The 57,671-nt window shown below is 60.6% G+C and carries 43 protein-coding genes (2 of these 43 running past the window's edge); 11 read left to right on the forward strand and 32 right to left on the reverse strand.

What is annotated here, in order from left to right:
* The 10 genes from QNJ86_RS08225 to QNJ86_RS08270 form a co-directional block, all read right to left on the reverse strand.
* Positions 1 to 299 carry the start of a DUF92 domain-containing protein gene (locus QNJ86_RS08225; RefSeq protein WP_283832179.1) on the reverse strand. The gene continues 1,222 nt to the left of window position 1, outside the view, so the window shows 299 of its 1,521 coding nt (coding positions 1-299); it begins with the start codon at positions 297 to 299; its stop codon lies off the left edge, out of view.
* Between the two features lie 5 nt (positions 300 to 304).
* The gene (locus tag QNJ86_RS08230; RefSeq protein ID WP_283832128.1) at positions 305 to 1,186 is read right to left on the reverse strand and encodes a phytoene/squalene synthase family protein; all 882 of its coding nucleotides are present in this window, start codon (positions 1,184 to 1,186) and stop codon (positions 305 to 307) included.
* Positions 1,183 to 2,847 carry a phytoene desaturase family protein gene (locus QNJ86_RS08235; protein ID WP_283832129.1) on the reverse strand — a complete coding sequence of 555 codons (1,665 nt, stop codon included), beginning with the start codon at positions 2,845 to 2,847 and terminating at the stop codon, positions 1,183 to 1,185. The genes QNJ86_RS08230 and QNJ86_RS08235 overlap by 4 nt, the downstream gene beginning before the upstream one ends.
* 190 nt (positions 2,848 to 3,037) lie before the next feature.
* Positions 3,038 to 4,201 carry an RNA-directed DNA polymerase gene (locus QNJ86_RS08240; protein ID WP_283832130.1) on the reverse strand — a complete coding sequence of 388 codons (1,164 nt, stop codon included), beginning with the start codon at positions 4,199 to 4,201 and terminating at the stop codon, positions 3,038 to 3,040.
* 462 nt (positions 4,202 to 4,663) lie between these two features.
* Positions 4,664 to 5,185 carry a hypothetical protein gene (locus QNJ86_RS08245; RefSeq protein ID WP_283832131.1) on the reverse strand — a complete coding sequence of 174 codons (522 nt, stop codon included), beginning with the start codon at positions 5,183 to 5,185 and terminating at the stop codon, positions 4,664 to 4,666.
* A gap of 210 nt (positions 5,186 to 5,395) precedes the next feature.
* Positions 5,396 to 7,144, reverse strand: a complete 1,749-nt coding sequence (locus QNJ86_RS08250; RefSeq protein ID WP_283832132.1) for an InlB B-repeat-containing protein — start codon at positions 7,142 to 7,144, stop codon at positions 5,396 to 5,398.
* A 141-nt stretch (positions 7,145 to 7,285) separates the two neighbouring features.
* Positions 7,286 to 10,213 carry a leucine-rich repeat protein gene (locus QNJ86_RS08255; protein ID WP_283832133.1) on the reverse strand — a complete coding sequence of 976 codons (2,928 nt, stop codon included), beginning with the start codon at positions 10,211 to 10,213 and terminating at the stop codon, positions 7,286 to 7,288.
* 438 nt (positions 10,214 to 10,651) lie between these two features.
* On the reverse strand, positions 10,652 to 11,812 hold the full coding sequence (locus QNJ86_RS08260) for a type II toxin-antitoxin system HipA family toxin (RefSeq protein ID WP_283832134.1): 1,161 nt from the start codon (positions 11,810 to 11,812) through the stop codon (positions 10,652 to 10,654).
* Positions 11,787 to 12,080, reverse strand: coding sequence for a helix-turn-helix domain-containing protein (locus tag QNJ86_RS08265; RefSeq protein ID WP_283832135.1), 294 nt, complete (start codon positions 12,078 to 12,080; stop codon positions 11,787 to 11,789). Before QNJ86_RS08265 ends, QNJ86_RS08260 begins: the two co-directional genes overlap by 26 nt.
* A 118-nt stretch (positions 12,081 to 12,198) precedes the next feature.
* Positions 12,199 to 13,599 carry a uracil-xanthine permease family protein gene (locus QNJ86_RS08270; protein ID WP_283832136.1) on the reverse strand — a complete coding sequence of 467 codons (1,401 nt, stop codon included), beginning with the start codon at positions 13,597 to 13,599 and terminating at the stop codon, positions 12,199 to 12,201.
* Between the two features lie 354 nt (positions 13,600 to 13,953).
* On the opposite strand from QNJ86_RS08270, the gene QNJ86_RS08275 reads away from it, so the two are divergent.
* The 4 genes from QNJ86_RS08275 (at position 13,954) to QNJ86_RS08290 (ending at position 17,479) form a co-directional block, all read left to right on the forward strand.
* On the forward strand, positions 13,954 to 14,478 hold the full coding sequence (locus QNJ86_RS08275; protein ID WP_283832137.1) for a helix-turn-helix transcriptional regulator: 525 nt from the start codon (positions 13,954 to 13,956) through the stop codon (positions 14,476 to 14,478).
* Positions 14,456 to 14,794 carry a hypothetical protein gene (locus QNJ86_RS08280; RefSeq protein WP_283832138.1) on the forward strand — a complete coding sequence of 113 codons (339 nt, stop codon included), beginning with the start codon at positions 14,456 to 14,458 and terminating at the stop codon, positions 14,792 to 14,794. The genes QNJ86_RS08275 and QNJ86_RS08280 overlap by 23 nt, the downstream gene beginning before the upstream one ends.
* 79 nt (positions 14,795 to 14,873) lie before the next feature.
* Positions 14,874 to 15,857 (forward strand): glutamine-hydrolyzing GMP synthase, encoded by a 984-nt coding sequence (gene guaA / locus QNJ86_RS08285; protein WP_283832139.1) that lies wholly within the window; start codon positions 14,874 to 14,876, stop codon positions 15,855 to 15,857.
* A gap of 203 nt (positions 15,858 to 16,060) precedes the next feature.
* Entirely contained in the window at positions 16,061 to 17,479 is a 1,419-nt protein-coding gene (locus QNJ86_RS08290; RefSeq protein ID WP_283832140.1) for an ATP-binding protein, read from the forward strand.
* Positions 17,480 to 17,655: 176 nt separating this feature from the next.
* Here the strand turns inward: QNJ86_RS08290 and QNJ86_RS08295 are convergent, their stop codons facing one another.
* Positions 17,656 to 18,237: a TetR/AcrR family transcriptional regulator gene (locus tag QNJ86_RS08295; protein ID WP_283832141.1), complete on the reverse strand. Its 582-nt coding sequence runs from the start codon at positions 18,235 to 18,237 to the stop codon at positions 17,656 to 17,658.
* Between the two features lie 120 nt (positions 18,238 to 18,357).
* Here QNJ86_RS08295 and QNJ86_RS08300 point away from each other — a divergent pair, with 120 nt between their 5' ends.
* Positions 18,358 to 19,599, forward strand: a complete 1,242-nt coding sequence (locus tag QNJ86_RS08300; RefSeq protein WP_283832142.1) for a DUF3533 domain-containing protein — start codon at positions 18,358 to 18,360, stop codon at positions 19,597 to 19,599.
* 60 nt (positions 19,600 to 19,659) lie between these two features.
* Here the strand turns inward: QNJ86_RS08300 and QNJ86_RS08305 are convergent, their stop codons facing one another.
* Entirely contained in the window at positions 19,660 to 20,019 is a 360-nt protein-coding gene (locus QNJ86_RS08305) for a 3-hydroxyisobutyrate dehydrogenase (RefSeq protein ID WP_283832143.1), read from the reverse strand.
* 159 nt (positions 20,020 to 20,178) lie between these two features.
* Here QNJ86_RS08305 and QNJ86_RS08310 point away from each other — a divergent pair, with 159 nt between their 5' ends.
* Positions 20,179 to 21,081: a Fic family protein gene (locus QNJ86_RS08310; RefSeq protein WP_283832144.1), complete on the forward strand. Its 903-nt coding sequence runs from the start codon at positions 20,179 to 20,181 to the stop codon at positions 21,079 to 21,081.
* Positions 21,082 to 21,633: 552 nt separating this feature from the next.
* Here QNJ86_RS08310 and QNJ86_RS08315 read toward each other — a convergent pair.
* The 3 genes from QNJ86_RS08315 to QNJ86_RS08325 all read right to left on the reverse strand — a co-directional run bounded on the left by QNJ86_RS08315 (position 21,634) and on the right by QNJ86_RS08325 (position 24,779).
* Positions 21,634 to 22,233, reverse strand: coding sequence for a DNA-3-methyladenine glycosylase I (locus QNJ86_RS08315; RefSeq protein WP_283832145.1), 600 nt, complete (start codon positions 22,231 to 22,233; stop codon positions 21,634 to 21,636).
* Between the two features lie 59 nt (positions 22,234 to 22,292).
* On the reverse strand, positions 22,293 to 24,248 hold the full coding sequence (locus QNJ86_RS08320) for a fructose-1,6-bisphosphatase (protein WP_283832146.1): 1,956 nt from the start codon (positions 24,246 to 24,248) through the stop codon (positions 22,293 to 22,295).
* Positions 24,249 to 24,437: 189 nt separating this feature from the next.
* Positions 24,438 to 24,779: an arsenate reductase family protein gene (locus tag QNJ86_RS08325; protein WP_283832147.1), complete on the reverse strand. Its 342-nt coding sequence runs from the start codon at positions 24,777 to 24,779 to the stop codon at positions 24,438 to 24,440.
* Between the two features lie 79 nt (positions 24,780 to 24,858).
* Between QNJ86_RS08325 and QNJ86_RS08330 the strand changes: the two genes are divergently transcribed.
* Positions 24,859 to 27,021, forward strand: coding sequence for a Tex family protein (locus tag QNJ86_RS08330; protein WP_283832148.1), 2,163 nt, complete (start codon positions 24,859 to 24,861; stop codon positions 27,019 to 27,021).
* A gap of 170 nt (positions 27,022 to 27,191) precedes the next feature.
* A complete protein-coding gene (locus QNJ86_RS08335) occupies positions 27,192 to 29,723 on the forward strand; it encodes an excinuclease ABC subunit UvrA (protein WP_283832149.1) in 2,532 nt (843 codons plus the stop codon).
* 19 nt (positions 29,724 to 29,742) lie between these two features.
* Here QNJ86_RS08335 and QNJ86_RS08340 read toward each other — a convergent pair whose 3' ends face one another.
* The 8 genes from QNJ86_RS08340 to QNJ86_RS08375 form a co-directional block, all read right to left on the reverse strand.
* Positions 29,743 to 31,929 (reverse strand): YhgE/Pip domain-containing protein, encoded by a 2,187-nt coding sequence (locus QNJ86_RS08340; RefSeq protein WP_283832150.1) that lies wholly within the window; start codon positions 31,927 to 31,929, stop codon positions 29,743 to 29,745.
* Positions 31,922 to 34,516, reverse strand: a complete 2,595-nt coding sequence (locus QNJ86_RS08345; RefSeq protein WP_283832151.1) for a YhgE/Pip domain-containing protein — start codon at positions 34,514 to 34,516, stop codon at positions 31,922 to 31,924. The genes QNJ86_RS08340 and QNJ86_RS08345 overlap by 8 nt, the downstream gene beginning before the upstream one ends.
* Positions 34,517 to 34,641: 125 nt before the next feature.
* A complete protein-coding gene (locus tag QNJ86_RS08350; RefSeq protein WP_283832152.1) occupies positions 34,642 to 35,955 on the reverse strand; it encodes an FAD-dependent oxidoreductase in 1,314 nt (437 codons plus the stop codon).
* Positions 35,956 to 36,309: 354 nt separating this feature from the next.
* A complete protein-coding gene (locus QNJ86_RS08355) occupies positions 36,310 to 36,648 on the reverse strand; it encodes a YolD-like family protein (protein ID WP_283832153.1) in 339 nt (112 codons plus the stop codon).
* A complete protein-coding gene (locus QNJ86_RS08360; RefSeq protein ID WP_283832154.1) occupies positions 36,641 to 38,023 on the reverse strand; it encodes a Y-family DNA polymerase in 1,383 nt (460 codons plus the stop codon). Before QNJ86_RS08360 ends, QNJ86_RS08355 begins: the two co-directional genes overlap by 8 nt.
* A gap of 82 nt (positions 38,024 to 38,105) precedes the next feature.
* Entirely contained in the window at positions 38,106 to 39,308 is a 1,203-nt protein-coding gene (locus QNJ86_RS08365; protein ID WP_283832155.1) for an NADP-dependent isocitrate dehydrogenase, read from the reverse strand.
* A gap of 117 nt (positions 39,309 to 39,425) precedes the next feature.
* Entirely contained in the window at positions 39,426 to 40,010 is a 585-nt protein-coding gene (locus QNJ86_RS08370; RefSeq protein WP_283832156.1) for an RloB family protein, read from the reverse strand.
* Between the two features lie 8 nt (positions 40,011 to 40,018).
* Entirely contained in the window at positions 40,019 to 41,215 is a 1,197-nt protein-coding gene (locus tag QNJ86_RS08375; protein ID WP_283832157.1) for an AAA family ATPase, read from the reverse strand.
* A 215-nt stretch (positions 41,216 to 41,430) separates the two neighbouring features.
* Here QNJ86_RS08375 and QNJ86_RS08380 point away from each other — a divergent pair, with 215 nt between their 5' ends.
* On the forward strand, positions 41,431 to 42,096 hold the full coding sequence (locus QNJ86_RS08380; RefSeq protein ID WP_283832158.1) for a hypothetical protein: 666 nt from the start codon (positions 41,431 to 41,433) through the stop codon (positions 42,094 to 42,096).
* A 32-nt stretch (positions 42,097 to 42,128) separates the two neighbouring features.
* On the opposite strand, the gene QNJ86_RS08385 is transcribed toward QNJ86_RS08380, so the two are convergent.
* From QNJ86_RS08385 to thrH, 6 genes are all read right to left on the reverse strand, one after another.
* Entirely contained in the window at positions 42,129 to 43,916 is a 1,788-nt protein-coding gene (locus QNJ86_RS08385; RefSeq protein WP_283832159.1) for an ABC transporter ATP-binding protein, read from the reverse strand.
* Between the two features lie 118 nt (positions 43,917 to 44,034).
* Entirely contained in the window at positions 44,035 to 47,190 is a 3,156-nt protein-coding gene (locus QNJ86_RS08390) for a mechanosensitive ion channel domain-containing protein (RefSeq protein WP_283832160.1), read from the reverse strand.
* Between the two features lie 10 nt (positions 47,191 to 47,200).
* Entirely contained in the window at positions 47,201 to 48,040 is an 840-nt protein-coding gene (locus QNJ86_RS08395) for a transporter substrate-binding domain-containing protein (RefSeq protein ID WP_283832161.1), read from the reverse strand.
* 229 nt (positions 48,041 to 48,269) lie between these two features.
* Positions 48,270 to 50,876, reverse strand: a complete 2,607-nt coding sequence (locus tag QNJ86_RS08400; protein ID WP_283832162.1) for a DEAD/DEAH box helicase — start codon at positions 50,874 to 50,876, stop codon at positions 48,270 to 48,272.
* Positions 50,877 to 51,147: 271 nt separating this feature from the next.
* Complete coding sequence (locus QNJ86_RS08405; protein WP_283832163.1) at positions 51,148 to 51,531, reverse strand: MGMT family protein; 384 nt, start codon at positions 51,529 to 51,531, stop codon at positions 51,148 to 51,150.
* 30 nt (positions 51,532 to 51,561) lie between these two features.
* The gene (gene thrH, locus QNJ86_RS08410) at positions 51,562 to 52,164 is read right to left on the reverse strand and encodes a bifunctional phosphoserine phosphatase/homoserine phosphotransferase ThrH (protein WP_283832164.1); all 603 of its coding nucleotides are present in this window, start codon (positions 52,162 to 52,164) and stop codon (positions 51,562 to 51,564) included.
* A 168-nt stretch (positions 52,165 to 52,332) separates the two neighbouring features.
* Here thrH and QNJ86_RS08415 point away from each other — a divergent pair, with 168 nt between their 5' ends.
* Positions 52,333 to 52,779, forward strand: a complete 447-nt coding sequence (locus tag QNJ86_RS08415) for a zinc ribbon domain-containing protein (RefSeq protein WP_283832165.1) — start codon at positions 52,333 to 52,335, stop codon at positions 52,777 to 52,779.
* A gap of 69 nt (positions 52,780 to 52,848) precedes the next feature.
* Here the strand turns inward: QNJ86_RS08415 and ettA are convergent, their stop codons facing one another.
* The 3 genes from ettA to QNJ86_RS08430 all read right to left on the reverse strand — a co-directional run bounded on the left by ettA (position 52,849) and on the right by QNJ86_RS08430 (position 56,697).
* Complete coding sequence (ettA, locus tag QNJ86_RS08420; RefSeq protein ID WP_283832166.1) at positions 52,849 to 54,528, reverse strand: energy-dependent translational throttle protein EttA; 1,680 nt, start codon at positions 54,526 to 54,528, stop codon at positions 52,849 to 52,851.
* A 114-nt stretch (positions 54,529 to 54,642) separates the two neighbouring features.
* Positions 54,643 to 55,701 (reverse strand): nucleoid-associated protein, encoded by a 1,059-nt coding sequence (locus QNJ86_RS08425; protein WP_283832167.1) that lies wholly within the window; start codon positions 55,699 to 55,701, stop codon positions 54,643 to 54,645.
* Positions 55,702 to 55,764: 63 nt separating this feature from the next.
* The gene (locus tag QNJ86_RS08430; protein ID WP_283832168.1) at positions 55,765 to 56,697 is read right to left on the reverse strand and encodes a DMT family transporter; all 933 of its coding nucleotides are present in this window, start codon (positions 56,695 to 56,697) and stop codon (positions 55,765 to 55,767) included.
* Positions 56,698 to 56,893: 196 nt separating this feature from the next.
* On the opposite strand from QNJ86_RS08430, the gene QNJ86_RS08435 reads away from it, so the two are divergent.
* Positions 56,894 to 57,671 carry the 5' portion of a LysR family transcriptional regulator gene (locus tag QNJ86_RS08435; protein ID WP_283832169.1) on the forward strand. 122 nt of this gene lie beyond the right edge of the window, so only the first 778 of its 900 coding nucleotides appear in the window; the start codon lies at positions 56,894 to 56,896; the stop codon falls past the right edge of the window.

A 57,671-nucleotide genomic window follows, 5' to 3' on the forward strand; every position in this document is an offset into this window, starting at 1 on the left:
AGCGATACGGCGTAATACACCGTCCCCGGCGTTTCTTCGGCACCTTCACGCCCCATAAACTTCAGGCGCGTGCGACGCCACGCCCACCCGTTCACCAGGATAAACACCGCCGGAAGCGCCGCCGCCCACACAGGCGACGTGAAGAAGGCGGCGGCAATCAGCCACCACCCGCCCAGTGCGATGTGCACCAACTTGCGCGTAGCCTCGGCCGCCCATCCGCGGCGCGCAAGCAAGCCCGACGCGCCCAGCACCGCCAGCACGTACACCAGCGACACGCCCATGCCCAGCACATTCAACATAGCGCTCACCCCCGCTCCGCAGCAAGGCGCGCACCGGCGGCTTCCACCAGCTGAGCGGCCTGCGCAGCCGGCACGGTACAGCGCCGATCGAAGCAGCGATACCCTTCCGCGCGCACTGCATCCAAAATGCCGCGATACAAGTACAGCGACGACAACGTGGGCAGCCGACTATCCTCATCAAGCCGCTCCACGTCGCGCTCCATCGGCGCGTACAACTCCTCCGAGCGCCGCGCCACCGCCTCCCACGCCGCACGAAACGCACCATCCACCACGTGCGCCTGCAGCGCCGCCGGAGCATACGACGCCTGCTCCATCACACGGGACGGCACATACACCCGCCCCGCTTCCAAATCTTCACCCACGTCACGCAGCACATTGGTCAGCTGCATAGCCACGCCCAACGACACCGCATCAGCCACCAGCGCCTCATCAGCCGGCCCACTCGTGTGCAAAAAAGGAAGTAGCATAAGCCCCACCGACCCAGCCACGTAGTAGCCGTATTCCTCCAGGTCATCCATCGTGTCCGGCTGGTGAAAATCCAGGTCGCGACGCTGCCCTTCCAGCATGTCATAGTAGGGCTGCACGTCCGGCGCGAAGGCGTTGAACACCACCTCCAGCGCGCGCCACAAGGGCTCGTCGGGCGTGCGCCCGGCAACAAACCGCGTGAGCGCGTCTTCGAGCGCCGCCAACTTTTCAGCACTCGCGTCGCGATCAACCGCATCATCGGCCGCGCGGCAAAACGCGTACACGGCATACACCCCGTGACGCTTGCGCGCGGGCAGAAGCGAGAACGCACGGTGGAAGCTGCGAGAGTTTCGCCTGATCACCTCTTCGCACCAGGCGAAATCGGCCGCGCGGGCTTCAAACGGATCGCACAGCATGCTCATCGCGAACCGCCTTCGCCACCTGCGGCAACCGCGGTCTCCACGCCTGCCACGCCAGCCGCCACCACACTTTCGGCCGCTAACTCTTCCGCCGCCATCCCCCGCTCTGCCGCCTCGCCGCGCGCGGCAATCACGGCCCGCTCGGCAGCCACCGCACGCACCTGGGAAGCATGCGCACCGTCGTCGGTCATCAGTTCCTCCGCCGCTAACCGCGCGCTCAACAGCACAATAGGCACACCGGCACCAGGATGAACACTGCTCCCGCAGAAGTACAGCCCCTCGCAATGATCGGCCTTGTTGTGCGGACGCCAGTAGTTGCTCTGCTTCAGCGTGGGCCGCAGACCAAATGTCGCGCCGCGGCAGGCGTTGAAGCGCCCTTCGAAATCGCGCGGCGTGTAGATGCGCTCACACACAATATGGTTGCGCACATCCTCGTACACTGTTTCTGATTCCACCAGGTCAAGCACCTGTTCGCGATAGCGCGCCACCTCGTCGGGGCTCCACGCAGGCCCACCTTCCGCCAAGGGCGGTACGGGCACCAACACGTACAGCGTCTGCATACCCTCGGGCGCCAGCGAGTCGTCCAGCGAGCACGGTGCGTAACAGTAAAACGACGGGTCGTCGGGAAAGCGCCCGTCTTCAAAAATGTCGTCCAAATTCTTCCGGAAATCGGGCGCAAAGCGAATAGAGTGCACCGACTCGGCTGGGTAGCGTTTGTCCAGGCCCAGGTACAGAATGAAGCACGAACACGAGTAGTCCATCGCATCAATCTTCTCCGGCGTGTACTTCCCGCGTGTGCGCTCGTCCGCCACCAGCTCCTTCATGGCATAGGGGAAGTCGGCATTGCACACCACGGCGTCGGCCAGCCTCAGCTCACCCTTCACCATCACGCCCCTCGCGCGGCCGTCTACAATGACGATGCGCTCCACCGGCGTGGACGTGTGCACCTCGCCGCCCAGTTCCACGAACAGCCGCCGCAACCCCTCGGCCAGCGCATACATACCGCCGGGCATATACCACACCCCGTACAGCAATTCGATGAGCGGAATAATCATGTACAGCGACGGCCCCTCGTAGGGCGAGATGCCAATGTAGAGTGTCTGGAACGCCAGCGCCTTGCGCAGCCGGTCGTCCTTTACGTAGCGCGACACCGACGAGTACGCGTCGCCCAACGTGTGTAGTCGCAGGCCCGCAACCAGGCTTTTCGGGTTGTAGAAGTCCGTCGGTTTGCGGAAGGAGCGCTGCAGGAAGTTATCCTTCGCCACGCGGTAGCGCCCGTAGAGTTTCGCCAGGTAGGTGAAGTAGCCCTGCGCGTCAGCCTCGCTGACGCCTTCCAGGGTGGAAGTGAGGTCCGCCAGATCGTTCGACAGTCGCACACGCTCGTCCGGGCCGAACGAGATGTCCATGAGCGGCTCCACTTTGGTGAGGGGGATGTAGTCGTCCGGGTCACGCCCCGCCAGTTCGAACACTTCGCGGTACAGCTCGGGCATCATGACGATGGTGGGCCCGACATCAAACGTGAAGCCGTCTTCCTCGATGCGGTTCATCTTTCCGCCAACGAGCGGCTCCTTTTCGTACAGCGTCACCTGATATCCGGCGTTTTGCAACCGCACGGCCGCCGCCAACCCACCGACGCCCGCGCCCACCACGATAACCCGTTCCATGCGGCTCCTCACCCGATTATTCCGTTAGGTCATCGGGTAATGGTATGTCCGGAGAACGCGCGCAAGCACCAGGCCCCTCATCCTATGGCAACCCGTTTCACCCACGTCAAACGTCCGTTGCCGAACAGCAGCCAACAACCGTTCGCAGGCGCAAAAGGTCACACCAAGCAAAAGCCTTCTCGCGCGCCACTCAGCCGAATAGCTCCGACGCCATTCTTAGCTTGGTGCTTTCGAAGAACGTGGTCATTTCTCGTAGGTATCTCTCAGGGTCGGTTGCCCGCAGCGCAACGCCCTTCCACGAGCCTTCGCTCACGGCAAGCACCTCGGCCGGGATGCGTCCTGCGGCTACCAAACCCACAAGTGCCTTGTAGTGACGCTTATAACGCCTGATGGTGTCACGTGCAATGTCACGGCGAATGGACCCATCAGGCTGCGGGCAGAACACCGTTTTCAAATAAACGTGGCGCCGCGCCGCTGGAGCCACCTGGGTCTTTCGAGGATGCAGCACCAACCCCAAGCGCCGCGCGTGCTCTTGCGCCACGGCAAGCACCGCATAGGCATCATCCTTCGTTCGGCAAAAGGCGTAGCTGTCATCCATGTAGCGCCCCGACAGCCCGCACCTACACACTTCCCGCACGGCATGGTCGATAGGACTCGCATACGCGATGGCCACCACCTGACTTGTTTGATTCCCCAGACCCAAGCCCTCTTCTTCGCAAATGAACGTACGACCCAGTTCCAGCATTTTGGTGGCATTGTCGCGGTCACGTTGGCAGGCAACGAGCGGCGCGGTGGCCGAGGCAATCATTTCCATTGCACGACCAGGGTCAATGGAGGCGAAATAGCTTTTGAAGTCGTAGCTGACCAGCCATGCTTTCGGCCCAAAATGACGCAGCGCCTGTTCCATATGCAGGGCAAAGCGGTCGCGAGCGAAATCGGTCCCCTTGCCCACCTGCGAGGCAGTGTTGTCGTAGACAACCGCGCGATGAAGCACTGGGATAAGGAACTGGTCACAGTACGCTTTTTGCACCACGCGGTCGCGAAAGTGCACCGCCGATATCCAACGCGCATGTCCGCGTTCGTGCAACACAAAATGATTGGCGGGCCGTTTGTGATACCGACCACTGCGCAGCTCATCCGACAATTCGATGCAGTTTTTCATGCGCGTTAGCATGAACGTTTGCACGCTTCGCTTCCACCGCACGTCTTTTTCGCAAGCGAGCGCCGAGGTGGAAAGAACAGCCGGATCGCTCATGTGGTCGAAGTCGAGGCAGCTCTGCAAGTCCAAGCGCGCTTTGAGCAGGCGCCGTGCTTCACGGCGTTCCCGGCGCCGTTTGCGCTGAGCAGCATTCATAAACCGAAGACCCTTTCCCGCTGGCGTTCATCAGTTTGGGGCAAAACAATGAGCCGCGCGCCTGAAAAGGCCTCTCGGGTGCTCCGCTGCCTGAAACCCTGCCACTCGAAAGAGTACGCACAGGCCAGACGCCGCCTTCTGGCAGCGAGTCCGCAGCGGCCGCAGAGGTGGTTTCACGCGGCTCTTACAAGTTCGGCGGTTGACGGCCGCCAGGACAGCATCTCCTTCTCATCCTCTATGCTTTCACGCATTCAGTTGCGCTACTTGGTCTCTTCCGCGATGAGAATCAGGGGCACACGCCATAGGCATTGCTCGCGTTGTTGTTGTTGGTCGGGTCGCCGTTCGTGTTCACATTAAGGAAATTCGTGTCGTTGTTCGGATTCACAGAACGCTCCCACCAATTGACAGCCGTCGACGGAGTCGCTTATCAGATGCCGCCCTTCCCTCTCGCCCTCGAAACACTTATACGCTTCGTGAGCATTTTCTACTATACGCAGTGCCTTTCTTTTGCGCAAGGGGATGGCGCTTCGTCGAAAAGCGCTTGCGATCGGAGTTAATAACTCCTTTAATAAGCTTTATCTCTTTGGTCGCCAAAACCGTCCACTCGCGAAGTAGTCCGGCGCTCAGGCAGGGCTTTTCCCTTTTTACTATCGTGCCATCAGGGTTCACGTTATCCACTATACGCACCGGCATTTCCTCTTCGATTATGTCAATTTTGCGCAGTAGCGTGTAGCAGGCGGCATGAGCTTCCATCAGATGCGCCATGCGCTGAGCCACTTCTTCTGGAGTGGTGACCCAAATGGCATTCGCCCGTACCGCATGATTGAGAATATCATTGGCACAATCGGTGATGTAACGGGTACGCGTAAAGGCCCATCGTTTGGGCAGGCGAGCACACATCTTCCCCGTAAAAGCCTCAAGCTGGGCGGCGGTTCTCACAAACTCGGCGGGCGCGGTGTCCCGTTTGTACTTGGGTACGCTCATACAACGAAGGCCTTTCGCGAAGATGCAGGCGAATATAGCGCGGGCCATTGTAGCATGCGCGCTATATTCCACACTTGGCAATAAAGCATTCGTGTCGGAAAGCGGTCTGTTACATTGTATTTCGCTCGTTGCTGCACGAGCCTTTCGCACCACTTCGGGGTTGGTGCCAGACGCGGTACAAGCCTCGTCCCTCTGCCATCGGTGTCGCGCCTAAGGCCTGGCAGCGGCCACCACATAGGTGAGGCTGGCGATATCGCGCGACACGTCGGGCTCGTACGTTAATCGGGCGCCGTCGGGAAGCTTCAAACCGAATGCCACCACGAGCGTGCCCTGGCTACCAATAGTGAAATCGGTCACCACGCCGTTGCCTGTCGTAACAAGCGGAACCTCCACCGCCGTCCCCGCCCCTACCGGCGGAGTAAGCGTCACCCGCACGCCTGTCCTGGTAGCCTCATCCGCAAACACTGAGGACGCCCCGTCGAGACTCCCGCTTTTCACCGCCGTCACCTTGATATCCTCCACTGTGGAGGACGAGAACGTCTGGTTCTGTCCGGACACGTTGCCCGCGGCGTCCACCGTGACGAGCGCGGCCGAGGGCACGCTGCAAACCACCTGCAACGTCCACTGCGCATAGAGCGTTGCGGCTTCGGTCTTGTTCCAGCTCGCGGCGCTACCACCGGCCGCGGTGTAGTACTGGTTGCCGCCCGTCTTCGCGTCGTACCAACCGGCGAACGTGTAGCCCGGCCGCTCGGGAGGCGTCGCGGAGATTGCCGGCATGGCGGCATCGTAAGTGGCGTCCACCGAGGCGGTCTGGCCGCCCGACCCGCCGTTGGCGTCGAACGACACCACGTACTTGTTCGCCTGCCAGCGCGCGTACAGCGTGGCGTTTGAGGTCTTGTTCCATTTCGCGGCGCTCGCACCGGACGAGGTGTAGTACTGCGTGCCGCCATCCACGGCGTCGTAGTAGCCCATGAAGGAGTAGCCCGCCCTCGAAGGCGTCTGGATGGCGGGCAAGGCAGAGTCGTACGTCGCGTTTGCTGTCGTCGAGCCGCCCGTACCCGCGCCGCGGTCCAACGTGACGGTGTAGGAGTTGGCCGTCCAGTTTGCCTTGTACGACCTGACCCCCGTGGAGTTCTTGGGCACGGTGACGGTGGTCTGGGGCGTCGTACCGTTCGCGCCTGTCCAACCGGCGAACGTGTAGCCGTCGCGCGTGGGGTTCGACAGGGTGAAGCTGGCTGTTTCCACGGTGTAGGAGGTGGGATTGTTGCCGGTAGCGGTGCCCCCCTGCAGGTCGTAGGTGATGCTGTAGGAAATGGCCGTCCAGTTCGCCTTGTACGACCTGACCCCTGTGGAGTTCTTGGGCACGGTGACGGTGGTCTGGGGCGTCGTACCGTTCGAGCCCGTCCAACCGGCGAACGTGTAACCGTCACGCGTGGGGTTCGACAGGGTGAAGTTAGCCGTTTCCACGGTGTAGGAGGTGGGGTTGTTTCCCGTGGCGGTGCCCCCCTGCAGGTCGTAGGTGATGCTGTAGGAGTCAGCCGCCCATACCGCATACCACGTTGCGGCGGCGGTCGTTGCGGAGGGCAGCGTCGTTGCGGAGCCGCCAGCCGTTGTCGACCAGCCTTTGAACGTGTAGCCGGTGCGCACGGGATTCGCGGGCGCGGACGTGGCAGCCCCGTAAACGACAGACGTGGTCTTGTCGGCGGCCGAACCGGACCAGTTTCCGCCGTTCGCTTTCCATGTGATCGTATACGTGGGAGCCGTCACGCGAATGCCGAGCACGGTAGAGCCGTCGCCCGCCCCTGGAGTCTTCGTCGAATCGACGATGCGGATTCCGAGCGACGTGTCGGCGAAAGCCGACACAAGGCCAACCGGCACCACCAGCACGGCTGCAACCATGCACGCCATCACAACGCGGACGAGCACGCGGATTTTCGGTTCTCTCTTCCTTGTCGGCATGGCTTATCGCACGTTCCTTTCGAGGTTCAACGCCACATGGCGGGTTTCGCATGCCCGAGACCCCGTTTTGTTCAACCGGTGGCCGAGCCTTATTCGTAACCTCTGCCGGGGACACAGCCCCGGCAGATTCAAGATGTTGGATTAGAGGCAGAAGCAGGGGCACACGCCATAGGCATTGCTCGCGTTGTAGCCGCCGGTCGGGTCGCCGTTCGCGCCCACATGAAGGAAACCCGTGTCGGTGCCCGGATTCACAGAACGCTCCCACCAATAGACAGCCGTCGACGGAGTCGCTTGGAGACCCTTCACCAAACTCGCATTGGCAGCGTAGTTATTGGGCACTTTGCCCTGCCAATACTCGTATTGAGACCCTTCTGCCGATATCCACCCTTTACCTGCGTAGTTCCCACCGCTGTAGATCGTGTTCGAATGCTCACGATAGCTGGCGAGGAAGAGGCTGTCGTTGGACGTGCTGACCGTTGAAGCAGTTGAACTATACGTTGGACCATAATATTTTTTGACTGGAGCGATGGCGTTCTGCAAATCACTCGGCACTTGGTTCCAGATGGCGTTGTCGTCGGTGCCATTGGCAACCGAGTCCGTGCCGGGGTTCATCCGTGCCCGAAGCTCGCTCGCTCCCCAACCGCCCGTATTCGTGTTCGTGGAATTCATGCGATACGTCGTATTCAGCAGGTTCTTGAACTGGAACGTCAAGCCTGCCTTGCCCCCGGAAGTCTTTTCATCATGATAAATGCCAATGATACGCACCTCATAAAGGACGCCACCCCACTTCGTCCAGCATTCGTACTTGCTGTCGTCGGCGATGTAGGCGTTGTACTTCGAGTAGTACGACGAGCCCGTTCCCTTCGATGAGATATCGGCTGCATGGGCCTTCACGGTGGTCAGGTCGTACTTCGTACCTGACGCCTTATCGAGGAGGTAGAACGATTCGTTCGCCTCGAACGTATAGGACACGTTCGCGAGCGACTGTACCGTCGCACCGCCGTCCGCGGCTGACGCCTTGACCTTCGCGCTGCTGAGGTTCAGGCGGAATGTGCAGTCGAGCATATCGCTCGCCGCGATATCGAACGCACCGGACGCTGGAGTAGCGCTGTTCACGCCAGTGCCGTAGCCGAAACTGACCGCCTTGGCGGTGTCGCTTCCTGGATACAGGCTGAACAGCTTCTGCGAATCCAGCGTTCCCGACGTCGCCTCCAGCAAGGTCGCGGCACCTTGATTGTTACAATCGATCTTCGTCATGGTAACGGAAGTGTCAGTATTGTTCTGGAACGTTGCGGAAGCAGTCAGGCTTGACTGCGCTTTCGACACGTCGTAGCCCGCACCCCCGAACGTAACCGCGATAGGGGCCGTCACGTTGACAGCCGAGGCGCGAGCTTCGGCAAGGTAGATTCCGGGGATGAGCGACTCCGTCTTGTTTATCATGGGGATGTCTGAACCGGAGAGATCCTCATCGTCGTCAGGGCCGGCAGCCACTTCCACCGTCCGGCTTGAGCGGGCGAGTTCTTCGCCATCCAATGAGAGCACGGCGGTCACGTCGGTTGCGCCCGCCTTTTTTGCCGAAACGGTGCCAGCATCAACTGATAAGGGAGAGGCGGCGTAGGAGTAGGAAGTTTCCACGGGCTCGGGGACTTCCAAAAGGCCACCTTCGAGCAGATCTGCTTCCTGGCCCGTCTCAAGGGATAGTGGGTCAGCCGCCAGTTCCACCCCGTAAGGCAAAAGGTGATTGCCCGCCGACGGAAGGCCCACAATCCAGGGATAAGAACCTTCTGCGTTATAGGGGCAGTACACCGATACGCCGGTGCAGCCGGCAAGCACATCTTCCGCCACCGCCGGGGTGGCCAGAGCTACAACACGCGTGAGCGACCCGCAGGCCGCAAAAGCGCGCGAGTCAACCGAGGTCACACTTGCGGGAAGCCACACGTCGGTGAGCGCTGTGGCTTCAAAGGCTCGTGCGCCAATGTCGCGCAACCCCTCGGGGAATGTGACGCTTGCAAGCGAAGTGCACCCCGCAAACGCGCCCTCATCGATGGAGGTCACACCGTCAGGAAGTTTCACGCTCGTGATTGAGGCGCGGTTGGAAAACCCATTCGCAGCAACCGAAGACACGCGATAGGAGGCTCCGTTCACCTCAGCTGTTGCGGGAATTTCCAGTTCAGCAGCAGGGTCTTCGGAACCCTCCCAGGAAACGGAGAGGGTGTAATCATCAAGCAGCGTGTAAGCGAACCCGCTTGCCGCCTTTTCATCGTCTTTGTTCTGTCCGTCAGAAGAATCTGCGCCAGGGTGCACCGTATCGCCGGGCTTGGCCGACGCGGAGAAGTTCCCAAAACCGGCCTTCTCCCACACGGCCTTGCGGGCGTCGTAGTCCTCACCCGAGGGAAGCGCCACGACAGCAGAAGCCTTTACCTCTTCCGGAAAAGCCTTGCTGTCAATGTCGCGCACAAAACCAAGTGCGGCAATTGAGGCAAGTGCTTCGCACCCAGCAAACGCATCGGGGCCAAGCGCCTCAACATCGGCCGGGATGACCGCTGAGGTACCCACGCCTGGTGGATACGCAATCAGCGTTTTCTTATCTTTGCTATAGAGAACACCGTTCCACGAGGTGAAATTGGCGTTGCCCTCCCCAACCTCAATGCGGGAAAGCCTCACACACCGGGAAAATGCGGAAGCCGGGACAAGAGATGTTGGGTCGGGGATGTGGGCAACGCCCTCCTTGCCCTCGGGAATGGACAGGAGTTGAGCCATATCTTTCGTGAACACCATGCCGTCAAACGACATGAGGTTCTCGTTTTGGGAATTGATGGTGATGCGCGCAAGCGACGGGCAGCTGTTGAAAGCCCCGTCTGCGATATCACTGATAGTATCGGGAAGCGCAAGAGATTCAGCAGAAAGGTCAGCGGGTGAGCCTTCCGTTGCGAAACTTTTTACGGAGGTGACGGTGTAAGAGTCGGCCCCACTTATGACCTGGGCCGGAACCGTGATGGTGCCCGTGGGAGCGGTTCCATACCATCCAACAAGTGCAACCGAAACGCCGTCGGAGCACACCTCATACACGAGGCCATCATAGTGGAGGGAACCGATAGAAGCTTTGGATTCTCCCTGCGAGAGAGGGAGGGAACCGACCGTTTGACCGGACGGGAGAATTTGGGTAACACCCGACGCATTTTTTTCCGATTCTGCGTCTTGACCTGCGGAGGTTAAAGGCTTAGAGCCCCCCCCCCCCCGCGAGGTTTTCGTTGTCGACCGCAAAGGCCGACCCTACAGAAGCCAGCGTTAGGCTTGCTGCAAGAAGAACCGACAGCCCCGCCGCAGCGACGCTCTGGCTCTTATTCCGATAGCTGCTTTGCCGCATCGTCTTCTCTTCCTCACTTGGTTGCATGCGTGTCGAATATAATCGACAAAATGACATGCTCGACAGTATAGCCATTGCTCGCGTTTCATGTAAAGGTGAATTTTGAAAAATATACAAGCAGTTTGCTAATATTTTGAAGCTTACCTTTTGACTCCCGCATCCCCCGCCACCTCACGGATAGTGCGAGCTATTGCGACACATCGAGATTGGGGTAAGCCGGCAGCTACACCCACCGCCACCAGGTCGGCTTCTTCGATGGAGCGGCCCTTGCCATCAACCGTTGTTGCATGCTCTCCGTTCATGCCAGCACTCGGCGTGAGGTCGTAGGCAGGCGATAAGAGCCACCGATCCTTTGCCACGGCGTACAGGTACGAGAAATTCTTGGCGTGATCATCTCGATTACCGAAGAACACGTTGAAACACATGAGACGGTAAAGGCGCTCGACTTCGGTCATACTTTTGGTGAGTGAAAGAGTCAGCTTCATAAGATGACGGTAATCGAGACTTGGTACACGATGCGACGCTTCCAGCAGCGCACCTGCCGAAACCACATGTACGCGAAGAGGCGCTTCACCCTTTCCGCCCTTCATGCGATCAAAACGCTTAACGCCAAAGTATCCTGCACACCGCTTGGACGGAAAGAGGCGCGTTTCAGGCATAACAATGCCGCACTCCCCCGCCGCCAGCGAGTACCGATACTCAACTTCTCCAATGTTTGGCGCATCGTAGGACGAGGGAAACTTGACAATCCAGTCCTCCCCCTCAATCTTCACCAGCGCCTTTGGTCGAGCACCACCGGAAGAGCCGCCCAGTGCGAAGAGTTCGTCCAGGTCATCCGTTTTTCCCGTTTCCAGCAAGGCGGCACATTCCTGCGCAATGGCGTCCAAATCTTCAAGCTGTTCAGGCCGCGCGAACTCCGTCTGCGGCTCGTACGTGAGCGCGCCCATACCCGAAGAACCCACGATGGCCAGGCGATTGAGCTGGTCGACCTCATAGGGGTCGGCACCTTGCTGGGCAATGAGTCGGTCAACGAGAAGCCGCCCCCACCCGTCAGGCAAGCTATCCGCGAACACGCCAAACAACCCATCGAACGGGTGAAGTTTAGGGACGAATACGCGCCGTTCGAGTGGCAAGCTAAACGGGCTGATGCTGAAACCCTCAGCGAGCCAGGCTTCGTCATAGGCAAACGCAGCGAGCCCATCGGGTGTGAGTGCAAGCGTTCCCACCTGTCGGCCTTCCAGACCAACCGTCAGCGAAACTTCGTCGAACTGGTGTCTACCGGCGGGCGTTTTTGCGGGCATTGATGACCTCATCTATGGTGGCGTAGCCTTGCTGGGCGAAGAGAGCGTCAAAGTCGGATTCGCACTTGAGGGCGAAGGCGATTTTGATGAGGGACGCGAGGGATATTTCACCCATTGTTTCGAAGCGCTTTATGGAGCCGTAACTCACACCGGATGTTTCGGCGAGTTCGCGTTGCGTGAGCCCAAGAACCTTGCGCCGCGCACGCACGCGCGTCATGAGATCTTGGGTGATATCGGTGGGTGTTTTGATGTCGGCAAGAATATTCATAGGGATAGTATACTATCTATTTGTGGTGGTTTTAGGGTGAAATGGATAGTATGTTATCTCTTTGTACGCCGCAGGTTCGTTGGGCCGCACGCCTCGGCATGCGGCCCAACATCCGACGTTAGTCGCTTGCGAGGCGGATGTCCTCTAGGGGCATAGGCATCTCAGGCATTTCCTCGGGTTCGCGCGGAGTGCCGACGGCCGCCTTGTGACCAGGCAAAATAACGTTCATCACAATACCCACGATGGAGCCTACGGCCAAGCCTGACAGCGAGATGGTCACACCGCCCACGGGCAGAATGATAGCACCGGCCGCGCTGTAGGCAATGCCCAGCGACAACACCAAAATGAGCGCCGTGATAAGAACGTTGCGGCTCTTCATGAAGTCCACGTGGTTCTCCACCAAGTTACGAATACCCACGGCCGAAATCATGCCGTACAGCACCAGCGACACACCACCGATGACACACGCCGGCATGGCTGCCACTACCGCTGCGAACTTCGGCGAGAACGAAAACGCGATGGCGAAGCACGCCGCAATGCGAATGACGCGCGGGTCGAACACGCGGGTGAGCGCCAGCACGCCGGTGTTCTCGCCGTACGTGGTGTTCGCCGGCGCGCCGAACAGCGATGCCACAATGGTGGCCAGGCCGTCGCCCAGCAGCGTGCGATGCAGCCCCGGCTCGGCGATGTAGTTGCGGTTGCACGTGGAGCTGATGGCCGACATATCGCCGATGTGCTCAATCATAGAAGCAAACGCTAGCGGCATGATGGTGATAATGGCTGTAATGGCCAACCCCGTGTCGAAATTAGCGCCGAACAGGGCAAACACCGTATCATCCCAGAGCACCGGCAGCCCGATCCACGGAGCGGCCGCCACGGTGGAGAAGTCAACTTCGCCCGCAAACGCAGCAATGGCGTAGGACACCACCACGCCCAACAGGATGGGCACAATTTTCACCATGCCTTTGCCCCAGATGTTGCACACCACAATAACCGCCACCGCAATAATAGCGATGAGCCAGTTCGTCGAAGCATTCGTGATGGCGGAACTGGCCAGAATGAGGCCGATGCAAATAACGATGGGGCCCGTAACCACCGGCGGGAAGAAGCGCATGACGCGCCCCGGGCCGAATATACGAAACAGTGCCGACAGCACTAAATACAAAAGACCTGCGCACGCCACACCAAGGCACGCATACGGCAGCAGGTTCGCTTCGCCGTTGGGCGCGATGGCCGCATAACCCGCGATGAATGCGAACGACGAGCCCAGGAACGCGGGCACTTTCCCTTTTGCTAACAGGTGAAATAGCAACGTGCCCAAGCCTGCGAACAGGAGCGTCGCCGACACGGACAATCCCGTGAGCGCCGGTACCAGCACTGTAGCACCGAACATAGCAAACATATGCTGCAGGCCAAACACCGTCATCTTCGGCACGCCAAGCGGGCGCGCGTCGTATACCGCGTCCGGGCTATCCTTAGCTCCCATTGTCGGTGTCAGACGGTCGTTCTCTCTGGCCATGGCCTGCCCCTTCCCCGCGCTTCGCCCGCAGAGCCCCTCGCTCTGCACCCACGCGCGCAATCGTTGTAATGATGCCACAACTCGCAGCGGCGCGGTACGAGAGAGTAGGAAAGAGGAACCCGCGCGGCGACTGGCGGCGGGCGGGCGCGCCGGGAGACTGGACACTTCCTGCACGAGAGCGCGAAACGGGCGCTGGCATCCGAGTTCCCATCGCGCATTTACGACCCCTTCCCCCGCATTCACCCAACCGGCGGGTATGCGCAAGCAAATTGGACAAGATTCCAACGATATTTGCCTTCCCGCCGCCAAGTCATTTGGAATAATGGGACGCGAAGACGGCGAGAAAGGAGCCCTATGCTGGGTCAAAAGCTCATGAAGCTGCGCCGGAAAAGCGGGATGAGCCAGCAGGACGTGGCGAGCGCGCTTTCCGTGTCGCGGCAGACAATTTCGAACTGGGAGAGTGACGCGAGCGCGCCCGACATCAGCAAAGCGAAGGATCTTGCGGCGCTCTACCACATTAGCTTGGATGATTTGGTGAGTGATGAGGTTACTGTTACGGTGGCGGAGGAAGACGAACGTCGCGATGCCGGCAGCACAGGAGGCGCGCCCGACCTCCACGTGCTGGAGTCGCTCGCAGGCGCCACGTGCCGTATCGCCGTGACGCCAGGCGTGCTCCTACCAACCCACCAAGGGGATGTCGAAGTGCTGGAAGTCGACACCGATTGGGCGCGCGTAACCTACAAACGCGCGTTCAAGGGGCAGGTGACCGAGCTGGTTGATATGAAGTCGGTTGTGGGATTCATGATAGTTTCACCTGCAAACAGGGATGAAAACTCGCAGAAGGAGGTTGAGTGCAATGGAAGCGAACGGATGGATTAGCTTCTTACTCCTGCTGATTTTCGGGTTGCTTCTCTTGACCAATGGCAAGGTGAAGCGCCTGGCGCGCACCGTTGAAGCGGCGTTCACCGGCCAAGCGAATGCAAGCAGCCACCGGGACCCCGAGAGCATGCGTCGCCTGATCGGGCAATGCGTGGAACTGGAATTTTCTACCCACAGCCGAGACACCGTACGCATTCTTGACGTGGACGATTACTGCATTCTGGCGGAGTGCGTGTACACTTCGCTCGGCGCGCCTGCGGGGACGCGTTGGGTGTTGCCGCTGAAGGATATCGTCGCGGTCAAGATTCTCGCGTGAAAAGAAGGTGGCCTGCCTGTTCGTGCGCGAGGTTTCCCGTATAATTTCCGCAGAACATCACCGAACACGAGGAGGCCCCATGGATCCGAACAAGCGTCCCGACGACATGCAGCGCATCACCACGCCCGAGCTAGCGCAGGCGTTCATCGACGAGCAGGTGGAAGCGATTCGCGCCCAGATCGGCGACCAGAAGGTGCTGCTGGCGCTTTCCGGCGGCGTGGATTCGTCCGTGGTAGCGGCGCTGCTGATTAAGGCCATCGGCAAGCAGCTCATCTGCGTGCACGTGAACCACGGCCTCATGCGCAAGGGTGAAAGCGAGCAGGTGGTGGACGTGTTCCAGAACCAGCTCGACGCGAACCTTGTGTACGTGGACGCGACCGACCGCTTCCTGGATCTGCTCGACGGCGTGGCCGAGCCCGAGGCCAAGCGCAAGATCATCGGCGCCGAGTTCATCCGCGTGTTCGAGGAAGAGGCTCGCAAGGTGGGCGACGAGGTGAGCTTCCTCGCGCAGGGTACCATCTACCCCGACATCCTTGAATCCGACGGCGTGAAGGCGCACCACAACGTGGGCGGCCTGCCGGACGACCTGCAGTTCGAGCTCTGCGAGCCCGTGAAGCTGCTGTACAAGGACGAGGTGCGCGTCATCGGCCGCGAACTTGGTCTGCCTGAGAGCATGGTAGAGCGCCAGCCCTTCCCCGGCCCTGGCCTGGGCGTTCGCTGCCTCGGCGCCATCACACGCGACCGCCTGGAGGCGCTGCGCGAAGCCGACGCCATCCTGCGCGAGGAATTTGCGGCGGCCGGCCTTGAAGGCAAGGTGTGGCAATACTTCGTAAGCGTCCCCGACTTCCGCGCCACCGGCGTCCGCGACGGCGTAAGGGCCTTCGAGTGGCCCGCCATCATCCGCGCCGTCAACACCGTCGACGCCATGACCGCCGAAGTGCCGGAGCTTGATTGGACCCTCCTCAAGAAGATCACCGCAAGAATCTTGAACGAAGTCCCCGGCATCTGCCGAGTAGTCTACGACCTAACCCCCAAACCCATCGGAACCATCGAGTGGGAATAAGGCTCACTGCGTTTCGCCTGCACACCATACAAAAAAGAATGCTCGTCGATTACTTTCGGCGGGCATTTTTGTTTCCGCAAGTAAGCACGTACCTTACCCTTCACCAAAAAGACAATCGGGCTCCATCTCCTTATCTCGTTTGCCAAATAGCTGACTTACGAGTAAGATACTTGTAAGTCAGCTATTTGTTGCAGGAGGGCGTCATGTTTGTTGGGCGTGAAGAAGAGCTTGATTCGCTTGAGCGGCTTTATCGGAAGAAGGGCTTCCAAATGGTCGTTCTCTACGGGCGACGTCGTGTTGGCAAGACCACGCTTCTCGATGAATTCTCGAAAGGCAAACCGGCTCTCTACTTCACGGCACAAGTGCAGAGCAGCGCAATGAACCTGCGATCATTCTCGCAGGCCATCTACCGCTTCTTTGATCTGCCCGTGTCAACCGGGTCGTTCGCCACCTGGTCAGACGCTTTTTCGTTCATTGCGAATAGCTCGAAGAACATGGACAACCCCCTGCTCTTCGTTTTCGACGAGTTCCCCTATGCCGCCGAATCTGAGCCGTCACTGCCCTCCGCTTTGCAGATAGCCATCGACCACGAATTCAAAAGCACGAATACGCGGATTATCCTCAGCGGCAGCAACGAAGGCTTCATGGAAAGCAAAGTCCTGGGCGCAAAAAGCCCGCCGTACGGACGGCGTACCGCGCAGATTAAGCTGCAACCCTTCGATTACCTGGACGCAGCGCGCATGATCCCTTCGGCGACCGAAGTGCAGCGCATTGAATATTACGCCGCGTTCGGGGGCACCCCCTACTACCTCGCGCAAATCGACGAAGACGCATCGTTTGAAAAAAACGTTGAGTACCTGTTCTTCAACAAAGCCGGCCTGCTCTACGAAGAGCCCATGATGCTTCTGCGCCAAGAGCTGCGCGAACCCGCGAGTTACAACTCCGTGCTGAGCGCCATCGCGAGCGGAGCCACCGCCCCCAAGCGCATCGCCGAAACCGCAGGCATTGAGCAAGCGTCCGTGGGTAAGTACCTGAAAACATTAGAGGGACTCAGCTTCATTGAGCGCATCGTGCCGTTCGGGGAGAACCCCGAAAAGTCCCGAAAAGCGCTTTATGTCGTTCGGGATCCTTTCTTCGCGTATTGGTACCGATTCGTGAGTCCTAACGTGGGTGCCATAGAAAATGGAGCCGGGCAGGCGGCAGCGCAAGCGACGGCTTTCGGCGATGTTTTTTCAACCTATGTAGGAAAACGGTTCGAGGACATATGCCTACAATGGCTCGCTCGACAAAATCGGGCAGCCAGGCTCCCCTTCCTCGCCTCCTCGTTTGGACGCTGGTGGGGAACCGATCCTGCAGTTCGTGAGCAGGCGGATATCGATGTTATCGCAGCCGATAAGCGATCGGGGAAGATACTTCTTGGCGAATGCAAATGGCGTAGCTCATTCAATGAAACTGAGGCGTTGGAAAAACTTGAAGCAAGAGCAGCGCTGGTGAAGGGATACGACAAACGATACCTCGCACTCTTCACAAAAGAACCCGTCACAGCAGCAACTGCGAAAAAGATGCGAAGCCGCGACGATCTCATGTTCGTCTCGACACGCAACTTGTTCGAAAGCCTGTAGGATATGAAACAGGAGACCCGACCTTCGGACGCGATGTCGTACTCCTCCACTGCTTAGGAGGGTAGTCATATTGTAAGTTGCGGCCGGTGCTCGTCCCCCTCCCTGCGCCCGCGCGGAGAGCCGAAAGCGCGAGGTCATCTCGAATCAGCGACTTGCCGAAAATGAGCTTACCACCTTTATTCAGCTGCGGCATTTCTTGTCCGTTCTTGCGCGAAGGCGATGGCGGGTTTGGAGAAGACGGACGAAACGGCTTGGAAGCAGCGGTCGAGGGGTACTTCGCCGTTGCGAGAGGCCCAGAAACCAAGCATGCCTATGATGCCGCTCGCCATGAACTCAAGGACACATGCGACATCCTCTTGGGTGTTGTCCATGTTGAACCGCTCGGTCCATGCCGCTTTGAGCGCCTCTTTCACCTGTTGTACAGCGGCGGGCGAGCCTCCCCTTCCCACCAGCAAGCACAAACGCTCGATTGACCGGCGTGCGTCCTGGTCAAGCGGTACATCGGCAAGCGTGCCGGCGAAGTATGCCTCGGCGAGGGCGGGGATCTCGACCGGGATCGCTTCGGCAATGACGCGTGCCGTGAGATTCTCCACGCTGTCGAAATGGTAGTAGAACGTGTTGCGGTTGCAGCCGACCGCACGCACGATTTCGCTCACCGTGATGTGGTTGACGCTTCGCTCGCGCAGCAGCTGCCAAAACGTCGCCTTGATGCGCTCCTGCACTGGGTCTCCCAGCTGGTCTTTTCGCGGTCTTGCCATGCTCGTTCCCATCATTCGGACTGTGATTGCCTGTTTTCTTCCCCGCTTGCGCCGCCTATAGTCATATTACGACAGCTGTCTAGTTTTTAACAGAGGAAAAGAGAAGCAGGAGGGAACAACATGTTGGAGCATCTGGGAAAGAAGCGGTATGCGCTGCCGTTCGTTGTGTTCTTGGTGGTTGCATGTGTCATGTCGATGGTGGTGTATCCCATGGTGGCGGCCGAGCCGATGAACTTGCCGCTTGGCATTCTCTCGCTCGATGCGGGAGCCGAAACCCCTCAAGGCCACCTAAATGCAGGCGAAGCCATCGTGGCGCAGGTCACGGAAGCGGAAGCTGACGATGAATCCGGAACGCAAGCCGTTGCATGGACTGCCTACGATTCACAGGAAGCCCTCGACGAAGCCATTGCGAACGAGGAATTGTACGCGGCCGTCGTCATCCCCGCCGACTTCTCCGCATCGAACGTTCAGGCGAAGGCGGCCGAAGCGCAAGCATTAGCAGAGCAAGCGGCCCAAATCGCAGCAGCTCAAGCTGCGGTAGCAAACACGGCGAACCCCTCGAACCCGCAAGAAGCCCCGTCGACACTTCCGCAGATCGAGCAAACAGCAACCGACACTCCCCCAATTGCCCCCCTCTCCGTGATTGTTGACGAGGGCAAACACCCGATGGCCGCCTCCACCGTAGAGACGATGCTCACCACCATGCTCGCCCAACAAGGCCTTCCCTACACCGTCGAGCGTGCCCGCGAGGCAAGCATTGGCGGCGGCACGCTCAACATGGCCCTGCAGTTCACCGTTATTCCCACTTTCATCATGACCATGATCTGTTCGGTAGCACTCTATGCGCTCACGCGCGCGCCCAAAACCGCTTCACGTAGCGAACGCTGGAAAACCGTCGGCATCCAGTTCGTGCTTGCGGTGTGTCTATCATGGCTGGTCGGGTTTGGCACCACGGCCATTCTTGAGACGAGCGGCCTTTCCATCCCGAGCTTGGATACCGGCTTGTTCTTGTGGCTTGCGAGTTTCTGCCTCATGCTGTTGTTCGTCGGCTGCTTTGATGTTGCAGTACCGCTTGGCGCAGTGGTCATCCTCATTTGTTTCGCGGGCGGTATGGCGTGCGGCAACCTGCCCTACGAGCTTTTGCCAACGTTCTATCAGGACTGGCTCTATCCTTGGGTTCCGCAGCATTTCATAAGCGACGGTATCCGCCAAATCTTCTACACCGGTGCCACCGCCGCGAACTCCGCTGCGGCAACGCTTGTGTGGTTTGGCATTGTTGGGGCTGCAACTCTGGGCGCTTCCCTGTTTATTCCACGCAGCGGAAATAAAAACGGGCCAGAACTCAGGCCCGTAAACGAATAGTTGTCTCATCGGCGCGGCGAGGTCGAAGTCCCGCGCCGCGCCGATGCACACAAAGAAAGGCTAGATGCGCTCAAACTTCGTGAGCAGCTCCACTGCGGCGGTGCAAGCGTCGCAGTCGCAGTATTTCTCGCCTTGCTCCTTGCGCGCCGTCTGCGTGGCAAGAATCTGATCAGCGGTTTCTTTGCCAAACAACTCAACGGCAGGGCCCTGTGCAAAGGCGATAACACCGTCAACGGTGTTCGGCCTTCCTTCAAGGAAGTCGATGAACTTCGTCGTGGCAGCTTCAATAGCTTCGTCATCTGCGCCTTCGACCGCGCTCTTCCACGCAAGCGCAGCGTCTTTCGTCTCCTGCTTGCTGGCCTCCGAAGCAGCAAGGACATCAGCGCGCTCAGCAACGAAATCGAACAATTCCTTCTCCATAGCGCCTCCTTTGCGATAGATTTCCAACAAACACATACTATCACCAACCACCCCCAACAGGCACCACCCCGCAAGCAACGCGCGGCAGGCCCGGTGGAGCGACGTGGTAGAATCATCTCGTCGCGGATGCGCGCACAACAGGACAGCGGAAGGCGCGGTATGGCGGAACAGGACATGAGCGGTCTGGAATACGCAACCGGTTACGAAAAAATGTACGGCGTAACCGACGAGCGCTATGCGTACCTGCTTCGTTTGCAGCAGCAACTCCGCCGATTCGCCACGCCGCCCGCAGCGCCCACGTGCGACCGCGAGCTTTTGCATCGCCTCGCTGATCAACAGGCCATTCTCGAACGTCACGGCTTTGACCCTACCAAGGAAGATCATATTTTCGAAGCCGTCAAAGTTGATTTTGTGCACACCACGGCACGCATCGAGGGCAACACGCTGTCGCTGAAAGAGACGGGGTTGGTGCTTGAAGAAAACGCCACCATTCCCGGCAAGCCTTTGAGCGAGCACTTGGAAATAGTTGATATCGCGGCGGCGTTTAACCAGATGACGGCTTTCGTGCGCGAAGGACGGGGTCTTTCCAGCGAGGTGGTTCTTACGCTGCACCGCACGGCGTCGGCACATCTTGACGATTGCGACGCTGGCGAATATCGCTGGGACCAGCGCTATATCACGTCGTCGTCCATCCTGCCGCCGCCTCCCGCACGCGTGCCGCAGCTTATGAATGAGCTTTTGACCTGGGCTGAAGGTGCGGACGGCTCGCCCATAGAAACCGCCGCCCTCTTTCATCTGGTGTTCGAGGACATTCACCCCTTCCAAGACGGCAACGGCCGCACCGGACGCGTGCTGCTGAACTTCATGTTGATGCGCGCCGGATACCCACCCATCAGCCTCAAAGCCGACGAGTCGGGCATCGCTGCGTACTACCACGCCATCGACACCTTCGCCCGCGACACCGAGGGGCGCGACGGCTCAACAATGGTCAACCTCGTAGCCCACCGCCTAGAAGATTCCCTCGCCCAACGTATGCTGCAACTGGAACAATCGAGCAAATAGGGCATGTCTATCCTGAGTAGGAGGCCGAATGTGCTCGTGATGACGGACATGCCACCGTCCTTTAAAGTGTGACGCGCTATCGCGCTGGCTATTACGCCATGAGTTTTCTCTTGTCCCTTACCTTATGGCGCGGGCGAATGGGTGGTAGGCGTTGACTTACGATTGGCACAACCCCCGTAGCGGCGTACTCCAGTGCGCCGTTCGCGCGAAGCGCGAAAACGCAGGTCAAGGTTGCGTTCTCCGCCTGCGGCGGAGCGGGGCTGTAACAAAAGTTCCCTTTGTAAGTTTTTTCGTAGGGCAAGGGCTCTGCCCTTGCCGATGGGCAGGAATAAACCCGCAGGTCAAACGAAGTTGACGGCAAGGGCAGAGCCCTTGCCCTACGGCTAACCTGGCAGGTTAGAGGCTTTTGTTACATCCCCCTACGAGGGTTGCCGAACAAGTACGTTAACCAAAGGAGAACATGCCCCCGTCATAATGATAGAAGCGCGCATTACCTTATGGCGTAATCAGTAGCGCATAAGCGCGTCGCACTTTTTCGCGAAGCGGAGCGCTTTAGGATGATGACAAAGGGGAGCGCCCCTCTTCAGCCAGTTCCCGGTATACGAAGCAATCGACTACGTGGTCGTTTACCATGCCTATGGATTGCATGTAGGCGTACATGATGGTGGAGCCGACGAATTTGAAGCCGCGCTTTTTGAGGTCTTTGCTAATTTTGTCCGAAAGGGGCGTGGTTGCCGGGATGTCTTCTTGGGTGCGCCACTCGTTCACGATGGGAGTGCCATTTACGTATCCCCAGATGAACGCATCGAAGCTTCCGTACTCTTCGACCACCTCCAAAAACAGCTTCGCGTTGGTAATGGCAGCGTCAATCTTGCGTCGGTTGCGCACGATGGCCGCATTCGCCATGAGTTCTTCGATCTTCGCCTCATCGTAGCGCGCCACCGTAGCGGGGTCGAAGTTGTCGAATGCAGCGCGATACGCCTCGCGCTTCTTGAGGATAGTCAGCCACGAAAGGCCTGCTTGCGCGCCCTCCAGCACCAGTAACTCAAACAACTCGCGGTCGTCGTGGGTGGGCCTTCCCCACTCATTGTCGTGGTAGTCCACGTATATCGGAATGTCGCCCGGCCACGAGCACCTGCACTTCTCCCCCATTGCGCCTCCTCCTGAAACGTCGCCCTGTATGTCAGCTTCCTGCATGACCACCCTCAGCCCTACTTCTCCCGTTCGGCAATTTCGCCACGACGATAGGCGGCCAGCAGGTGCTCCAGATCGGCAATCTGCTGCTTGAGCACCGCCCCCGTGTCGGTGTCGGCCACCAGGGTGCGCCCGTCAACGCGCTCCACCACGCTGCGCGACGAATGGATGTCCAACTCGTTTTCCACCGCCGCCTGCGCGGACTCCAGAGGCTCATGTGCGGCCAGAACAAAACCGTACGAGTTCGAGATGAGCGTGTAGCCCGCAATGCCGGTGGTGGGCTGGTAGGCTTTCGAGAAGCCGCCGTCGATGGTGAGCACCTTGCCGCCGCACTTCACCGGGTCCTCGCCGTCCTTCACCTTCACGGGAATGTGGCCGCACACGATGCGCGACGTCTCGGGATCCATGCCGAAGTCCTCAAACACGCCGGCCATGACGCGCTCGTCGTCCAAATAGGTGTAGAACGGGTTCTTGACCTCCTTGCGCGCCTCCTTCTCGGCGATGAGGTACAGCTCGAACGTGGCCATCTTGCTCTTGGCGAACAGCGGCGAGCCCTCACCGAGCCACAGGTACCACAAGAGGTCGCGGCCGCGTTTGCGCATGTCGGGGTCGGGGTCGTAGAACGCCGCGCGCACGTAGCGCTCCATGACGTCATACAGCGCGCGGCCCTTGTACTTCTGGCCGAACACGTCCGTTTCCCTAAGCGAGCCGTCGGCGTTCAGCGGCACGCAGGCGTGGAACAGCAGGTTGCCGTTGTGTATTTTGTACAGGCTGCCCGCTTCCAGGAAGAAGTGCATGTGGCGCTGCAGCTTCTCGCAGCCGGTGAACGCCTGCTCAAGGCGCTGCATGACTTCTTCCTCTTCGGGTGTGAGACGGTAGGGGTCGGCCGGGTCTACCGTGGGGAACACGGTGTCGGTGAGCGCGTATTCCGTGCCGTCCAGCATGACGGTGCCACGCTCGAAGTCAATCTTGTCGAGCAGCTTGCGATCCTGCAAGCCGAAACCGGGGTTCTCGTCAATAAGCTGCGCTTCCACCTTGAACTGGATGATGGCCATGGCCTTCTGTATCTTGACGTTCATTTCCAGTTCCTGCGGCGGCAAATCCGGGTTGCCTTTGAGGCCGAACGCCACGCACGGGTCGCCCTCGTACGCGTCCATCGCGAACGACGCGAGCGGCAGAATGTTGATGCCGTAGGCGTCTTCCAGGATGGACAGGTTGCCGTAGCGCGCGCAGTTGCGTACCACGTGCGCGATGCAGCCGCGCTGGCCGAGCGCCGCGCCCATCCACACGATGTCGTGGTTGCCCCACTGGATGTCGAGCGAGTGGTAGTCCATGAGCGTTTCCATGATGACATCGGGGTACGGCCCGCGGTCGTAGATGTCGCCGATAATGTGCAGGTGGTCGATGGCCAGGCGCTGTATGAGCAGGCACAACGCCTCAATGAGCGCGCCCACGCGGTCGGTGCGGATGACGGCGTCAATGATGGCGGCGTAGTAGGCTTGTTTGTCGGCGCCCTGGCTATTCTCGGTCATCAGCTCCTCAATGATGTACGCGAAGTCGCGTGGCAGCGCCTTGCGCACACGGGAGCGCGTGTACTTCTGCGCGGCGCGCTTGCACACGGCCACGAGGCGCGGCAGCATGGTTTCGTACCAGGCCTGCGCGTCGTCGGTCTGCGACAGCACGAGTTCCATTTTCTCGCGCGGGTAGTAGATGAGGGTAGCCAGCGAGCGCTTTTCTTCGGGGCTGAGGGAGTCGCCGAATACCTCGTCGATTTTCATGCGGATGGAGCCGGAGCCGTTGCGCAGGATGTGGGAGAACGCCTCGTATTCGCCGTGGATGTCCGAGGCGAAGAACTCGGTGCCCTTGGGCAGGTTCAGAATGGCGCTGAGGTTGATGATTTCTGCCGACGCCTTCGCGGCGGTGGGAAACGATCGGGAAAGAAGCTCCAGGTACCGCTTGTCCGTTGCATCCATGAGCGAGGCCTCCTTGGTTGGTTGGTCCGGCGCAGTTGCTTCCATGATACCCGCAGGCGACGCCCCTTGAACAACCTGAAACCAAGCGGCACGAATAATCGACAGAGAACGGGGGGGCCGCGGGCGAGTGTAGTACGCGGCTGTCCCAAAAGTGTGACGCGCGGCGCAAAACAAGCCAGCTCCCAGGCGCTATTCCCAACCCTTCCACACATCCGGGGCGTAACCTATGGTGGCTTGTTTGCCGTTGCGGACGACGGGCTCGGCCAATACTTGTTGGTTCTCTAGCAGCTTGTCGAACTTTTGGTCGGGCGAGAGGTACGCAAGCAGCGCAACGAGGTCCTGGTCCTTCGCCTTGGGGTCGATGAGCGCGTCAATGCCGCCCACCGCGCGGGCGACCGATTCCAGCTCGCCCTTGCTCATCCCCTTCTCTTTTAGGTCAATGAACTGGAACTTCACGCGCCGCTCCTTGAAATACCGCTGCGCCTTTTTCGTGTCGAAACTTTTCTTGGTGCCGAATACTTGAATGTTCACGGCCCTTCGCCCTCCTTGCCGCTCGTCTATAATGACTACGAACTTTACACCATTCACCACCGATTGCGAGAGAGCACCCATGCCCACCATTGAACATCTTATCGCCCAGGAACTGGGAATTTCGCCCGCGCAAGTGACCGCCGTGGTGGCGTTTATCGACGAGGGGAACACCATCCCCTTCATCGCGCGCTACCGCAAGGAGGCCACCGGCGGCCTCGACGACGTCACGCTGCGCGACCTCGACGAGCGGCTGGCATACCTGCGCGCGCTCGAAGCGCGCAAAGCCGAAGTGCTGAGCGCCATCGAAGAGCAGGGGAAACTTACCGCTGACCTGCGCGAAAAGATTGATGCCGCCACGGTCATGCAGCGCGTGGAAGACCTCTACAAGCCGTTCAAGAAGAAGCGCGCCACCCGCGCATCGAAGGCGCGCGAAGCCGGGCTTGAGCCGCTCGCGGTGCTCATGATGGGGCAAGCCACCACCCAGGGCGACCCGCTGGCCCTCGCCGCGCCCTACGTAAACGCCGCCGCGGGATACGACACCCCCGAGGCCGCCCTCCAAGGTGCCCAGGACATTGTGGCGGAAACCATCGCTGACGACGCGGAACACGTCGCAACGCTGCGCACACTCACGCGCCGCCAGGGAGCGCTGGCCGTCGAAGCGGCCGACGCGACCGAGAAAACCGTCTACGAGTCCTACTACGATTTCGCCGAGCCACTTTCCCGCATTCCCAACCACCGCATCCTCGCCATCAACCGCGGCGAGAAGGAGGGCAAGCTGAAGGTGCGCGTGCGCACCGACGCCGACGTGGCCGTGGCAACGCTCGAAAAACGCGTGGTCAGACGCGCGAACAGCGTGTTCACCAGCGCGCTGCGCAATGCCGTATCCGACGCCTACAAGCGCCTCGTCGCCCCCGCGCTTGAGCGCGAACTGCGCACCGAACTCACCGAGCGCGCGCAAACCGATGCCATCCGCGTGTTCGCCAAGAACACCGAAAGCCTCCTGTCGCAGCGCCCCGTGCGCGGCGCGCGCGTGATCGCGCTTGACCCCGGCTACCGCACCGGCTGTAAGGTGGCAGTGCTCGACGAGTACGGCAAGCTGCTCGACCACGGCACCGTCTTCCCCACCCCGCCGCGCCGCGAGATCGAGCAGACAAAACGCACGCTGGCCGACCTCGTGCGGCGCCACCAGACAAACGTCATCGTCATCGGCAACGGCACCGGCAGCCGCGAAACCGAGGAAGTGGTGGCCGACTTTATCGCCGAGACCGACGCGGGCGCGCACCTTCAGTACACCATTGTGAACGAGGCGGGCGCGTCAGTGTATTCCGCCTCGAAGCTGGCCAGCGAGGAATACCCCGACCTCGACGTCACCACGCGCGGCGCCATGAGCCTGGGCCGCCGCCTGCAAGACCCGCTGGCCGAGCTGGTGAAAATCCCGCCGCAGTCCATCGGCGTGGGTCAGTACCAACACGACCTCAACCAGGCCGCCCTCGGCCGCGCGCTCACCGGCGTGGTGGAAAACGTCGTAAACCGCGTGGGCGTGAACCTCAACACGGCCAGCCCCAGCCTACTTGCCTACGTGTCCGGCGTGAGCGCCGCCGTGGCGAAAAATATCGTGGCCTACCGGGAAGAACACGGCGCGTTCACCGACCGTCGCGAACTCAAGAAGGTGTCGAAGCTGGGCGCGAAGGCGTTCCAAAACTGCGCCGGCTTCCTGCGCATCGAAGGCGGCGCAAACCCACTCGACGCCACGAGCGTCCACCCCGAGAGCTATCCTGTTGCGCGCGAAGTGCTTAAGCGCGCTGGCGTGAAACCTGAGGCGCTCGCCCACGGCGGCATCCCCGACATCGCCCAGCGCGTGGGCGACCTCCCCGCGCTCGCACAAGAGCTGGGCGCGGGTCTGCCTACGCTGCGCGATATTGTTGCTGAACTGGAGAAACCCGGCCGCGACCCCCGCGACGACGCGCCGCCTGTGGTATTCAGCCGCAGCGTGCGTGACTTCGACGACCTCACCCCCGGCATGGAACTCACGGGTACTGTGCGCAACGTGGTGGACTTCGGCGCCTTCGTCGACATCGGCGTGAAGCAAGACGGCCTCGTCCACATCTCGAAACTGGCCGACCGCTTCGTCCGCCACCCCAGCGAAGTCGTCAGCGTCGGCGACACCGTCACCGTCTGGGTCACCAGCGTAGACAAAGATCGCGGCAAAATCTCCCTCACCATGGTAAAAGGCAAGGAGTAGCAGGCCGCAACCCGCACCCCTCGCTTTTTCGTTGCAAACGAATCTGCAACGAAAGCGTATTCGTTGCATAATCGTACAAGAACGCGCCACATCGCCACCCCCACCTTGTGATGCGATACGATACGGGGCGAGCAAAATGCACCCGTTCATACGTCGAAAGGAACGCATCAATGGCGGAGCCGGAACAGACCATCCAGCCGTGTGACCCCACTCCTGATCGCATACAGGTGCGGGGGGCTCGGGTGCATAATTTGAAGGATGTTGATGTGGACATTCCTCTTAACCGGTTGGTGGGTATTGCGGGGGTGTCGGGGTCAGGGAAGTCGTCGTTGGCGCTGGGGGTGCTCTACGCCGAAGGGTCGCGGCGCTACCTGGAGGCGCTGTCCACCTACACGCGGCGCCGCCTGTCGCAGGCGGGGCGCGCCGACGTGGACGAGGTGTTGCACGTGCCCGCCGCCTTAGCGCTGCACCAGCGGCCTGCCGCAGGCGGCGTGCGCAGCACGTTCGGCACGTCCACCGAGCTGCTGAACAGCCTGCGCCTGCTGTTCTCGCGCGTCGGCAGCCATGTGTGCCCGAATGGACACCGCGTGCCGCCCACGCTCAACGTGGCGGCGGAGCGGCCCATCACGTGTCCCACCTGCGGCGTGGAATTCTACGGCCCCGGCGCGGAGGAACTCGCTTTCAACAGCGACGGCGCGTGCCCCACCTGCGACGGCACCGGCGTGGTGCGCACCGTGAACGAAGCGGCGCTCGTGCCCGACGAAACGCTCACCATCGACGAGGGTGCAGTCGCGCCTTGGGGCACGCTCATGTGGGACCTCATGAAGCAGGTCGCCCGCGAGATGGGCGTGCGCACCGACGTGCCGTTCAACCAGCTCACGCCCAAGGAGCGCGACATCGTGTTTCACGGCCCCGCCGAGAAAAAGCACATCTTGTACAAGGCGAAGAAAACCGACACCTTCGCTGAGCTGGACTTTACGTATTACAATGCCATCCACACCGTAGAGAACGCGCTGTCAAAAGTGAAGGACGAGAAGGGGCTTAAGCGCGTGGCGCGGTTCCTGAAAGAGGGCCCCTGCCCCACGTGCCACGGCACGCGCCTGTCGGATGCAGCCCGTAAGCCTGAAGTGGCGAATATCAACCTGGCCTTAGCAACGGAGAAAACGCTGGGCGAGCTTGTGGAATGGGTGGCGGCCGTGTCGGACGGGCTCGCACCTGAGATGCGCCCCATGGCGGTAAGCATTTGCGAGTCGTTTCAGCACACGGCGCGGCGGCTGGTTGATCTGGGGCTTTCTTACCTTTCACTCGACCGCGCGAGCGCCACTTTATCCACCGGCGAGCGCCAGCGCGTGCAGTTGGCGCGGGCGGTGCGCAACCGTACCACCGGCGTGCTCTACGTGCTTGACGAGCCATCCATCGGCCTGCACCCCTCCAACATCGACGGCCTGCTGGAGGTCATGCGCGACCTCTTGGCTGACGGCAACTCGGTGGTCATGGTGGATCACGACACCCACATTCTCCGTCACGCTGACCACATCGTGGAGCTGGGCCCGGTCGCGGGCGCCGGCGGCGGGCACGTCATCGCAGAGGGAACGGTGGCGCAGGTGGAAGCCAACCCCGCCTCGCGCATCGGCGGCTTTCTTTCGGGGGCTGAACAGGTGCGCGTGCGCGAATCCATCGCACCTGATCACCTGTTTGACGAGGGCCGCATCCACCTGGAAACCGACGCGCTGCACACCGTAAAGCCGCTTTCCGTTGACGTGCCGCGCGGCCGCCTGACGGCCGTCACGGGCGTGTCCGGTTCGGGCAAAACCACGCTCGTGCTGGAAAGCCTCGTGCCCGCCCTGGCCGCGCAGGCCACCGGCGCGCCGCTCCCTGACCACGTGCGCCGCATTGACGCCGCTGGCATCGCACGCGCGAATCTCATCGACGCCTCGCCCATCGGTATCAACGTGCGCTCCACCGTGGCCACCTACTCGGGTGTCCACGACGAGCTGCGTCGCGCCTTCGCACGAACGGCCGACGCGAAGGTCGCAGGCCTTAAAGCGGGCGACTTCTCCTACAATACCGGCAAGCTGCGCTGCCCCGTGTGCGATGGCACGGGCTCCATCAGCCTTGACGTGCAGTTTTTGCCCGACGTGGACATCACGTGTCCGGCCTGCCACGGCTCGCGCTACGGCAACGAGGCCGAGCATATTCGCCGCCTCGACGCGCACGACGGCACCGCCAGCTACTCGCTTCCCGAACTCATGGCACAGAGCGTGGACGAAGCCCTCGCCCACACCGACGACCTCAAGAAGGTGCACGAACGCCTGCAAACGCTCCATGACCTGGGGCTGGGTTACCTCACACTCGGCGAAGCCACCCCGGCGCTCTCCGGCGGCGAGGCCCAACGCCTCAAGCTGGCCAGCGAGATGGGGCGCACGCAAGACGACGCAGTATTCGTCTTCGACGAACCCACCATCGGCCTGCATCCGCTTGATGTGCGCACGCTATTGGAAGTGTTCCAGCGCCTTGTCGCGCAGGGGGCTACCGTGGTGGTGATTGAGCACGACCTTGACGTCATCGCCAACGCCGACTACGTGATTGACCTCGGCCCCGGCGGTGGCGAAGCTGGCGGTCGCATCGTGGCCACCGGCACCCCCGAAGAGGTTGCCGTCAACCCCGCCAGCATCACCGGCCACTACCTTGAGAAGGACTGAAAGGGGGCGTCTTTTCCGCCTATCCAATGAGTTTGGACGATTCCACCTGCTCAACGTACCAGGTCATGAAGTGCGACAGCGGTTTGCGCAGGACGAGGCCGATAAGTGCGGCCGGAATCAGGAACAGCAGAAGCAGGCCCATCTCTATGCAGAAGTCATTGCCGCACACGCCAAACATGGCGGCGCGCATGGCGTTCACCACATGCGTAGCAGGCAGCCACGGGCTGATCCCCTGAATGAACGGCGGCAACAGCTGCAACGGGAACGAGCCACCGCACCCGGTCACCTGCACAATAAGCAGAAGCACCGCCACCGCCTTGCCCAGGTTTGCGAACGCCGCCACCAGCGCGTAGATGAAGAACGTGAACACAAGCCCCGCCACCCAGAAGCACAACATAAATAGCAGCGGCTCCGCCACCTGCACCTGCAAGAACAGCCAGTTACCCAGACCCATAACGGTAGTCTGCGCGAGCGAAAGCAGCCCCATCACCGCAAAGCGGCCGAGGAACAGCTCGCGCGGTTTCGGGTTAACAAGCGTCGTGCGCACGCGCGCGGGTACGGCGGGCTTCACTGCCACCAAGATGAGCAGCGACCCAATGAACAGCGCGAGCGTGGTGTAGAACGGCGCCATAGCCGAGCCGAAGTTCTCCACCGGAAACACCGCCGTGCGCTCAAGCCCCACTGGCGCGGCAAGCGCTCGCGACAGCAGCTGCGTGTCCGACCCCAACACTCGGCGCAGCATGTCCGCATCACCCGTGGCCAGCGCCTCGTCCACGCCGTCGGCAAGTTCGCGCAGCTGAACGCCTGAATCGCGCAACTCAGCGGCCGCGTCGCCAATCTTGCCCGCAGCAGCCCCCAACACCTCGCCGGCCGACCTAGCAGAGTCGGCCAAGCCCGCACCCGCCGCGCGCAAATCACCCAGCCCTGAGTCCACCTGTTCCGCAAGCGATGCCGCGTCGACGGCAAGACGCTCGAGGCCTGGACGCACCTTCGCGTCGAACTCGGCAGCAAGTGCATCGGCGTTCTGCTGCGCCTGATCGGCGAGTGCCTTCACCGCTTCGCGCTCGGCTTGTGCGTCGGCGTTGCCGGCCTCCAGCTTGTCGGCGGCCCTCAGCAGGTTGTCACGGATGCCCACCATGAGATCCGCCTGCGCGTTCATCTGCGCCACCGCGCTATCCAAGGCGACCCGGTACTCTTCGGGCACCTGGTCGCGCAGGGCGGCCAGCTCGGCCGCTGCGTTGCGATAGCCTACAGCCCGACCATCCACCACACCCGCCTGTACACGTATCTGCGCCGCACATTCCTTCGACCCCGAGTCCGCAGCGGCGAACAGGCCGTCCACCGAGTCCGACACCGCTCCGAAGCCTGCGCCCGTGCTCTCAAGCGCACGCGACAGATCATCCACCGACTGTCCGAGCGCATCAAGAATGCCGCCAGCGGCCGACGAACCCTCCGAAGCGCGCGCCGATACGTCGTCGATGGCGGCCTGTGCCGATGCCACCAACTTCGCCGAATCGCCCGCGAGCGTCCGAGCCGATGTGGCCAGAAGCGCGTACTGATCAAGCACCGCCGCCGTGCGATCGGCACCTTCAGCCATAGTGCGCACATGCTCCGCAAGCTTGCCGATACGCCCGTCCGCGTCTGCCTCGTCGGCGTAGCGCGACAGCGATTGAGCCAGTCCCAACGCCACCGCCGAAAGCTCTTCGGCAAACACTTTGTTCACTTCGCGCGACACGGAGTCGGCGCCCTGATCAGTGATTTTGGGGGCGATGGCGCTCTTCTTCTCGTTGGCGTAGTAGACAATCTTCGCGTGCTCCACGTCGTCGGAGTAGAACGTCAGCATGTCGCGGCTGAACTCCTGGGGAATGACCACGGCCGCGTAGTAGCGCCCCGACCGTGCGCCGTCGATGGCGTCGGCCTCGTCGGTGAACGTCCAGTCTATCTGCTCGTTTGCGCGCAACGCCGACACCACCTGTTCGCCCACGTTCACGCGCAAAGGCACCAGGTCGCTCTCGTAGCCCTCATCCACGCTGGCCACAGCCACGGTAAGATTGCCCGTGTTGTCAAACACGTTCCAGCAAGCAATAACGTTATACCAAGCGAAAATGGACGGCATCACCACAAGCCCCACAGCAATGATAATGCTCATCGCGTTCGCAAACAGGCTCTTCACGTCGCTGTGAGCGATGCGCAGGATGTTACCCACGGCCCTCGCCCCCCTTCGCGACGGCAGGCTCCCCGTCAGCGGCGCGCTCCATTTCGTTGCGCGCAATTCCCAACTCCAGCAGCCCCTCATTGGTGAGGTCATCCAAAACCAGCTGCCGCTCGAAGCTGGCGCGCAGGCTCTCCACCACAACCAGGAACACGAACACCGCTACCATCCACACAAGCCACGCGGTGAGCAGCCACACCTTTTCCGTGGGGGTGAGTGCGAAGAAGATGGTGAGCGCGACCGGCACCGATAGACCCAGCGCCACCGAACCGCGGATGAGACGCGGGTACCAACGCGAGAACCGCTCGTAGCGCTGCGTGATTTCCTCACGGTACTCATCCTTGCCGGCAAGCGCGCGGAACAGTTGCGAGAAACGGTAGGGCCGCGCGGGAATTTCCACGTCCTCGCCGTTGAACAGGCCGCTCTCGCGCACCTGTCCGGCCACCATACGGTTCACGTTGGCCATGAGTGGCCGCACAATCAGGCCAAACGCCATGAATCCAACAAAGAACAGTGCAAGCATCCAAAGCGCATTCGCGTACTGCGAACCATAGAAGCCGCAGATGGCCTCGCGCATGGCGGCAATGCCGTACGTGAAAGGCAAATACGGGTAGACGGCTTGGAAGAATCCGGCCGTCATCTCGATGGGATAGAGGCCCGTTGCGCCCGGGATCTGCGCAAACACTAACACGATGCAGAGGCCCTTGCCGATGTGCTGCAGCGTGACGGAAAGCGCGTAGATGATGCTGAGGTAGGCGAGCGACGCCACAGCCGCAGCGAAAAACAGGGCCGGCACACTGGCGGCCTGCACGCCAAGGGCCAGCACGCCTGCGCAGCACACGAGAGCCTGAATCACCGCGAAGCACGCGAGCAACAGGAAACGCCCCAGGTAGCGCTGCGCCACGGTGAGATTGCGGATGCCCTCGGAGTCTACCTCCTGGCGCATGATGACCAGCAACATGAACGCACCGATCCAAAACGTGAGGTTCATGAACAGGGGCGCCATGGCCGAGCCGTATGCGTTCAGTTCGTAGAGCTGCTCGGTGACAAGCCGCGTGGGCGAGCCCATGAAGTCGGCAACCTTCGCGGCGTCCAAACCGTTCTCGCCGAAGAGCTTCGCAAAGGCATCGGATCCGCCCAGGGCCAGTACGTCGGAGCGCGCCGTGTCGAGGCTTTGCTCGAGCTCGGCCAGCAGCCCATCGGTTTGTCCAAGCGCCTCCTTGGAAGTGGAAAGCGTGGATAACAGCTGGTCAAGCACGAGCGAGGCCTGGTCGACGAGCAAATTCTGGTTCGACACTGCGGTGCCGAGGGCGGCTGCGGCAGCGGAGAGTTCACCCAGGCTTTTATTCACCGCAGGCACCGTGGTACCGAACAGGCCGTTCGAGTACACGCTTGCATCGTCGGCCGCTTGCTGCACGGCAGCATCAAACGCGTCGGACGCCTGCGCGACAGCCTCCGAAAAGCCCTGCGCCTCGGCGCCAAGGGAGGTCAGGCCGTCGAGTGTCTTCTGCGCCTCATCGGCGCGCGCGTCCACGGCATCGGCAAGAGTCACCAGCTGCGCCTTGGACGGGTCGTCGTCGGGCATCGTGGCTGCCAAGTCGCGCAGATAGCCCGCGAGCTGGCGGTTCTCGTCCACGATGATGCGTGCATGCGCAATCGACGCGTCGATGTCGGCACGCGCCTCACCAGCGGCGGCCACCGCGTCGCCTACAGCAGCGTGCGCCTTCGTCGAGGCCTGCGACACCGCAAGGATGCTCTGACTTACCGCCGGCGCCGCGACAGCCGAAAGGTTCGCCAGGCTCTCTTGCATCTGCGCCGTCAGGCCGGACACGGTCTGGAGCGCATCGTTCGCGTCAGCAATGACCGTGCGGGCGTGCTCAAGCGAGCCCTTCGATCCGTCAGCCTTCTCTAGTGCCCTGTCGGCGGCGGCCGACGCGTTTGCAAGGGCATCTCGCGCCTCACCCACCGCGTCTACCGCCCCCGCCACCTCGGAAAGAGCCCGCGTGCGCGACTCGTCAACCGAGACACGCGAAGCGTCTATGGCCTGGTCAATAGCGTCGGCGGCCACATCGCTCACCGTCGATACGAATGTTGAGTTGACGGTGCCTTCCAGCGTTGAGGCACCCGTGTCGGTAATCTTCGGGGCTACGGGGCCGTTCTTCTCATTCACATGATATTCGATGGAAGGCTGCTGGAAATCACCCGTGGTAAGCGTCAGCAGCCGCTCGGTAAAATCTTTCGGGATGATGAAGGTAGCGTAGGCCTCGCCGGTGCGCAGGCGCTCAAGCGCCTCGTCGCGATCGGCGAACGTCCAGTCCAGCTGCTCGTTTTCCTGCAGCTTCTCCACAATCAAGTCGCCCACGTGCAGCTCGCCCGTGAGTTCGCTCGATGCGCCGGCGTCCTCGTTCACCACATACACACGCAGGTTGCCCGTGTTGTCGTAGGGGTTCCAGAAACCCACGACGTTGTACCACGTGTAGAGGGAGGGCAGCACGAGCAGGGCGACCACCACCACGAGCGCAGCCGGCACCTTGAGCAGACGCAAGATGTCGCGCTTGAACACCCGCAGCACGTTTCCCATTACCCCAGTCGCTTCCCTTCTCCGTCACCTTTGCCCTCAACGAAGGGCATGATACCTCACTTTTGACGGAGTGTCAGGCGAGTTTTGACGCTTCTCGGCAGTACGTCAACAGAGCATGCCGTCCCTCACTTCCCCACGTCGATACCTTTCGTGGCTGGTCCCTCTACCACGGCACCTTCCGAAGAGAAACGCGAGCCGTGACAGGGACAATCCCAGGTGTCTTCCAGGTTGTTGTGAGCAAGCGTGCATCCCATATGCGAGCAGCGCTTTCCGGGCTTCACCAGGTTCACTGTCGAGGTACCCAAGTTGGAGGCGAGGCTTGCATGAAGCATCGAACGCTGTGGCGAAAACACGTCCGCGGCATCGCTGCCGCCTTCCACAATGAGGTCCGCCAGAAGTTCGGCCGCCACGAGTGAGCCGGTCATGCCCCATTTGCTGAACCCGGTGGCCACATACCAGTTCGGGTCCTCGCGGCGATGGATGCCCACATAGGGCACGTGATCCAAACTCATGCAATCCTGCGCAGCCCATGCGTAGCGCTCGACCGCTTGCGGGTAGGCGCGCCTCGTAAAGCCGCGAATCTTGCGATAGCCTTGCTTGGGACCAGGCCCTTCGCCCGTGCGATGGCCACCGCCGCCCACTAACAGATACTCGCCGTACGTACGGAAGGAGAAACCATCGTCCACGCCGATGAACATGCCGTCGGGTTGCAGCGCGCCCTCAAGTGCCAGGGAGTACGAGCGCTCCTGGTGCAGCTTCATGAAGTAGAGCCCTGGTATGTTGACCAGCGGATAGCGCGTCGCAAACACAATGTGGCGCGCGGTGACCGACCCCTGCGGCGTGTGTGCTGTGTCGCCCTTCACGTCGCTCACGAACGTATCCTCGTACACGTTGATGAATGGCAGCAAGCCGTAAAGTAATTTCAGCGGGTTGAACTGCGCCTGCTGCTGCATACCCAACGCGCCGTTATTCTTCAGCGGCAGCGGTGCCTTATTAAGCACCTTATGCGGAATACCCAGTTGCTCGTATGCAGCCAGTTCCTGCTCGAGGGGTTTGGTTGAACCCTCGGCGTAGAGATAGGCCGTGCGTTCCTCGAAGTCGCAGGGTACCGCCTGCGAAAGGCAACGGAAGCCTTCGACTGCGTTTTGATTCGCCACAAAGTAGCGACGGGCCACGTCTTCGCCGCGCTCTTTAAGCAGGCGGTCGTAGATGAGGCCATGCTGCGCCGTCACTTTGGCGGTGGTACCCTGCGTGGTGCCCGAGCCCACGCGCCGTCCCTCCAATAGCACGCAGTCGCGCCCAGCCTGGGTCAGCAAGAAAGCCGTGAGTACGCCCGCCATGCCGCCACCTATCACCAACACGTCGGTTGTAAGCGCGCGATCGAGAACCTTCGATGGTTCACCGGTGCGCTCGGAGTACGCCGTCCATACGGATGTCATGGCCAGCCCCTTTCGTCCGTCTGCATTTCTGCCAGACGATACCGGGCGGCACCACCGCAGGGCGCTTCGCCGTGTGAACCGTCAACCGTCGCTTGCCGGAAGGTTGCCCGACCGATGAGGTTGCCAGTTGAGGCAATCCCCAATCCACCCACCTCACCGCCAGGCGAAACACACAGCCTGGGCCACATTTTCGCGCTGCGCGCGAACAGGGCTGTGACAAAAGCCCCCTACCTGTCAGGTTGGCCGTAGGGCAAGGGCTCTGCCCTTGCCGACAACTACGCCTGATCTACCTGTTTACTGATGTTGAGCAGCAAGGGCAGAGCCCTTGCCCTACGCAATACCCGCAAAGGCAACTCACGCTTGATGCAGCATGAGAATATCGTCGAAGGGGATACGGGTGCGCACGATGGTAAGAACGCGCCCCGCCTCGTCGATGTCGGTCACCATGCCACGCAAGGTGACGTAACCCTCGCCGTCGTAATAGCTCACCTCCGCCATCTTTCGGCGTTCCACCTGCGAAAACGCATGTGACAGCGCAAGTGATTCTTCCTCGGTGAGGTCGCGCTTCGGCTCCACCACGCGCTCGCGTTCGCGGATGAGGTCGTAATAGCCCCGCAGCGCCGCAAAGGGCATGAACTGCTGCGCGCGGTTGGCGCGTTGCCCGCCGTCGGCGCGCACCTTCCACTCAGGCATGGTGACCCCCAATCTGCTGGTTGCGTTCGCGCGCCGTCGCCTTTTCCTTCAAGCTGGTGCCCCGCAAAAGCGCATTCTTGCCGAACTTCCCCTTGACTGCCAGCACGGCCTCTTGCAGCTTGCGTTCTTCCGCCTCGGTCGCCACGTCGGTGAAGAGATCGAACGTAGCCAGCTCTTCGGGCACCACATCGCCAAAGCCCACGTGAATGCGCCGCACCGCCACGTCCCTGCGCGTTGTTTCGTCATACAAATCCAAAAAGCGCGGCAACAGCTTTGCAAGCGAATTCGTGCGATCGGACTGTCGCCGCGTGCCGCCCGTATGGGGAAACCCGCGGCGGCCACTCACCGGCCGTCGTCCGTGTCCGCCATCGAACCAACCTTCCGCCGCCTCGCGTGCGCGGTCGCCCTCCCCCTTCGCGTAGCCCACATACAGCGAGAGCGACGAGGCCACCAGGTGCTTGTCCACCAAGTCCAATACCAGCTGATCAACCATCTCCTTCACCACATCGCGCGCTTCGTCAAACGTATAGTCACACGGCAGCACTTGGCCGTTCATCAGGGAATGAGCGCCTGGCTCGTAGGCGCGAATATCGGCAATCGTACACGGCTCCACCCCGTGGGCGTGGTCGATGAGGTATTCCGCATTCACGCCAAACTCGCAGTAGAGCGTGCTCTCGTCCAGCTCACACACGCCGCGCAGGTCGTGCACGCCGTGCTTCGCCAGGCGCTTCGCAATGCCAGGGCCGATGTTCCAAATATCGGTGATGGGTCGGTGCGTTTGGATAGTCTGCTCAAACGTGGCACGATCAAGCACACCAATGTGATCGTCGGCGTGCTTTGCCGTAATATCAAGCGCCACCTTCGCCAGAAACAGGTTTGACCCGATGCCCGCCGTGGCGCACACCCCCGTCTCGGCCAGCACCGCGTCCATGAGCATCTGGGCGAACGCACGCGCATCCACGTGGTAGAGCGCCAGGTAGGGCGTCGCGTCGATAAAGCACTCGTCGATGGAGTACGGATGAATATCCTCGGGCGACACGTAACGTAAATAGATTGAATAAATGTCGGCCGATACATCCATATAGCGCTGCATGCGCGGCCGCGCCTTAATGTAGTCGATGCCAGGCGGGATCTCAAACACGCGGCAGCGCCCCGGCAACCCAAGCGCCTTGAGCGCCGGAGACACCGCCAAGCAGATGGTTTTCTCCGTGCGATCAGGGTCAGCCACCACAAGGTTCGTCGTGAAGGGATCGAGCCCGCGGTCGGCGCACTCAACGCTTGCATAAAAACTTTTCAGGTCGATGCACAAATACGTACGCTCATCAGCCACGATACCCTCCCTTCGCCAACTTATTAGCTGAACATTTGTTCGCATTAGTATAGCGTGTTTCCGCGACAATCGCAAAAAGAAACCGCCCTTTCGGACGGCTTCTTCACAAGAAGTATGAAAGCTAAAATTACGCCTCCAGCCGCTTCGCGATAGCTAGAATAAAGTCGCGGGTCGAAAGCGTCGTCGGGTTCGGCAGCGTGGTGATGCGCGCGAGGTCGCCCGTCATCTCGCCCGCCTCGATGGTGTCAAGCGTGGCCTTCTCCAAGCGGTCGGCGAACGCCACGAGGTCATCCAGTCCGTCCAGCTCACCGCGCTTGCGCAGCGCGCCCGTCCACGCGAAGATGGTGGCCACCGAGTTCGTGGACGTTTCCTTGCCCTCCAGGTGCTTGTAGTAGTGGCGCTGCACGGTGCCGTGCGCCGCCTCGTACTCATAGTAACCCTGTGGCGACACCAGCACCGACGTCATCATGGCCAGCGAACCAAACGCGCTCGACACCATGTCGCTCATCACGTCGCCATCGTAGTTCTTGCAGGCCCAGATGAAGCCGCCGTCGGCCTTCATCACACGCGCCACTGCGTCATCGATGAGCGTGTAGAAGTACTCGATGCCCGCCGCCTCAAAACGCTCAGCGTATTCGGCGTCGTAAATCTCCTGGAAGATGTCCTTGAAGCGGTGGTCGTACTTCTTGGAGATGGTGTCCTTCGTGGCGAACCAGATGTCCTGCCCCAGGTCAAGCGCGTACTCAAAGCAGCTGCGCGCGAAGCTTTCAATGGAGGCGTCCAGGTTATGCATGCCCTGCGCAATACCGGGGCCGTCGAACTCCTGCACCAGTTCGCGCGTCTCAGTGCCGTCAGCCGCGGTGTACACCAGCTCCACCTTGCCGGGGCCGGGCACGCGCAGCTCGGTGTTCTTGTACACGTCGCCGTACGCGTGACGCGCGATGGTGATGGGTTTCACCCAGTTGCGCACGCACGGCTCGATGCCCTTCACGGTAATAGGCGTGCGGAACACGGTGCCGTCGAGCAGCGCGCGGATGGTGCCGTTCGGGCTCTTCCACATTTGCTTGAGGTCGTACTCGTCCATGCGCGCCGCATTCGGCGTGATGGTGGCGCACTTCACGGCCACGCCCAGGCGCTTGGTGGCCTCGGCGGAATCCACGGTCACCTGGTCGTCGGTGGCGTTGCGATGCTCAAGCCCCAGGTCATAGTACTCGGTCTTGAGGTCGACATACGGGCAGATCAATTCATCTTTAATCATCTGCCAAATAATGCGCGTCATCTCGTCGCCGTCCATCTCCACCAGCGGCGTGGTCATTGCGATCTTCGTCATGGGCATCCTCCGTGTCATGCGTGAACCTGCGTCCCACCCATAATACCCCAGCACCCGACTTCCCCGCCGCCTGTTAACCACACCTTAACGAAAGCGCCGCAACCTGAAGCAAAAGTGCTAAATTCCCAAATCGCGCAATCGCTCCACAAGCTGTTGCACAGTCATAAAGCACCGATCTGATTGCTTGAGTCTCAGGTTTGCATTTACAACCGCGGTATCCACCCTTTTTGGTTTTTCGTCAATAGCCTTCTCCATCCAACGCAAGTCAGATTTCGCACTATCATCGTAAACGGCATCAAATCCCATCTCTTTTCGATATGCAGCAAGTTTTGAATACAGATCCTCTTTCTTCCAGATACCCGTTTGCTCAAAGTGTTGAACAAGAAATGCTTCAAACTGAGGCCTCGTAAAAGCCAGCTTTACCTTATGTGATTCTGCATAATTAAGAAGTTCAGCATAGGAGCACGTCATCCTATCATCGTCGCATACGCTCCAGCATTCGATATCATCCGCGTTAATTCCAAGCTCTTGCACCAATATATCTCGCTCTTCAAGCGTTCGATCAATAAGAGCCTTATGCTGTCCCTTCTCTCCTAAGATATGGATGCCAACATAGCCAGGAATACGATACGAACGCCTCAGTATTTCAAAATACTCCTTTTCAGTTTTTCCTTCGCAACAGATGAGGATTACACGACCCATACACCCTCCTACCCTTCACGAACGAGAGGGATGCCGCCGTACAAACCTTCTCTATAGCGTTTCTCGATTGCTTCTCCTTCGCGAACCCCTCGCTTAGCAAGAGGCGTCACGACAGATTCCTCACGGCTATTTTTTTCAACCAGAATAATATTATCTCTTCCAAGAGAGGTACGCATGATGCTGGTATCATGGCTATTGAAGATGAGATGCGCTCCGTTTTCAGACTTTTCATCAAGAAACAAACCAACAAGAGTTTCAATCAACTTCGGATGCATCGAGGTGCCAAATTCATCAAGGTAGATAATTCCACCTTGTTCAAGAGCTGCGATAATCGGCACAACCGTCTTGAAGAATCGTTGCGTTCCGGCTGATTCTTGATTCCAAAAATCAAGCTCTCGCATGCCTATGATAGATTTTTCATCGTCACGAATCGCATGTACCGTCTTAAACGAAGTTCCTCCCTTGAGCTCCATTCCGCGTTTTACTTCATCGGGAATCGGCAAAGAAGCCAGCAATTCCTCGGGCAAAGGAACGCTTTCAATTTTAATATCCCTAATCGCAAAATCGCATTTGCGAAGCAGTTCGAGCGTTTTCTCTCGTAAACTCTCATTATCTTTAAGCAACTCTACAAACAAAGCACCGCGATCTGTCAAGTCATCTAAATCGACGGCGACATTGTAAAAGAAGTCAAATACTACATTTGCATAAGAATTGTTATCTTCGCGGCCTTTTGTTACAAGAAGCGTTTCATCTCTTGTTTTCGCAAGAAGCCTCTTGCCAAAACCAAATTTGTCCGAAGAGGGACTCATTTCTTTATTTGCTTCGCGACGAAACACTGTTTTCATCTTGTCGGTATGTTCCGACTTTTCTTTGAGCTCCTCAAAGACAATATGAGCGTCATCAAAAGCAAGCGCATATTGAAAAATCCGCCCATCCTGCTCGAATCGTACCGCGAAGCGGCTCGGCTGCCTTGCAGCACTTTCGCGCAATAGAAACGGTTCGTAGGGCAGTTTCCAGTTTGCATCAGCCGAATTGTAGAGGCAAAACCGTATAAGTTCTAATGCTTTTGCGATATTTGATTTACCGCCAGCATTGGGTCCATATATGCCCGTTACGGCGCGCATATCACGCTCGCCAAAAGTCAATGTTTGAGGCGAATAGAACGAGCGGTAATTATCAATTGTGAGTGACAGAAGCGATGACATAACATGTCCTCCTTTTCGTGTAGGAACATGCTAACAAATTTTCTGTTAAACAAGCCTATTTGTTACTTTTTTACATTACAACGATAGTTTACAGAATTTTCTTACAACAGAACTCGCTCCACACGATCATTGCCGCTGCTCGCTTTTCGCCACTAGCAAGTCTAAACTATTAAAAGCCCCATTCGAAACGTACAGACACCGTCGAAAGGAACAACATGGACGAGTTTGGGATGGAAACCAGCGAAGAAATTGCGACGGGTGTCTCTTGTGCGCAGGCGAAAGCGGCTGCGCTGCGCGTGATGTGCGCGCCGGAGCTTGTGAGCAAAGTGTTCCTCGAAGGCGGGCTGGTGCCTTGGGTTCTCAGCGGCAAGGATTCAGGCCGCCTGCACGGTGACATTGACTTTTCGGTGCGACTTGAGGATATGCCAACTGTACGCACATGGCTCAAGCACGAAGCTCTGTACGACCCCAGCCTCGACTCGTGCCGCATACCCTGCAATACCGGCGGCGAAGAATACGGCATCCATGCCTACATCGACGGCGTCCTCGCAAGCTTCTGCCCGTTCTTCTTCCGCGACGGCACACTCGTGCAGCGAAACGCCGAGCAGGCGGCCTTCGCCGGCTACGACGCGTTGCTCGAAGCCACCATTCCCTCTCTCGACGAGGCAGACTTCGTGGAAACGCGCGAGCTCCCCGACGGCACACGCGCTGGCTTTGCCACGCTGGAAGCCTGTCGCGCCGCGAAAGCCGCGAGCGACCGCCCCAAGGATCTTGCCGACATTGCCGAGCTCGACCGCCTCGGTTACGACGAAAAGCGCATGGAACGCGTCGCACAAGCCTTCGCCACCATGACCATCACCTGCCCCGCCCATAGCGAGTAGATCAGCCGGCGCGGCGTGCCGGGGCAGGTGATCTACTCCAAGTACGCGCCGGTTTGGCGGCTCCACAGGTTGGCGTAAGTGCCGCCGGCTTCTATGAGGTCGGCGTGGGGGCCGTCTTCTACCACTTTGCCGCCGTCGAGGACGACGATGCGATCGAGGCTGGCCACCGTGCTGAGGCGGTGAGCCACCACAAGAGCGGTGCGGCCGCGCATGAGGGTGGCGAGCGCGTCTTGCACCAGCTGCTCGCTCTCGGAGTCGAGCGCGCTCGTGGCCTCGTCCAACACGAGCACCGGACAGTCGGCCAAGAGCGCTCGCGCAATGGCAATGCGCTGGCGCTGGCCGCCGGACAGCTTCACGCCACGCTCGCCCGTGACCGTGTCGAAGCCCTGCGGCAGCCGCTCGATGAACTCAAGCGCGTTCGCCTGCCGCGCCGCTTCGCGGATCTGCTCCATCGTGGCATCGGGCCGCCCGTAGGCAATGTTCTCCGCGATGGAGCGGTGGAACAGCAGCGCCTCCTGCGGCACGTAGGCAATCTGGCGACGCAGCGACTGCTGCGTAGTGTCCGCGATATTCTGTCCGTCAACGAGGATGCGCCCTTCTTGAATGTCGGACAAACGCAGCAACAACTTCGTGAGCGTGGTCTTCCCCGCGCCACTCGCGCCCACAATACCCACGCGCTGACCAGCGGGGATGTGCAGATTCAAGTCGTCGAACACCCGCGTGCGCGTGTCGCCGTCGGTGTACCAAAACCCAATGTCCTCGAAGTCGATAGCGCCCTCATGCACCTCAAGATCGGGTGCGCCCGGCTTGTCGTCCACCAGGCGCGGTTCATCCAAAATCACCGTCATGCCACTTGCGTCGCCGAATGCGCGGTTGAAGCGTTGCAAGCCGTTGTTGATGAAGTTGAACTGGTTCGTCACCGTGTAGGTGTAGGTGAACATCACCACCAGCGTACCCGGCGTGATGCCGTACCACGCGTTGCCGCCTGCAATAAACACGGCCACCACACTCATGATGGCAATGGTGATGCACGCCGTCACAATTCCGCGCGTGAGCGACGCCCACATGCGCTTCGAGTCGCGCGCCACCACCTCGCGGTTGGCCTGGTCAAACAGGCTGCGCTCGTAGTCTTCGCGACCGTAGGTTTTCACGGCCAGAATGTTCGCCACCGAATCGGACAGTTCGCCAGACAGCTGGTTCTGCGCGCTCGCCGCCTGCTCATTCAGGTGCAAAATGCGCTTGTACATATAGTAGGAGACGCCCGCGTACACTGCCAGCAGCACCATGAGGATGGCCACGTACACCGGCACGCGGGGCGCCAGGATGGCGCACGTGAACACCACCGAGCAAATGACCGGCAGAAACGGGAACGTGATGGTTTCCAGCAGCAGCTGATACGCGCTCATGAACTTGGTGGTTTGGCTCACCAGCGTGCCGCCGAAACGGTTGGAGTGAAACGACATCGACTGGTTCGACAGCGCATCGAACGACATGGTAGCCAAGTCGTAGGATGCCGCAATCTGGAGCCGATACATCGTGTAGTCCTGCAGCTTGCTGGCCGCCTGACCAGCCACGTTGATGCCAATGAGCGCCGCAATGTAGGGCCCGAACACCGTAAACACCTCATCGGGCGCCACCGACCCCGCGCTCACGCGGTCCACCACGAGGCTCATCACATAGGGGTTGCCATACGACAGCAGCGCCACGAAGAAGAACGTGGACGCCATCAGGGCCACAAACAGCCCCAAATGCCGGCGCGTAACCAGCCAAAAGTAATGAAGCGTGCGACGCGTGGTGGACGCGCGAGCTGAACGTGACATGCGGGGTTCCTTTCTTCTTGCTCGCCCCCGATTATGCCACAGTCGTCAAGCGCGCCCGACGGACGTAGGGCAAGGGTTCTGCTCTTGCCCTACGGCCACAACCCACACATTACGCGCGCTAGCGCTTCCCCTCTTCGTCTTCGTCCTCGTTGCCAAGCTTTTTCGCCGCGGCCTTTTGTTCCTCGTTGAAGCGGTCGGCGCTCAGCTTCTCGGCGTAGGTCGCCTTCTTGAACTCGGTCGGCTCGTTGATAACCACCTGCGGGAACGGAATGCTGATGTCGTGTTTGTCGAACAGCAGCTTCATCTCGCGCTTCAGGTCGCGCTCAAGCTGGATGCGATCCTTCTCGGAGCATTGCACCAAAATGCGGATGCTCACACTGTTGTCGCCAAGTGCCACCACACCCTTGTAGAACGGGCCATCGATAATGGCAGGCAGACGCTTGCGGATGTTCGGCAGCTCTTCGGCCAGGATGTTCTCCACGCGCTCGAGCGATTCGCCGTACTCGATGCCCACGTCGCAGAACGCGTACGACGTTTCCTTTGTCATGTTGATGACGTTGCTGATGTCACTGTTGCGAATGACCTTGATGTTCTGCGCGCCGTCCTCCACCTTCGTGGTGCGCACGCCAATTTCCACCACAGTGCCGCGCCAATCGCCCACCATGATGATGTCGCCCACGCGGAACTCGCCCTCAAAGATGATGAACAGGCCAGACAGTATGTCCGCCACCAGCTCTTTCGCGCCGAAGCTGATCGCGATGGACAGAATGCCGGCGCTGGCCAGAAGCGTGGTGGTGTCCACGCCCACCAGCATGAGGCAGTAGTACACCATGCCGATGATGGTGGCGTATTTGATGAAGCTGCCCAAGAGGCGGCACACCGTTTCGCCGCGCGCGCCCAGCACGCTCGCCAGCAGGCCCAACACCTTGCGCAGCACCGCAACAGCCGTCAGCGCCACGCAAATAAACATGATGCACGCCGTAATGGCGAACACGTTCAGGCCGCGCTCCCATTCGCCGCCCAGGATGTAGGAGAAGATGGACGAGCTGCCGAAGATGCGGTCTTGGAACACCACGGCCACGCACACGGCCACCACCGAAACAGCTACCAGCCACTTCACGATGGTTGCGGTCTTTTGCTCGGCGGTCTTCTCGTGCCACTTGAACGACTTCGCAATCCAACGGCTGGCCGCCGACTCGGTCTTGGCGGTGCGTCCGCTCGGCATGGTGACGTCGAACATGCGCGAGTCTTCCTCTTCGCCGCTGGCGCCTGCGCTCGCCGCGTCCGTGCTCGCGCTCGCGTCCGCGCTCGCCACGCCCGCGTCCACCGCAGCTGCAGCCGCAGCCGTCGCGCCCTCGCGTTTGCGCACGTCAAACGCCAATAGGAAGAAAATCACCACGAGGCACACCGCCGCTACGCCACCCGTAGCCAACGTAAGCGGCACGCGCTCAGCCATGAGCTCGCCTTCGGTGCCCGCCACGAACAGGTAGTAGTCGCCCGTTTCCACCGCCGAGGCGTAGTAGGTTGCGCCGTCGATGGTCAGGTAGTCACAGTACCCATCCTTCAACTGGCCTTCCGTCATGCCGTGCTCCAAAACCGGCTTGCCCGCCAGGCGCTCATCGGGGAAGTATGCGAACGTTTTGTCGGCCTTGTTCACCGCGAAGGCGAAGCCATCCGCGCCCGCCTTCACGCCGTCGAGCACGCTTCCTATCTGCACGCTTTCAAGCATACTTTCAAGGCGCGTCGGGCGGATGCCAATCTGCACGAGGCCGTTCACAGTGCCCTTGTCGTCGTGCAGCGACACACCAATATACTGGCGCAGCTCGCCGGAAATCTCGTCGGTCTGCGGCTTCTGCACCACCGAGTCGACCCCCTGCAGCAGCTTCCTGAACTCGAACGACTGGTCGGCAGGGTCTTCACTCAGCGTGAAGTTCGCATACGAGGAATTCGTTGCCGTCAGCGCACCGGTAGCGTCCAGCACGTACACGTACTGGATTTGCAGCACGTCAGCGAGGCGCTGCAAGTCTTCGCGGTTCGCCAGCCCCGGATTGTGGTCAAGCACGTAGCCGGCCACGCGCGCCTTGCTCAGGTAGCGCTCGCTGTACTGGTTCGTAAGCGCGTCCATGCGGTCGGTCGCGCGCTGGATGGTTTCTTCCACCTCTGCGGCGCGCTCGTCGTTCGCCACCGACTCAGACGACAGCGCAAACAGCGTCTGCATGTAGAACGACACACCCAAAATGGCGATGAAGCCCACAAACGAGAACACCGCCGCCTTGCGGCCGATGGTTTTGTTATAACGCAAGGGCCCCACGGCGCGGAAGTCCGCCGGGTCGTGGCCGCGCCGCTCGTCCTCGCGCATGACGAAGATGCCGTACATAATAACCACGGTCATCACCGCGAAGAAGATGAACAGGATCACGCCCACGGTGATGTTGCGCGTAGCAGCCAAGTCGCCTTCGGGCACGGCGGCTACGTAGTAGGTGTCGTCGATCTTGGTCACGCCAGCGTAGAGCCGCTCGCCACTCAGCGTTATCTCGGAGAACGCGCCGTCTTCGAGGGCCGCCACGTCGATGCCGGCCTCAAGCGCGTCGGCACCCACGAGGCGGGTGTCGGGGTGGTATTCAATGAGGTAGTCCTTGGCCGACACGGCGAACATGAAGCCTTGCTCGCCGATGGTAATGTGCTTGAGTGCGCTTGCGGTTGAGCCCGTTTCCGCAATGAGTTCGCGCAGTTCAGCGGGGTGCTGCTCAATAACTACCATCGTGTTGTCGTCGATGCGCGCGGCGTAGTAGCGCATGAGCCAGTCTTGCTCAGGCAGTTCCACCTCCACAGGAAGCGACGCCGCGCCGCCATCAAACACGGTGCGCAGCTCGTTGAAGCGCGAGTACGTAAAGTTCGCCTTCGTGTCCTGCGCCTTCGCCACCACCGCGCCATCGCGGCTTACCACCAGCACGTTGTCCACGCCGAGCAGATCTTTATACTCCACCATCTTCGCGTCGGCGGCCTCAAAGCCGGCATTGTTGTTCGCCATGAACGCCACACTTGCGGCTTTCGACTGGAAGATGGCGTCATGGGTTTCGGTGTTCTGCGTGGCGCTTTCGTCGGCCGTCGCCAGAAGGTCGGGCAGCGCCGCGGCTTCCTGGCGCATCTCCTGCGTGTAACTGTCAATGGACAGGTTGCTTTGCAGCGTGAACAACAGCCCCGCCATGCAGGCCATGCTTGCGGCCGCCACTGCCACCAGGACGGCTATCTTGATTTTGAGTTTCGTCGACATCCGTCCCCCTCTAGTTCCACTTGTCAATGAGGCGCGCCACCGTGCCGTCGTCCAGCATGACCTGCACGGCCTCGGCCACCGGCTGGCTCAAGGCCGAGCCCTTCTGCGTGGCAACGGCGTAACTCTGGGTATCAATCTGGAAGTCAAGCAGGCTGCGGTCGAAGTCGTTGAACGTGTTCGCAAGGCTTGCGTCCATGCATGCCGCATCGATGGAGCCTTCCTCCAAGCGGTCGCTCAGCTCCTGGTAAGAGGGCACCTGCACCAGATGGAACGTGTCGAAGCGCACGTCGGAGTTGTCCGCGTTGGCCTCAAGCGCCTCACCGTTCGTGAAGCCCGCCTCTGTGAGTTTGATAACCAGCTGCGGCGCCGTATTCGAGCCAGACATAGTGCCGAAGGTGCGGCCTTTCAACCCATCAAGGCTGGTGATGAGCGAGCTGTCCTCCACCATGATGACGGAGCGGTCCTCGTAATAGACCGGGGAGAAGTCGAAGTTCTTCTGGCGCGATTCGGACACGGAGTAGCACGCCACGAGGCAATCCACCTCGCCGTTCAGAAGCATATCCTTGCGCGTTTCGGGCAGCACGTCCACGAACTCCACGTCGGCGTAACCAAGGCGGCGCGCCAGCTCTTCGGCCAGGTCAATCTCAAGACCGTAGTGCTTGTTGGTGTCCTTGTTCAGGTAGCCGAAGCCCACCACGTCACTGCGCACACCCACGCGCAAAGTGCCCTCGCCAGACGCTGCGGGCGCACCGCTGCCGCCTGCGCACCCCGCAAGCGCCGCCAGCGCGCAGGTCAGCGCCACCGCCGCAAGCGCCCACACCGCACGCCTTCCCCACCGTGCCTTTGCCATCCGTCTTCTCCTCTTCGACGTCACACCCTCAAACGAGCGCACACCACTACAAGGCGCACGCCCTCAAAAGGAAAAGTATGGCAAACGAAAAGACCGAAGCCCCCGACACCCACCAGGTTCAATCGATAATTGACCGGTTGACAGCAAGGGCAACGAGCGGACAGTGGACGCAGCCGGGCGTTACCCCGGTTAATCCTCAACGTTCCGACTCTCTTCAATCAATAGGCCTCTACAACTCTTCGAAGAAGCCTACGCGGTAGTTTATGAATACGGCTTCACCTTCTTCTTGGGTGGCGTCAAGGTCCACGTCGGCGACGATGGCAAAGTCGTGGTCGGCTTCGGGGTCGCTGAAGATTTGGCGAACATGCCACACGTGGTCGGTGCGCTCGTCGGACTCGTCGATGGACAGGTACGCCATCGAGCGCGCGTCGGCATCAATGGCAATGTTTTCGTGCGCCTCGTAGTACGCGTCGAGCGCCCGCTGCCAGCGCGGCTCACCGCAGCCCCAGTCGGCATCAAGGCGACCCAACTCATCCACGCGACCTTGCGAAGCCAGTCGCACGCGCGCGAACAGGGCATTCCGCACGAGCACCGTGAGGCCGCGGCGGTCGGCCACCACCTCGTCGCCAGCCGCAGGTGGCGCGGCGTCGAACATCGAGCCTGCATTCTCCCACTCGTCCACCAGGCTTGAATCTACCGAGCGCACGAGGAAGCCCAGCCACGACACAATGTCTTGCAGCCGCTCGTCGCGCCGTTCGGCCGGCACCGTGCGGTCGAGCACGCGGTAGGCATCGGCCAGGTAGCGCAGCAGCGTGCCCTCTGAGCGCGCAATTTTGTAACGACCCACGTACGTCTTGAAGTCCGACGCGGTCTCCACCATATCGCGCACCACCGACTTGGGCGCCAGCTCGAAGTCGCGCGCCCACGGTACCTCCTGGCAGTACCGCTCAAACGCCGCCTGCAGCAGGTCCTCCAGGGGGCGCGGGTACGTGATCTCGGCCAGACGCTCAATCCGCTCGTCGTACTCCACATCGTCGGCCTTCATCTCGGCCATCGCCTTGTCGCGCGCGATGCGCTCCTGCGCGCGCAGCACCTGGCGCGGGTCCTCCAGTGTGGCCTCCGCCATGGAGATGACATCGAGCGCGTAGTCTTCGTCCTCGGGGTCAAGCAGCTCCAACGCCGCCAGTAAAAATGGCGAAAGCGGCTGGTCAAGCGCGAAGTCCTCAGGCAAGTCCACCGTGGTCACGTACTCCACGGTGCCGTCCTCGGCTTCCAACCGCTCCACCACATCCGCGTCAATGAGCGTCTGGAATATCTCGTCGGCGCGCAGGTAAAGCGCCGCCTTCTCTTCGTCAGTCTGCGCCGAGTCGGCTATGAGCGTACGCACGCGCGTGTACGCGTCGCCACCCTGCACCACTTCAGAAAGCACCATCGAATGCGTGATGCGCATGCGCGGCTTCAGCGTTTCAGGCACGGCTTCAATCAGGCGCTCGAAGGTCTGCTTGTTCCAGGTGACGAAGCCCTCGGGCGGCTGCTTCTTCTTGATTTTGCGCAGCTTCTTGGGGTCGTCGCCCGCCTTCGCAATGAGTTTCGCGTTCTCGATGTCGTGCTCGGGCGCGAGGGCCATCACCATACCCTCGGTGTCGAAGCCACTTCGTCCTGCCCGCCCGACAATCTGGTGAAACTCGCGGGCGCGCAAACGCCGCATCTTGCGTCCGTCGAACTTCGTAAGCGCGGTCAGCACCACCGTGTGGATGGGCACATTGATACCCACGCCCAGCGTGTCGGTACCGCAAATCACCGGCAGAAGCCCCTGCTGAGCAAGCTTTTCCACCAACAGCCGATAGCGCGGCAGCATGCCCGCATGGTGCACGCCCACACCGCTCAGCAACAGGCGCTTAAGCGTTTTGCCGAACGCCGTGGTGAAGCGCGTGCCCTTTACATATTCCTTGATTTCCTCGCGCTGCTCCTTCGACGCCACGCCAAAACTTGAGAGCGACTGCGCCGTAGCCAGCGCTGCATCCTGCGAGAAGTGCACCAGGTAGAGCGGCGCCTCGCCCTTGCGCAGCGCCAGCTCCACCGTGCCTTCAAGCGGCATTTCCACGTACTCGTAGGCAAGCGGCACCGGGCGCGGCGCGTCGGCAATCACGTCCACATCGCGGCCCGTGCGCTCACTGAGCGAGGCCGCAATGTTCGACACGTCACCAAGCGTGGCGCTCATCAGCAGAAACTGCGTCTTCGGCAGCGTGAGCAGCGGCACCTGCCACGCCCAGCCGCGGTCGTAGTCGCCGTAGTAGTGGAATTCGTCCATGGCCACGCACCCCACGTCGGCGTGCTCGCCCTCGCGCAGCGCCTGGTTCGCGAGAATCTCGGCCGTGCAGCACACCACGGGTGCGCCCGCGTTGATGTGCGCGTCGCCCGTCACCATGCCCACGTTCTCACGCCCCAGCACGTCCACCAGGTCAAAGAACTTTTCGCTCACCAGCGCCTTGATGGGCGCCGTGTAGTAGGAGCGCTGCCCGGTGGCCATTGCCATGAAGCAGAGGCCGAGTGCCACCATAGACTTGCCGGAGCCGGTGGGCGTACCCAAAATTACGTGGTCGCCCATCATGAGCGCCATGAGCGCTTCCTCCTGGTGAGGCCACAATTCTATGCCGCGCGCCGCCGTCCATTCGAGGAAGCGGTCGAGCGCCGCCTCGGCATCAAGCCACGGCTCGGGTTCGGGTGCGTCGTCGTCTTCAGGCTCCCACCACGTGGGCGAAAGCCGGCCGAGTGATCCGGGCTCAAAAGCCCCTTCCGCAGAAGCGTCCGCGGGAATTTCGTCATCATGTTCCATGACCACCAGTCTAGGGGATGGGGCCGCCGGGCGCCAGTGCCAACACGGCCCCTCGTCGAATCACCAGGAACGGCACGATGCTGTAATAAAAGTGCCCTACCAACCAGGTTTTCCGTAGGGCAAGGGCTCTGCCCTTGCCGTCAACCACGTCTAACCTGCAGGTTTATCAATGTTGAGCGGCAAGGGTAGAACCCTTGCCCTACGGAAAACCCACAAAGAGCCGAACTTTGTTACAGACCCTTCGTGCGCACCACCGGCCGCGAAGGCTCCGCTACAAAGGCAGCGCCAACTGCTCGGGTTCACCAGTGGGAGGCCACCGATGGTGGGCCAGGTCAATGGCCCCATCCTCCAAGAATGCGACACCCTCTGCTTCCAAGAGCGCCCGTTGTTTGTCCTTGCCGCCAAACGCATAGGTCGGTGCCAAGGTACCCTGCGCGTTCACAATGCGATGACACGGCAGGTTCCACGCGCGCTGTACGCGACTCATCGCCAGGCCCACTTCGCGCGCGGCCTTGGGATACCCCGCCAACTCGGCAATGGTTCCATAGGTGCACACCGAGCCAGCGGGAACATTTTTCACCTGGTCATACACGCACTCGAAGAACACTTCGTCCATTTCAATGAGGCCCGCGCCAACACGCTCACGCTCTTCCATCACACGCCTCCGTCACTTCACGCGGCTCCGCTACGCCAGCTCCCTTTTGATGGCCGCTAGCAGGTCATCGTAGCTTTCAAACGCCGACAAGTCAGGGTTTTCAGCCTTAATGGAATCGGGGCTGCGGAACAAAAAGCCCGCCTTGCTCGCGCGGATCATGCCCAGGTCGTTGTGGCTATCCCCCGCCGCGATGGTGTCAAACCCGCATGACTGCAACGCGCGTACCGTCGTCAGCTTCGACTCGGGGCAGCGCATGCGAAAGCCGATAATGGCACCATCCTCAGCCACCTCAAGTTCGTTGCAGAACAGCGTCGGCCACCCCAGCTTCTCCATCAAAGGCTTCGCGAACTGGGTAAACGTATCGCTAATGATGATGGTTTGAGTCGTGGCGCGCAGTTCGTCTAAGAACTCACGCGCCCCGGGCAAGGGGTCGATGGTGGCAATAGTGCGCTGAATTTCCGCAAGCCCCAGCCCATGCTCGCGCAGCACGTTCAAGCGCCAGTCCATGAGCTTGCCGTAATCAGGCTCGTCGCGCGTCGTCCGCGTCAGCTCCGGAATCCCGCTCGCCTCAGCAAACGCAATCCAAATCTCCGGAACCAGTACACCCTCCAAATCCAAACACGCTACATACATCAACCCTCTCCCTTCAAGCGTTAGCCGCGCCTTCTGCGAACTGGCCGCATTCCCGCATATAATACCTGGAATCAACGAGCCGCGCCCGTCGCAACGTTTTGTTTCTTTACGGCAGGCGCAGCCGCATGGTTCAATGGCAGCGTCCGCCCGCCGATGAAAGGATTCACCATGAGTGTTGGAGACGTGCTCGTCCGCATCCGCAAGGAGCAGGGCCTCACGCAAGACGACCTCGCGCGCAAGCTGTTCGTCACTCGCCAGGCCGTATCACGCTGGGAAAACGGCGAAACCTCGCCGAGCATCGACATGTGCAAGCTCATTGCTGCCACCTGCGACGTTCCCGTTGTCGAACTTTTGGAAATGCCGGACGCGCCCTACTGCCAAAGCTGCGGCATGCCATTTTTCAAGCAGGAAGATCACGGCACCGAGGCTGACGGCGCACGGTCCGAAGAATTTTGCTCCTGGTGCTACAACGACGGCGCATTTATTGAAGACGAATCGCTCGAGGAACTCATCGAGCGCTGCGCCCCCGGCATGGCCGAAACCTGCCACATTACCACCGACGAAGCCGTCTCCTTCATGGGAGCTGTCCTTCCCACCCTCAAACGCTGGAAATAGCTGCGCGAAAGAATCCGCCTGAAAAAAACAAGGGCCCCGCGCGTTGGTTTGTGCGGGGCCCTGTTAGTTCTAGTCGCGGGTGAGTTTGCGGTGGACGCGGTGGGGTTTGGCGGCTTCTTCGCCCAGGCGTTCGATGCGGTTCTTCTGGTAGTCGTCGAAGTTGCCCTCGAACCAGTACCAGTTGCCCGGGTTCTCGTCAGTACCTTCCCACGCCAGGATGTGCGTGGCAATGCGGTCGAGGAACCAGCGGTCGTGGCTGGTCACCACCACGCAGCCCGGGAACGCCATCAGGGCCTCTTCCAAGCTTTCCAGCGTTTCCACGTCGAGGTCGTTCGTGGGCTCGTCAAGCAACAGCAGGTTGCCACCCTGCTTGAGCGTGAGCGCCAAATTCAGGCGGTTGCGCTCGCCGCCCGACAGCACGCCAGCAGGTTTCTGCTGGTCGGGGCCCTTGAAGCCGAAGCTGGCCACGTAGGCGCGGCTGGGGATTTCGCTCTCCCCCACCTTCATGTAGTCCAGGCCATCCGACACCACTTCCCACACGTTTTTGTCCGGATCAATGCCTGAACGGTTCTGATCAACGTAGGAAATCTGCACGGTCTCGCCGATGGAAAGCTCGCCGCCCGTGAGTGGCTCAAGCCCCACAATAGCCTTGAACAACGTGGACTTGCCCACGCCGTTCGGGCCGATCACGCCCACAATGCCACCCTGCGGCAGCGTGAAGGACAAGTCATCAATCAGCACGCGGTCACCGAAGCACTTGCGCAAATGCGAGGCCTCAATCACCTTCGCGCCCAAGCGCGGCGGCACGGGAATCTGAATGTCGGATACGCTCGTCTTCTCGAAGGAGCGCGCCTCGGCCGCCATCTGTTCGAAGCGCTCGAGGCGGGCCTTGCTCTTGGCCTGGCGCGCCTTCGGGCTCGAACGCACCCACTCCAACTCCGAACGCAGGCGCTTCGCCAGCTTCTCTTCGCGCTGACCTTGGCCCTCCAGACGCGCGGCCTTCGTCTCCAGGTAGGTGGAGTAATTGCCCTTGTAGGGGTAGAGGTGCCCGCGGTCCACCTCGCAAATCCACTCGGCCACGTTGTCCAGGAAGTAACGGTCGTGCGTGACGGCCAGCACGGCGCCCGGGTAGCGGCGCAGGAACTGCTCAAGCCAGAGCACGCTTTCCGCATCCAGGTGGTTCGTTGGCTCGTCGAGCAGCAGCAGGTCGGGTGCCTCCAGCAGCAGGCGGCACAACGCCACGCGACGGCGCTCGCCACCGGAAAGCACGTTCACCGGCATGTCGGGGTCGGGACACTGCAGCGCGTCCATAGCCTGCGAAAGCTGGCTGTCGAGGTCCCACCCGTTTGCGGCGTCGATGGCATCTTGCAGCTCGCCCATCTCGGCCATGAGCGCGTCAAAATCGGCATCGGGCTCGGCCATCTCTGCACCGATGGCGTTGAAGCGGTCGATCTTGGCCTTGAGCTCGCCAAACGCCAGCTCGATGTTCTCAAGCACCGTCTTATCTTCCTCAAGCGGCGGCTCCTGCTGCAGGATGCCCACGGTGTAGCCGGGCGTGAGGCGCGCCTCGCCGTTCGAGACTTCCTCAAGGCCCGCCATCAGTTTGAGCAGCGTCGACTTGCCCATGCCGTTCGGGCCCACCACGCCAATCTTCGCGCCGGGATAAAACGACAGCGACACATCGTCAAGAATAACCTTGTCGCCATGCGCCTTGCGCGCCTGATACATTTGGTAGATAAACTCAGCCATGGTGCTCCTGTTCCTTATGCTTGAAAGCCGTGTGTCGGCTATTGTCTCATACGGGTTCACTCAGGGAAAGCGCCCGCACCGGCGCGCGGCAGCCCTCCCGCGCAGGCGAACCCGCTAGCGGTTCTCAATGCTGCCGATGTTCTTCAGTTGGATGGAAATCAGTCCGTTCGGCGCACTGGCGAACTCGATGAATTCGGGGTTCTCGCCCAGTTCAGCCGGGAAGGTCACCTCGATGCCCGTATCGGTGCGAATCTTGTGGTGCTTCGCCACGCGCTTTGCGACGGTCTTTTCCACCACCAGGCGCTCGGGTAGCGCCTCTTCGGCCAGCGCTTCTTCAAAGCGCTTCTGCAAGGGCCCGTCGTCGAACACCTCTTCGCCCAGCTCCCACGGGGCCAGTTCCTCGGATTCCTCCACGGCCTCACTCACGTACGCCTTGGCCTTCGACACCGCCACCGCCGAGTTGGCGCCGTACTCTTCGGCGACCTCTTCCACGATGCGCGCTACTGTGTCGAACACCTCTTTGCTCGATGCTTCCATGGAGCATTGCAAAAGGCCATCGGGAATGAGCCAGCGCTCTTCGCCGGCGATGGTGCGCGCCTTGTCGCAAAACGACACAGCCAGCGTGCGCGACTCCACCACGGCAAACGACTGCACCTTTTGCGAGGGATTCGGCAGAATGGCGTGATGGCGGGCCACGTCAACGCACGTGCCGCCGCTCTCGCCCTGACCGATCTCGTGCATATACGCCTGCCGGCTTTCCAGCAACATGAAAGCGAAGTAGCGCTTGCCGCGCCCTTCGTAGGCGGCGGCCGCTTCCTCTTCGGTCAGCTCGGTGACGACGGTTTCGGGTTCGTCTTCGAAGTCGACCACCAGAAGGTCGGTGGAGGGAGTCTTTTCCATGCGGCCCAGTTCACCGGCAATGAACTCAGCAATCTGCGTCGACAACCCCACGAAGTCGCGCTCGCCGCGGAAATACCCACGCAGCTCTTCGGCGAACAGGCTATCGTCGGCGAACGACCCGCGCTTGCTGTCCAGGTTGTTGAGCGCCTTTTTCGCGTGGCCCATCACATAGCGCTTCGCGTTTTTGCTCGAAAGGTCCAGTTCCTCTTGCGCGTACACATTCACGCACGAAACGAAGTCGAAAACGTGCAGTATTGCGTGGTTAATCTTCATGATGCCGGTATCACCGCCGTGTTCTCCCGAAGGTTCTTCTGCGAACGATCAGGATACCTGAGATCAGCGCGATACACCGCCAAAGCCTGAAGAAATCCGCACACTGCGCGGCGCAAAGGCGGGTCGTGCGGCTTGCGGTGCGCGACGGCCACCCACGCATTCCCCAAAGAGCGCGCCCCCTATCACCAGCGCAGCGCCAAGCATCTGCGTAGGACCAGCCGCTTCACCCAGCAGCAACACGGACAACACCACGGCCGCAAGCGGCTCCAGATAGCCGCAGAGCGCCACCGACTGAATCGAAAGCTTGCCCATGGCTGAGAAGTACCAGTAGAACCCGAGCGCCGTGTTCACCAACCCCAGCATGAGAAGGGGTGCCCAATCGCCAGGCGCAATCGCGAACGAGAGGCCGCCCTGAGCCCCCAACGCCACCGCGCTCACCAAAAAGGCCGACGTCATTTGCACGGCCGAGCCCTCCAGCCCGCCAATGCCCACGGCCTTCTTGTTGAAGATCACCATGACGGCAAAGAGCACCGCCGCCACGCCGCCGAACACGAGACCACGCACGTCGCCGCCGCTTTGCAGCGCACGACCGCTGACCAGCGCCACGCCACAGAGTACCGCCGCGAAGCCCATCACCTTCTGCTTCGTCAGGCGCTCACCAAACAGCAACGGCGAAAGCGCCATCACAATAACCGGCCCGCAGTAGTAGGCAAGCGACGCCACCCCTACGCCCACCAGCCGATATGCTTCATAGAGAAAGAGCCAACTCGCCCCGAGTGCCGCACCCGACACCACCAAGCACACAAGGGAGCGACGGTTGTGTAAGAAGGACGTCCCCCGGCGAGCAAGCAGCAGAACCGTGCCCAGCGCGAGCGCACCCATCAGTGTACGCATGAGCACAATCTGGCCGCTGGCCAGGCCAATCTGGCTTGCCACAATGCCGTTGGAACCAAACAGCAGCAACGAGGCCACATAGGTAATGTAGGCGCTCTTCATCGCCGGCTCCCCTCGCCGCACGCGCCTTCGTATGTCGCTTGTGCTTTGCGCGCCTCTGCGCTGTACGCGTTCATCGCTGCTCTGCGCCTTTCTTCCTATTTTGCGTCAGAAAGCAGTATGCGCCGGATTTGTTGATTACAAAAGCGAATATTTATCATACTATGTATGAGTAATCCGAATACTGCCAGGAGGAGCCATGGATGGAGGAATACAGAAGCTCGCCGCCTTCGTCAAAACGGCTGAATGCGGCAGTTTCACGAAGGCGGCTGAGGCGCTGTCGTACTCGCAATCGGGTATCAGCCGCATGGTTGCCGACCTCGAGCACGAATGGGGTGTGTCGCTTTTGGAGCGCGGTCGCGGCGGCGTGCGGCTCACTTCGGACGGACTGCGCCTGCTTCCGCACGTCGAAGCGGTGTATGCTGCCCATGGCGAACTCAAGCGCCGCGTCGACGAGCTGAATGGCCTTGAGGCAGGCCTCATCCGCATCGGCACGTTCTCCAGCGTGGCTACGCATTGGTTGCCCAACGTGGTGAAGGCCTTCCAGAAAGACCATCCGCGCATCGACTACGAACTGCTCATTGGTGAATACGCTGAAATTGAAGAGTGGATTGCCAAGGGGCGCGTGGACTGCGGCTTCCTGAGGCTTCCCGCCTCCGCCGACCTGGACGTTTTGCCGCTCGGTGGCGATGAGTTGGTAGCCGTGTTGCCACTCGGCCACCCGTTATCCACGCGCGACACCGTCCCTTTGGCTGAACTCTGCGCCGAGCCCTTTATGCTTCTGGAGCGCGGCACGAAAGCCGAGGTGTCGGAACTCTTGGAGCGCTACGATGTCAAACCAAACGTCCACTTCACCACCTGGGACGACTACGCAATCATGTCCATGGTGGAAAGCGGCCTTGGTGTGGGCATTCTGCCGCGCCTCATCTTGAAGCGCGCGCCCTACCGTATTGTTACGCGCAGCCTTGACGTGGAGG

Origin of the sequence: Gordonibacter faecis, from assembly GCF_030077735.1 — a bacterium.
GTDB lineage: Bacteria > Actinomycetota > Coriobacteriia > Coriobacteriales > Eggerthellaceae > Gordonibacter > Gordonibacter faecis.

Coding starts and splice junctions, on each gene's coding strand:
- QNJ86_RS08390 (WP_283832160.1), bottom strand. CDS start 47,190: ATGTCGACGAAACTCAAAATCAAGATAGCCGTCCTGGTGGCAGTGGCG.
- QNJ86_RS08300 (WP_283832142.1), top strand. CDS start 18,358: ATGTTGGAGCATCTGGGAAAGAAGCGGTATGCGCTGCCGTTCGTTGTG.
- QNJ86_RS08415 (WP_283832165.1), top strand. CDS start 52,333: ATGAGTGTTGGAGACGTGCTCGTCCGCATCCGCAAGGAGCAGGGCCTC.
- QNJ86_RS08375 (WP_283832157.1), bottom strand. CDS start 41,215: ATGTCATCGCTTCTGTCACTCACAATTGATAATTACCGCTCGTTCTAT.
- QNJ86_RS08370 (WP_283832156.1), bottom strand. CDS start 40,010: ATGGGTCGTGTAATCCTCATCTGTTGCGAAGGAAAAACTGAAAAGGAG.
- QNJ86_RS08250 (WP_283832132.1), bottom strand. CDS start 7,144: ATGCCGACAAGGAAGAGAGAACCGAAAATCCGCGTGCTCGTCCGCGTT.
- QNJ86_RS08425 (WP_283832167.1), bottom strand. CDS start 55,701: ATGAAGATTAACCACGCAATACTGCACGTTTTCGACTTCGTTTCGTGC.
- guaA (WP_283832139.1), top strand. CDS start 14,874: ATGGATCCGAACAAGCGTCCCGACGACATGCAGCGCATCACCACGCCC.
- QNJ86_RS08395 (WP_283832161.1), bottom strand. CDS start 48,040: ATGGCAAAGGCACGGTGGGGAAGGCGTGCGGTGTGGGCGCTTGCGGCG.
- QNJ86_RS08295 (WP_283832141.1), bottom strand. CDS start 18,237: ATGGCAAGACCGCGAAAAGACCAGCTGGGAGACCCAGTGCAGGAGCGC.
- QNJ86_RS08405 (WP_283832163.1), bottom strand. CDS start 51,531: ATGGAAGAGCGTGAGCGTGTTGGCGCGGGCCTCATTGAAATGGACGAA.
- QNJ86_RS08365 (WP_283832155.1), bottom strand. CDS start 39,308: ATGACGAAGATCGCAATGACCACGCCGCTGGTGGAGATGGACGGCGAC.
- QNJ86_RS08360 (WP_283832154.1), bottom strand. CDS start 38,023: ATGCGAACAAATGTTCAGCTAATAAGTTGGCGAAGGGAGGGTATCGTG.
- QNJ86_RS08385 (WP_283832159.1), bottom strand. CDS start 43,916: ATGTCACGTTCAGCTCGCGCGTCCACCACGCGTCGCACGCTTCATTAC.
- QNJ86_RS08430 (WP_283832168.1), bottom strand. CDS start 56,697: ATGAAGAGCGCCTACATTACCTATGTGGCCTCGTTGCTGCTGTTTGGT.
- QNJ86_RS08345 (WP_283832151.1), bottom strand. CDS start 34,516: ATGGGAAACGTGCTGCGGGTGTTCAAGCGCGACATCTTGCGTCTGCTC.
- QNJ86_RS08240 (WP_283832130.1), bottom strand. CDS start 4,201: ATGAATGCTGCTCAGCGCAAACGGCGCCGGGAACGCCGTGAAGCACGG.
- QNJ86_RS08280 (WP_283832138.1), top strand. CDS start 14,456: ATGGAAGCGAACGGATGGATTAGCTTCTTACTCCTGCTGATTTTCGGG.
- QNJ86_RS08350 (WP_283832152.1), bottom strand. CDS start 35,955: ATGACATCCGTATGGACGGCGTACTCCGAGCGCACCGGTGAACCATCG.
- QNJ86_RS08245 (WP_283832131.1), bottom strand. CDS start 5,185: ATGAGCGTACCCAAGTACAAACGGGACACCGCGCCCGCCGAGTTTGTG.
- QNJ86_RS08290 (WP_283832140.1), top strand. CDS start 16,061: ATGTTTGTTGGGCGTGAAGAAGAGCTTGATTCGCTTGAGCGGCTTTAT.
- QNJ86_RS08230 (WP_283832128.1), bottom strand. CDS start 1,186: ATGAGCATGCTGTGCGATCCGTTTGAAGCCCGCGCGGCCGATTTCGCC.
- QNJ86_RS08305 (WP_283832143.1), bottom strand. CDS start 20,019: ATGGAGAAGGAATTGTTCGATTTCGTTGCTGAGCGCGCTGATGTCCTT.
- QNJ86_RS08260 (WP_283832134.1), bottom strand. CDS start 11,812: ATGCCCGCAAAAACGCCCGCCGGTAGACACCAGTTCGACGAAGTTTCG.
- QNJ86_RS08235 (WP_283832129.1), bottom strand. CDS start 2,847: ATGGAACGGGTTATCGTGGTGGGCGCGGGCGTCGGTGGGTTGGCGGCG.
- QNJ86_RS08320 (WP_283832146.1), bottom strand. CDS start 24,248: ATGGATGCAACGGACAAGCGGTACCTGGAGCTTCTTTCCCGATCGTTT.
- QNJ86_RS08355 (WP_283832153.1), bottom strand. CDS start 36,648: ATGCCTGAGTGGAAGGTGCGCGCCGACGGCGGGCAACGCGCCAACCGC.
- QNJ86_RS08275 (WP_283832137.1), top strand. CDS start 13,954: ATGCTGGGTCAAAAGCTCATGAAGCTGCGCCGGAAAAGCGGGATGAGC.
- QNJ86_RS08265 (WP_283832135.1), bottom strand. CDS start 12,080: ATGAATATTCTTGCCGACATCAAAACACCCACCGATATCACCCAAGAT.
- QNJ86_RS08315 (WP_283832145.1), bottom strand. CDS start 22,233: ATGGGGGAGAAGTGCAGGTGCTCGTGGCCGGGCGACATTCCGATATAC.
- QNJ86_RS08310 (WP_283832144.1), top strand. CDS start 20,179: ATGGCGGAACAGGACATGAGCGGTCTGGAATACGCAACCGGTTACGAA.
- QNJ86_RS08400 (WP_283832162.1), bottom strand. CDS start 50,876: ATGGAACATGATGACGAAATTCCCGCGGACGCTTCTGCGGAAGGGGCT.
- thrH (WP_283832164.1), bottom strand. CDS start 52,164: ATGTATGTAGCGTGTTTGGATTTGGAGGGTGTACTGGTTCCGGAGATT.
- QNJ86_RS08380 (WP_283832158.1), top strand. CDS start 41,431: ATGGACGAGTTTGGGATGGAAACCAGCGAAGAAATTGCGACGGGTGTC.
- QNJ86_RS08270 (WP_283832136.1), bottom strand. CDS start 13,599: ATGGCCAGAGAGAACGACCGTCTGACACCGACAATGGGAGCTAAGGAT.
- QNJ86_RS08330 (WP_283832148.1), top strand. CDS start 24,859: ATGCCCACCATTGAACATCTTATCGCCCAGGAACTGGGAATTTCGCCC.
- ettA (WP_283832166.1), bottom strand. CDS start 54,528: ATGGCTGAGTTTATCTACCAAATGTATCAGGCGCGCAAGGCGCATGGC.
- QNJ86_RS08335 (WP_283832149.1), top strand. CDS start 27,192: ATGGCGGAGCCGGAACAGACCATCCAGCCGTGTGACCCCACTCCTGAT.